The organism is Pseudarthrobacter sp. (assembly GCF_036675385.1).
Taxonomy (GTDB): Bacteria; Actinomycetota; Actinomycetes; order Actinomycetales; family Micrococcaceae; genus Arthrobacter.
On the sequence record NZ_JAKFFD010000229.1, the window covers coordinates 1 to 45968 of the forward strand.

Sequence of the window (45968 nt, forward strand, 5' to 3'; positions counted from 1 at the left end):
TCCCTGGCGGAACAGGCGGAGGACGCGGCAGCGATCCTGGCCGCCCTCGACGTACCGGGCGCCGCCGTCGTCGGCTCCTCCAGCGGCGGCTACGTCGCCCAGCAGCTGGCCATTTCCCATCCACAAAAGGTCGCGGCGCTGGTCTTCGTGGGCTGTCCGCTGAGCCTCCACGGGCGGGCCCCCTTCGCCGACGAGGTGGACCGCCTGACGGACCCCCTCGACGAGGCCTGGGTCCGGGATTCCCTGTCCTGGTTTCCCCTCCTGCACGACGTTCCGCAGTGGTTCCTCGAGGACCGCGTGCGCGACGGCCTCAGGATGCCGGCCCACGCCTGGAAAGCCATTCTGACCGGCCTGACCGAAGCAACCCCACCCACGGAAGCGGGAACCATCAACGTGCCCACGCTGATCCTGTGGGGCGGCCAGGACAACCTGCTGCCACGCGGCGACCAGGAAATCCTGGCCGCCAGGATCCCCGGTTCCATACTGAAGGTCTATCCCGACGTGGCGCACCTGGTGCTGTGGGAGTGCCCGGAACGGGTGGCGGAAGATACGACGGCGTTCCTCGCCTCCCTCGGGTCCTACACCCTGGGGACCTGGCGATAGGGTGGAGCCATTCCACGACGAAAGGTAGGGTGCTCACGGCGAGCTGTTCCCGAACCGGACGGCCAACGGACAGCTCGCCGGGGTTGCCGTCGTCCTCAGGAACCAGCCGCATCCTCGATCCGGCGTAGCAGCGATGCAAGTTGCGCCTGTTCCTTGACGCTAAGTGCTGCGACGATGACATGTTCGGTTTCGAGATGGTCAGGCAATGCCTTCTCGATGAGTCCCTTCCCGGCACCGGTGAGCGCAACGACTGTGCCGCGGCCGTCGTCAGGGTTTGCTTCGCGCTTGACGAACCCGCGGCTTTCCAGCTTGTTCAGCCTCTGCGCTACGGCGCTCGTAGAGATCATTGAGTCGCGCGCCAGTTCCGCCGGCGTGATTCGATACGGGGCGCCGCTGCGCAGCAGCGTGGCGAGCACGTCGAACGATGACGCATCCAGGCCATGCCGCGCGAAGGTGTCCGCCAAACGCGATTCCACGGCGGTTGCGGTGCGGCTCAACCGGCCAATGACGGCCATCGGCGAGACGTCGAGGCCCGGCTTCTCGGCGTGCCACTGTTCAAGGATGCGATCCACATTGTCTGCCATGGGCCAAGCCTAGGCAATTGCTAAGCACTTAGCTAGAATAGCTAAGTGCTTAGCAATCGTAGATTCCTCATCCTGACCACTGCCTTGGCGCCCGCTCTGTGGGGCACCACGTACCTTACGACCACAATGTTCCTGCCCGAAGATCGTCCGCTGCTGGCCGCTACGTTGCGCGCGCTCCCCGCGGGAGTGCTGCTCCTATTGGTTTGCCGCCAGTTGCCGCGCGGTGAGTGGTGGTGGAAGTCCTGGGTCCTCGGGATTCTCAACATCGGGGCGTTCTTTGCGCTGCTCTTCATCGCGGCGTACCGGCTTCCCGGCGGTGTGGCGGCGATCGTCGGCGGCATCCAGCCGCTCGTTGTCGCACTCCTGGCCAGCAGGGTCCTCCACGAACGGCTGACCCCGCGCATCGTCGTGGCCGGCGTGACAGCCGTGTTCGGCGTGGGCCTCATAACGCTTCAGGCTCAAGCCCGCCTGGATGCCATCGGAGTCCTCGCCGCAATCGGCGGAACCCTTTCCATGGCGTCCGGGATGGTGCTTTCCAAGAAGTGGGGGCAGCCCGCGGCCCCGCTAACCACCACGGCCTGGCAGCTCATCACGGGAGGCCTCACTCTCGCGGTCGTCATGCTCGCGGTCGAGGGGCTTCCCGTCATTCCGCTGACGCCGTCGAACCTTGTCGGCTATGCCTATCTTTCTGTCGTCGGCACCGCCTTCGCCTACGTCATGTGGTTCCGCGGCATCGCCGGGCTTCCCGCAAGCACCACAGCCTTCCTAGGGCTACTCAGTCCAGTCGCGGCCATCATCCTTGGGTGGGTGGTTGCCGGCGAAGACTTCACGTTGATGCAGACCGCAGGAATCCTCATGGTCCTCGGCTCCATCTCGGCCGCGATCGTCACCAAGAACGTGAAGCCTTCTGGTATCAACAAAGTGCCCGCCGACGAAAGAGGCTCTTTGCCAGTCGCCCCGCCTCCCTGACGAAGCCTTCGCTGCGTCGGAATCTTCTGGGGCCAATGCCGCACTCTTGGCTGGGGCGATTGCAATCGCGGCTGGGTCGGAGACGGGTTCGTCCCTAGTTGAAGGTCCAGGCGGGCGTCTCTGCCCTGCCCTGTCGTCGCCGCCGCAGCACCACGATCAGGGCACCGGCGCCGCCCAGCAACAGCGCCGCCGCCCCGGCGGCAATCGCAGGAAGCCCGGGCCCGGAGGCCCCGCCAGTGGCACCCCCAGCTGAAGAACCTCCGGCTGAAGCACCTCCGCCGGACCCCGGGGACTCGGCGCTGGCCTCCCCGCCGTCGGACGTTCCCGCACCAGGCGCGGGCGCACCGGCAGCGGGCGCACCTGCCGCGGCGATCACCGTCAGGGACCTGCCGCCCCTGTTCACCACGACCACGGAGCCGTCGGCCCGGACAGCCATGCGGCCGGGGTCCTCACCGGTGGGAATCGTCTCCGCCGCGGCCGTAGCCCCGGGCTGGATGACCGAGACCGTATTGTCCGCACTGTTCGTCACGTAGACCGTGCCGTCCGGAGCGGCCACCACCTCTTGTGGTGCACCGCCCACCGGGATCCGTCGCGCCACCGTGGTTCCGCCGGATTCGATGACCGCCACGTCATTCCTGAGGATGTTTGCCACATAGACGGTTCCGTCCGGCGCGGCGGCAATCCCGTGCGGATGGTCCTTCGCGCCCACGGTGATGGTGTGGGAGGGTCTCGGCGAACCGGCGGGCACCACGGTGACAGTGCCCTCGTACTCGTTGGTGGCGTACGCGGTCCCGTCCTTCGCCAGGGCCACCTCCACAGGGTAAGGCCCCGCCAGGATGGAGCGCTGGGTCCAGACAGCGCCGGGCGGCACCACCGACACGGTCCCTTCAGCCGGGTTCGTCGCGTAGAGCGATCCGTCCGGTCCGGCCGCCAGCCAGTGCGCGCCCGGGCTCACGCCGATCGCAAAGCCCGCTTCGGCCGCACCGGGGGCTACAACTCCGATTTGTGCCTGCCCGGACTCGGTCGACTGGAGCACATAGAGGGTCCCCTCCGCCGTCACCGCCAGCGACGAGGGAAGACCTCCCACCTTGATGGTGCGCGAGGCGCGTGTTTCGCCGGGCTGGAAGACGCTGACGCCGCCCGCCCAGTGGTAATCGCTGACGTACAGGGTGCCGTCCGGCGCGGCCGCCACGCCCAAGGGCTGGATGCCGGCGTCGATCACGGTTGAGTCGGTGACGGTGGGGCCAGTCACGGTCGGGCCAGTCACCGTCGCGTCTTCAGCGGACGCCGGAACGGCGACGACGGCGGGGCCCAGCAGGAGCCCGGCCGCGGCCAGCAACGCCACCCCTGCGCGCAGAAGAGTTTTCGCGTTCCCGCCCGGATCGCCGGCGGCGCGGTGCATCAGAAAGTTGTTCACAAGTTCCCCCAAAACCTTGAATGCCCTGCGGCAGTGTTCCGATCCTACCTGCCGGACCTGCCGGCGTTAGCCCGCGGGGTCTTCCGCCTGCCGTCGCGGCCCGGCGCCTACAGCACCTTTGAGAGGAACGCCTTGGTCCGGTCCTGCTGGGGATTGCCCAGCAGCTCGCGGGGCGGGCCCGACTCGACCACCACGCCGCCGTCCATAAAGGCGATGGAGTCCGCCACCTCACGGGCGAAGCCCATCTCGTGGGTCACCACGATCATGGTCATGCCGCTCGTGGCCAGCTCCTTCATAACATCCAGCACCTCGCCCACCAGCTCCGGGTCCAGGGCACTGGTCGGCTCGTCGAAGAGCATCAGTTTCGGATCCATGGCCAGCGCCCGGGCGATGGCCACGCGCTGCTGCTGCCCACCGGACAGGTGCGCAGGGTAGTGGTCCGCCTTGTCCCCCAGTCCCACGCGCTCCATCAGCTCCCGGGCGCGCAGGGTGGCTTTGGCCTTCGGAATGCGCTTGACCCGCATCGGCGCCTGGATGATGTTTTCCAGCGCGGTCATGTGCGGAAAGAGGTTGAACCGCTGGAACACCATGCCGATGTCGCGGCGCTGGAGCGCAGCTTCCTTGGGCTTGAGCTCATGGAGTTTGTCGCCCTTTTGCCGGTAACCCACCAGCTGCCCCTCCACGAAGAGCCGGCCGGCGTCGATCTTTTCCAGGTGGTTGATGCAGCGCAGGAACGTGGACTTGCCGGAGCCGCTGGGCCCCACGATGCACAGCACCTCGCCCGCCTGGACTTCCAGGCTGATGCTGCGCAGCACGTTGTTGGAACCGAAGCTCTTGGAGATCCGGTCCGCGGTCACCATCGGAGTAGCGCTCATCCCTTGCCTCCCAAGTCATTGCCCAGCGGCGCGGCAGTCACTGCCGCCGCCCCAGTTTCAGTTTCCGACGCCGGTCCCGCCTGCCGCCGTCCCGTACCGCGGGAGAAGCGCTTCTCGATGAAGTGCTGCCCCACCATCAGGACGGACGTGAACAGCAGGTACCAGATCGATGCCACGATGAGCAGCGGCACCGGGGTGAACGTCACGGCGGAGATGCCGCGGGACACCCCGTAGAGGTCGATGCTGAGCGGAATGGCCGCCACCAGTGAGGTGGTTTTTAGCATGGAGATCACCTCATTGCCCGTGGGCGGAATGATGATCTTCATGGCCTGCGGAACCACCACGTAACGCATGGTCTGGCCCCACGACATGGCGAGCGCCGTCGACGCCTCCTCCTGGCCCTCATCCACGGACAGCAGTCCGGCGCGGACAATCTCGGACATATAGGCGGCCTCATTCAGCGCCAGCCCGATCACCGCGGTGATGTAGAGGTTGGTGAACACGTCGTTGGGAATGGTGATCCACGGCGTCATGAACGGTATCCCGATGGTGAACACGGGGTAGATGAGCGCCACGATGCCCCAGAACACCAGCTGGACGTAGACCGGGGTCCCGCGGAAGATCCACAGGTACAGCCAGGCGATGCTCTTGACCACAGGATTCGGCGAGAGCCGCATGATGGCCAGGAGCAGCCCGAGGACGATGGCGCCGATCATGGCGTAGATGGTGAGCGTCAGGGTCACCCAGGCCGCCTGGCTGATCCGGCGGTCGAAGAGGTACTTGCCCACCTCCGCCCAGCCGTAGTCGGGCCGCTGCGCAGCATCCACGATGAACAGCGCCAGCAGGAACACCAGCACCACGGCGATCGAAATCCGCCACGGGTGGCGCAGGGGAACCGCCACAATGGCGTCCCCCTGCGCGTCAGGTCCCTCTGTTGCGGGGTTGGGCCGCACCACGGCGGCGTGTTTGGGAAGAGTCACGGCTGGTTACTTGGCCGACGACGCCACGTTGAGCGCCGCTGTCTTCACGCCGCCGCTTTCCACGCCCCACTTGGACAGGATCCTGTTGTAAGTTCCGTCGTCGATCAGGGCCTGCAGTGCCTTCTGCAGCACCGGAGTGAACGCGCTCCCTTTGTCCACCGGAATCCCGTAGGGCGCCACTTCAAAGGCAACCCCGGCCGTCTCCAGCTTCTCCTTCGTCTGGGAGATCGCGTAGAGGGTCACCGGCGAGTCCGCACTCATGGCGTCCACCTGGCCCACCACCAGCGCGTTGGTCGCCTGGTCCTGGGCGTCGTACTTGAAGATCTCAATGGCGGGTTTGCCCGCATCCGTGCACGCCTTGGACTTGGCCGGCACCTCGTGGGTGTCCTCATACGTCGTGGCCTGGACGGCAACCTTCAGGCCGCAGGCGTTGTCCGGGTCCACGGTCTTGCCCTTCGGCGCCGCCCACTGGATGCCCGCCGAGTAGTAGTTCACAAAATCCACCTGCTTTTCGCGTTCCAGCGTGTCGGTGAACGACGACATGCCCATGTCGTCCTTGCCCGCCTTGACGGACGGGAGAATGTTGTCGAACGTGCCGATATCAAAGTTGACCTTCAGCCCGAGCGAGGCACCCAACGCATTGGTAAGGTCCACCGACCAGCCGGCCGGGGCGCCGTTGCCATCCTTGAATTCGTTGGGCGGGTAATTGTTGGCCATGCCCACGTTCAGAACGCCCGCGGATTTCATTTTCTCCGGCAGCAAAGCCGCAAGTTCCTCATTCTTCTGGACTGCGGTGTCCGCGGAAGAAGACGCTTTATCCGCCGCCGCCGGGGCGCTGTTGTCCACACAACCCGAAAGCATGAGTGCTGTTGCAGCGGTCAGGGCAGGGATTAAATAGCGGTTGCGCATTGGATCCTTAAGTGGTTGAAGATGAAGGTCCGGCACCCGCATTCCGTAAGTCACGGATAGCTTCCGGGCCTCTGGCCTTCAACTCGGAGATAGTGGATGCGCCTACCAGCGTCATGCTAGGCGCAAGTCGTTGGAGAAAAGGCCAAAGACACGGCTCGCCCCCGGAATGCGCCGGCCTCAGCTACCGCCCGGCGGCCCCACCCAGCACCACGTTCACCGGTTCCTGCCCGGCCTGCAGCAACCCGATCTGCTTCCGGATGAGCCGCGCCACCCGCGGCAGCATGGCCGAGCTGGCCCCGCCCACGTGCGGTGTGATGAGGACACCGGGTACGGTCCACAGCGGATGATCGCGCGGCAGCGGTTCCGGGTCCGTCACGTCCAGGGCGGCCCGGAGCCTGCCGGACGACGTCTCGCGCAGCAGGGCCTCGGTGTCAGCCACCGGCCCGCGGGCCACATTCACCAGCAGTGCGCCGTCCGGCATCGCCGCCAGGAACCGGGCGTCAACCAGGTGCCGGGTCTGCTCGCTCAGCGGGACGCTGACCACCACAATGTCGTGCAGCGGCAGCTGCTCGTACAGGGAATCAATCCCATGGATCCTGCCGCGCTCATCGTCGCGGCCGCGGCTGGCCAGCCGCGTCACCTCGGTCTCGAACGGCAGCAGCCGGGCCTCAATCGCCTTCCCCACTCCCCCGTAGCCCACCAGCAAAACGCGCCTGTCGGCCAGGCTGGGGCGCTCGCGGTGGTCCCAGGTCCCCGTCGCCGAATTCCGCACAAAGTCCGGGATCCCCCGCTGGCTGGCGATGATCATGCCCAACGCAAGTTCCGCCGTCGACGTCTCATGCACTCCGGCCGCGTTGGCGAACAGGCACCCAGCGGGCAGAACCGCCTCGACGCCGTCGTACCCGATCAGCTGGCTCTGCACCAGGCCGACGTCCACGGAGTCCAGCGCAGCCAGCGCCCCTACCCCGCCCATGTAGGGCGGCACCACAATGTCGAACTGGTCGGCCGGCGCCGGGCCGGTCAGGTCCCACAGGAAGAGTTCGACGCCGGCGGACGGCGCGAGCGCGTCCACCAGGTTCTGGCTGGGCAGACTTACCCGTAGTTTCGGTGATGCGGGCAAACCGGGCATGGGTGCTCCTTCTCTCGACTTCCCTGCCAGTTAACCAGCCCCGGGCTACCTGTCGGTCTTGACCACCGTGAACAGCACCGCCGAGTCCTCTTCCGCTTCCAGGCTGTGCAGCCCGTCCGGCACGATCAGGAGATCCCCTGCCTTGCCCTGCCACGACTCCCCGCCAGCCCTCAACCAGACCGATCCCTTCAGCACGTAGACCGTTGCCTCGCCGGGGTTCTGGTGCTCGCTGAGCTGCGTGCCGGCACGGAAGGCCATGACGGTCTGGCGCAGTTTCTTCTCATGCCCGCCGAACGCTGTATCGGCTGCCCGCCCGCTGGGCGCCGCAACAGCGGCAGCGATCTGCTGACGGGCCAAAGCCTCAATCGATATCTTTTGCATGACGCCACCGTACCCACGATTGCCGGCGTTGCCGAGGGCCTAATATCGACCGGCGAATCATTTTACGATCATTTTCCGATTGGAGCCGGGCCGGCGAGGAGCATCCCGGGAAGGACATCGCAGAGCCAGGCCATGATCTGGTCGTGGCTCCAGCCGCGCTCAGCGGCCAGCAGGTTGTAGGTGCCGTCGCCGTAAACAGTGATGAACGCGTCGGTCAGCTCGTCGAACGACTGGCCTTCCCGGAGCTGCCCCTTGGCGGCCAGCATCCCCAGGACCTGGCCGAACCCGTCTCGGCGGAGGTTCTCATGGTACTGGTGGGTCCGGCGCACTTCATCGTCGGTGAGCGCAGCCGCGCGGAGTACTTCGGAGATGGCCGCGGCGCGGGCAAAGACCTCCCCGGCACCACGGATGAAGATCCGCAGGGCTTCCACCGCGCCGGGCTCCGCCACCATCTCCGCCCACCAGGGCAGGTCCTGCGGCGGGCGTGGATCCTCATCACCCAGGACCGCGGCGTCAATGACGGCACTGATCAGTTCGGGCTTTGTGTGGAAGACGAAGTAGACGGTCTGTGAGGCGACTCCGGCGCGGGCAGCGATACCCGCCATGGTGGCCCCGTGGAATCCCCGGGCAATGAATTCCTTGTGCGCCGCCTGGATGATTTTGCGCCTGGTGGCATCCGCTTTCTTCCTGCGGATGCTCTTGACGGGTGGTGTCTCCGGGTCCATATTTAGAGTATCTCACTAGAGTGTTACTCTAGCGAATTTCATAGACAAGGAACGTGTCATGAAAACCCAGTACCAGCACCCCATCCTCACCATCCGCGCTGCGGGCCTGGTCTGCTTTTGGACCGCGGTGCTCGGTGCAGCCTCGGGTGTCTTTCTAGCCTTCGTTCAGCCCGAGGTACCCGAAAATCAATGGAGCTACCCCCTGAACGTCACGGCCTTCACCGCCATTCAGGTGTGGTTCGCCCTGCAGCATGTGGGCTTGCTGCTGGGCCTGCTTGCCCTCGGGTGGACCGGAGCCCTGGGTCGAGGCGCTGTTGCACGCATCGGACATCCCGTTGCCGTCGCCTCGATGCTCGGGTTCGCCGTCACGGAACTGGCGGCCATCGCGGCCGCCCACCACACCTATGACTCGCCTCTCGTAGGTTTGCTTGGCGCAGCATATGGCGTCTTTACCATCGTGCTTGGTGCCGCCCTGATGGTGGAGGGTGTAGCGGTTCTGCGGGCCAGAGTCTGGCAGGGCTGGCAGCGCTGGATTCCGCTCGCCCTGGGCGTGTGGGTCTTCGTGCCCATGCTCCCGGCCCTGGCCCTGTCATTCACCGGTGCCAGATTCGCCATAGCCGGCTGGTTGCTTCTGTTCGCGGCTTTGGGCTGGGCCCTGATGAGGCACGCCGAGGGCACGGCCCGGATAAACCCGGAGCCCCGACCTGAAGGCCGGAGCCACCCGTCCTTGCCCAACCCGGCGCCTTAACCCGCCCCGTAAAGGACTGAACGTCATGAGTACGTACGGCGCTCGCAATGCCGCGTTCATAGCGATCGGCACAATCTGCGGGATTGCCTGGGCCGCGGGCTTCCGGGCCTACATGGTTGAGCTCGCGGGGCCGGCATCCACCTTCGGCTGGTGGGGGACGTTCGGCGCGATCATCCTGCCTGGAGCCATTACGGGCGGACTGCTGGGCTGGGCCGAAGCACTCAGGCGCACCGGCGGCCGACGCGGATGGCGCTGGCTCGCCCTTGCACCACTCGCATTTGCGGTCGCCCCGATGCTGATGCCCGGTGCGATTGCGGCCCTCCTGACCCAAGGTCTCGGGGGAGGGGCGATCGCCGTCGCCCTGATGGCGGTCGGCGGGGGCTACGCGATCTCCCGCCGGGGACCGCTTTGGAGCAGGCTGGTCTCCGGACTCGTCAGCGCGGCACTCCTCGCAGCACTCGCGCTGGCCGGACCTGGAATCGCAGGCCCTGGGCTTGCCCTCACCGAACCGCGCGGCGCCTGGGTTGCCGTATTGGCCACGTCGTTCGTTGTTGTACTTGCCGTCGCGTCGTCCATCCCGCATCGGCCCATCGTTACAGTCGCGGACCGGGCACTTTCAGACCGGACCGTCCGGCCCGAGTCCGGCGGGGTCCGGTAGCCCGTCTCACGGGCGATGGCACCCCGGGCTGGGGGAAGGGAACCGGGGTGGGCGAGCTCCGTCGTCGTCCGTTTCTTCCAACGGCGGCGACGTCGTCGCTCAGCCGTGCGTGACTGCCGCGCCCACAAGCCCGAACAGCGTTCCGGCCGCCAAGGCGATCAGGGCCCGCTTCCCTGTGGATACAGCCAGGGCACGGCGAAGACAGCCACGGCGAGGATGAATCCGTTCATAACGGTCATGGTGACCGCCAGCCATTCAGCCCCGGTGGACACCCCGAAACCTCCGCCGCTGCAACCGCTGATCCCGCACCAGGCAAAACCGGCCACGAACCACTGCGGAAGGCTCAGCAAAACTGCCAGAGGTATTGTCCACCGAAGATGCCGGACATACCGAGTGACCCCGTGAATGCTCACTCCCAGATCCTGAGGCACAGCGGCAGGCGTGGCGGCGGCCGGCACCGGCTTCCGGGTGTTTAGAACCATCCACCGGAAGAGCGCTGCGTTGACCACCGCAAGGGCGAGGAAACCCAGATAGAAGAGAACCGCCGTCGGGCTTAACGCACCCGGCGATGGCGGACCCGAGGAATCAAGGAGGAAACCCACGGCGAAATACGCTGCCGAAACGGGAAGCGTCAGGACCACCAGGGACCGCACCAGCCACTCCCGGACCGTCTCATCCAGATCCAGGTCGAGGGATCCGGCGAGGAGCGCAACGCCAATAATGGCAACCGTCCCGGACAGATAAACTACGACGGCGATCCTGGCCCAGCGCGGTGGCGGCCCCTTATCCGGCAAGGATCCTGTCCGCCTAGTTATGACCGGGCCCGCCCCGGACGGACCATCCGGATTTCGGGCAGCTCCTCCCACTCGAGTGGCAGCTGGCCGCGCGTGCCGTCAGGGCGAAAGCCGTGTTTGACGTAGAAGGCCTGCGCACGGGGATTGTTCTCCAGCACCCAGAGATACGCCGGGCTCTCACCGATGGCCGCGCTCAGCAACGCGGCCCCCAGCCCGCTGCCGTGCGTCCGCCGGAGTGTGTACAGCGAATACAGTTCCAGCGCCTCCGGGCCGTCCTCATCCCGTGCGGGACCCGAGTCGGCGAAACCCACCACTTCATGGTTGGCGTCCACGGCAATGATCCGCGGATCGCTGCCGGCCAGGAATGGTCGACGGCGTTCCACCCGTTCGGGAATGCTGGCCCTCCGGGCGCTGAAGAACTCCGCTGACAGCCGGTCACCATAGGTTTCCTCGTGGGACAGGGTGTGCATATACACCACGGCTTCAGCGTCCTCGGGGGCGGCCTGCCTGATGAGAAAGTCCATGGCCCCAGCCTAACTACTTCACCCAGCCCACCTTCCGCAGCCAGCCTGCCAGGATGGGCAGCGCCACCGAGCTGTGCATCGCACCCATGTGATCCAGGCCCGGCAGGACACGGACGTCCCACCCGGCCTTGGTCAGGGCCGCTTGATGCCTCGCCAGGGGCTCCCCGATGGACACGCGCACACCGCCCCAGACCGGTTTGTAGTCGATCTGGTCCTCGGCGCCGGCGAACGCGAGTTTGGGCAGGTCGGCGGGGAGTATGGCGGCGGAATCGTCAAAATCCTGCAGCGCTTCGTACAGCGTGACGAACTGCTGCGTCTGCGCCTCGGTGGTCTGGACCGACACCGAATCCCAGTCGCCCGGTTCGGGTTCCGGGACCGGGCCTGCCGGTTCGCCGGCCGATTCGCCGGCCTTCTGCACGGACATGGCATGCGCGGCGCGGGTGACCGCCAGCATGCTTCGGTACGGACCCTCGAGCGGCGGGAACCCGCCCATGGCGAGCGCCCGCAGACGGTCGGTGCGGAGTGCCAGTTGCAGGCCGCACAGCGCCAGCCAGGAGTAGCCGTAATAGGCAAAACGGTCGACGCCGGCGGCATCGGCAATTGCCAGCAGATCCTTCGCGATGTTCCCCGGGCTGAGCGTCTGCGGCGCCGGGTGGGCCATGCGGTGCGCTTCGTAGTCCGCGGCTATGACGCGGTTGGTTGGTGCCAGTCCGTTGATGAGGTTTGGTCCCAGGTCCGGGTCCCCGCCCCACTGGCGCAGCGTCTCCGCTTCGGCCGTCGTGTGCAGGGCCAGGCTGACCGGCAGGAGGACGCCGGGTCCGTCTCCCTGGACCGTGACCGGGATGGTTGAGCCGTCATGGAGAACTGCCTCAACTGTTTCTGCGTCTGTTTTTGTGCCCATGGATTCCTCTTCCTCCGCGGTATTCACAGAGGGTATCCCCGTTCGTTGACACTCTTCTACGGCGGACGTGTACTTAAATTGGCCCTTGCACCAGCAGGCCAAAACCACGAAGCGGCCCGCAGTTCCGTCAGGCCGCCCTGAACAAAATGGAGGTCGAAATGGGACAGGCACGCGAGGTCATGGACCGTCTGACCACGGCCATGACAGCAAAGGACAAGGAAACCCTGGCGAAGTGCTACTCCGCTGACGCCGTGGCCTTCACTCCTGATGAAGGCGAGCTCACCGGGCGTGACGCCATAACCAAGTACTTCTTCAAGTTCTGGGAAGCCATCCCGGACGTCAGGTATGAGTACACGGACAAGCACGAGGCCGGGGAGGTCGCGATCGATGAGGGCTTCGTGGCCGGAACCAACACCGGGCCGCTGAGCCTGCCTACCGGCGAAAGCCTCCCGGCCAGCGGCAAGGAGCTCAGGGTCAGAAGCTGCGACGTCGCCAGGGTCGAGGGAGGCGAAATCACCAGCCACCACTTCTACTTCGACCAGCTGGAGTTCCTCGGACAGCTCGGACTGCTTCCAGAGTCCTTGTCCAAACACTGACCGACGCCGGCCCTACTTGAGGATCTCGGCACGGCGCAGCCGGACGATGTCCTCCAGCACGTCGTCGGGGAGGGGATGCGCCGCCGTGAACCGGATGGTCCCTTTGGACAGGGAGTACCCTTCAAGCCGGCCGGCGACGGCGTCAATCACCGCCGGGGAAAACGGGAAGACGGAGAGGTGCTTGGCTGCCCGGACGACACCCACGAGCGGCTTTCCCCCAAATTTCAGGGCGGGCATCCCGTAGCTCATCCCCTCCTCGGCCTCCGGCACAACGGCCCTTGCAACCTCGATCACATGCTGCAGGCAGCCGCGGTCGGGCTCAGGCAGATCGGCCAAGGAATCGTCAACGGTGCCCATGGCGCCCATTCTATTCCTGAAGGCGGCGCGTCGATTCCTGAGCGTGGCGCGCCAGGGGCCGCACCTGCCTTTGCGACAAGTGCGGCCCCATGGTGCGCCAATGAGCCTGCTCATTCAGCCCGCGGCTGGCTACTTGCGCTGGGAGATGTTGAGAATGTTCCCTTCGCTGTCCAGGAACCAGGCGGCCTTCCCCCAGTCATTATCGGCAACGCCGTTCTCCGTCTTCAGGCCGGGGAAATCGTAGTCTTCAAAGACGACGCCGCGGCCCCGCAGTTCCTCCATCTCGCGTTCGAGGTTGTCCGTTTCCCAGCCCATCTGGGTGTTCTTGGCCGTCCCGGCGTTCTCTGTCTGGTAGATCAGGAAACCCGTTCCGTTGCCGCCGCTGTAGAACAGGCTGTCGTCCTCCATGGAATCGGACGGTTCCAGGCCCAGCTTGTCCCGATAGAAATCCTTCGCCCTGTTGATGTCCTTCGCGGGAAGGACAGCCATGATGGTTCGATCCTTGAGCATGATGGTTTCCTTTGTGCCTTGCTTTCGCGTTGGTGGCGATGCTCTCCCCCGGGGGCGGATCCGGAACATCGTTGTCCGGTGCCGCGTGGCCGCCCCTTGCGCCAAGTGCCGGAGCGGTCACCTGGGACTCTCCTGCGCCGCGCCAGCCATCATCGGCACGAGGGTCCCCGAAGCTTATGTGGCCATTATGGAACTGAATGGGCACCCGCGGATATAGGGGATTTCAACTGCTTCAGGCGGCCCTCCCGGATGCCCCGCTGTGCCCTCACGGATGCCCCCACGGATGCCGCGAGCAAGTGTGGATCTGGGGCTGCTTTTAGTGCCGCACACTTAGTTAGTGCGTACTTTTGGTGTAGAAGAAGAATTCCTGATCGTTGATCCCTCCAACGGCAGTCCCCTGCCCCTGGCCGCAGACCTGCTGCGTCTCCAGGACCCGGGCGAACCTGGCGACCTTTCCACGCACCCGATGCTCGCCGTCGAGCTCCACCAGGAACAGATCGAAGTGATCACCCACCCGCACAGCACCCTGACCGGGCTCTCCGCCGAGATCCTGTCCGGCCGAGCCCTCGCGGACTCGCTTGCCCGGAAGGCGGGCGCCCGGATCGCCGCCCTCGCCACGTCCCCGCTGGCAGTGACACCCCATTCCACCAGCGACCCCCGCTATGACGCGCTGCTGGAAAAGTTTGCTGTAACGGCCCGCAAACAGCTGACCTGCGGCTGCCACATCCATGTCTCCGTTGACTCTGACGAGGAGGGCGTCGCGATCCTGGACCGCATCAGGTCCTGGCTGCCGCCACTGATGGCGTTGACCTCCAACTCCCCGTTCTGGGACGGCGCTGACAGCGGCTATGCCAGCTACCGCACCCAGGCCTGGAACCGATGGTCCTCCGCCGGGCCGACGGAAATTTTCGGCTCTGCCCAGGCGTACCACCAGCGGGTAGCGGATCTGGCCGCAACGGGCGTAGTAAACAACCCTGATTTTGATGCCCGCCTCTCCGCCCGCCACCCCACCGTGGAGATCCGGGTGTCCGATGTTTGCCTCGACCCCCGCGACACCGTCCTGATCGCCGCCCTGGTGCGCGGTCTGGTGGAGACCGCGGCCCGGGAATGGAAATCCGGCCAGGGGCCGGACATGGTTTCGGCCATCATCCTGCGCCAGGGCTCCTGGCTGGCCAGCCGGTGGGGAATCCAGGGCGACCTGCTGAACCCGCTGACCCACAAGCCGGAGTCAGCACGCAAGGTAATCGCCGCGCTCCATAACCATGTTCGCGACGCCCTGGTCGAGGCGGGCGACGAAGCCTACGTCGAGGCATCCCTGCAACGGATCTTCAGCAACGGCACCGGCGCCAAGCTGCAGCGGCAGGCCTACGCCCGCCACGGCAGGCTGGCTGACGTGGTGAGCGACGCCGTCGTAGTTACCCACCAGGAGCCGGCCTTCTACGAGCCGAGCACCTCGGATGACCTATCACTTTTGGTCCCCAACCCCGTGGTTTAGCGACCAAAGCTGATAGAGCAACCCCGGCGATCAGTTGGCCAGGACCTGGCGGCCCGTGAATGCCACCAGCCGGTCCATGCTTGCCGCGGATTCTTCCACCAGGGTTTCGTCGGCGAAGCTCTTTCCGCGCATCTGCGGGCTGATGGTGTTGTGTGCCAGGCCCAGGACGTAGTCGGACAGCACCGGCGAAACGTCCAGGTCCTGGCCGGTGGCCGTGGCGAAGTCCCAGGCGTGGACCAGGAATTCCAGGTTCAGGATGTTGGCCACCATGGAGGCCGGCAGTTCCGCGAAGCCCATGTCGACGGTCCCCTCCAGGCCTCGGGCCTGGAACGCTTCCAGCGTGGGCTGGGCGGCGTCCGCGATGCGGACCTCCGGTGCAGCCTCCGGCTGATCGACGACGGCGACGCCCAAGGACTTCGCGATTCCCGTAATGGAGCCCACCAGGTGTTCCACGAGCTCCCTCACGGTGAAGTCCTCGCACGGCGTCGGCTTGTCCGCGTCACCATGTGTCAGAGTCCGCAGGACACGCTGGACGATCGCGAGAGTGGCCTCGGCGCTGACGAGCTCCGTAAGCGGATCCGGAGCCGCCGCCCAATCGTCCGCGCCGGCGTCGTCCGTTGTGGCCAGCGTGACCAGGCGCTCGAAGTAGTGGTTCCACCCCTCGGTGTGGCCGGCCTCAGCCTCCGGGCCAAGGCCCTCGTGGACAAGGCGGACGTTAGTCCCGCCGTCGACGCTGTCCAGGGTGATGGTGACGGTGGAGGCCTCGGCGGCAGGGGCCGTGGAACCTTCCCAGTCCCAGGTGAAGACGACGCGCTTGCCGGGTTCGATTTCCGTGAATGTGCCCGCCGCGGAGTGCCCCGGCGTGATGGTCCAGCGGTACTCTCCACCCACCCGGAGGTCCACACGCGCGGCGACGGCCTGCCAGCGCCGCAGCCGTTCGGGCCGGGTGATCAGGGCGAAGGCGCGTCCGGGTCGACCGGAATGAAGACGGATTTGTCAATGGTCATCAGGGTTCTCCTTGTGATGTGGATGCTGCAGGGCGGTGGCATCGGCCACCAGTGAATCCAGTTCGTCGGTCCAGAAAATGTCCAGGGATGCCCTGAGACTCCTCATTCCTCCGGAGTCGAGACTGTAGTACCGGTTGCGTCCGTCCTTCCTGGCACGCACCAGTCCGACGTCGGCCAGCAGCAGCAGGTGCTGGGAGATCGCCGACCGGCTGACGGCAAAGTTGGCCGCCAGTTCACTGACGGACTGCTCGCCCCGGGCCAGCAGTTGGAGCAGGCGGCGCCTGTTCGGTTCCGCGGCAGTTTCGAGAAGATCAGGCACCAGAGATACGTTAGTTACTGCTAACGCATTATGCAACAGCATAGATGCGTCTCCCCCGTTTGCTCTGTCACTTATGGTCGCCAAAACCGCGGTTTAGCAGCCGTACGTGACAGAGCAACAACAGGGCGGGCGGGCCGGGAACCGCGGGATAATGGAAGCATGAGCAATCAGGACCCGGACCCCTGGGCGGAATTCGACAGGCTCAAGCCCGCAGTCCCGGACCGTGTGGCCGGCTATCCCGGCGGCGAACCGGTGGGCTTTGGCTTCCGGACGGGTGTGCGCAGCGCCAAAGTGGCCCTCGGCTTCGCCGTGTACGCGCTGGCGCTGGGAACCATGCTGGTCCTCACCGGCGCCGTGGTCTTCATCGCCCAGGGGCAGTGGCTGCTGCTCGGGCTGATGGTGCTGATCGAGGCCGTGTTCGTCTACGGGTTCATCCGGCTGGCACGCCAGGCGCGCGACCGCCGCGTCTCCGGCTAGGTGCCTTAGCGGCGGGTGCTGCTGTTGCTCAGCGGTTGTTGCAGCGCCGTTTCCCGGAGCAGCTGCAGACGAAGAGTCCGCGCTGTTTCCATGTGGCTCCGGGCTATTTTTCCGGCGGCATCGCTGTCCTGCTGCTCGATGGCATGGATCAGGGCTTCATGCTCATCCAGCGATTCCGACCAGCGGTTCCCCGTGGAGAGGGTGGACCGGGGCGCGTGGATGAGGTGAGTTGACAGCCGGTCCAGCAGGTCCCTCAGAACAGGGTTGTGGGCGCAGTTCCAGACAGCGGCGTGGAACTCAAGGTTAGTGGTGATTCGGGTGTGGTCATCCGGCTCCTGGAGTTCACGGTCCCGCTGGAGCAAAGCCTCAAGCCGCATCAGGTCCGGAAACTGCCTGGCCCGGGCCGCCTGACGCGCTGCCTCTTCCTCAAGGAGGATGCGCATGTCATAGATCTGGATGACCTGCTGTGGGTCAACCTGAGGAACCTGCAGGCCCCGGGCGACACGCTCGAGGAGCCCTTCCTGCTGCAGGCGGGACAGCGCCTCCCGGACGGGTGTCCGGGAGACGCCGAAACGCGTAGCAAGTGACGTCTCTCGAATAGCAGTGCCAGGCTGGTGCACTCCGGACAGGATTTCGCTGCGCAGGGTCCGGAAGATGCTCTCTCCGTCAATGCGTGGGGTTGCTGGTTCCGTCACTTGAGTGGTCCTTGATGCCTGGGAGTGATTGGTGCTTGTTCGAAAGGAACTTTACGCCAGAACGCCTGCCCGCCGGCCGAAGACGCACCCCGCCGCAAGGCCGGTGCCACCCGGGTAGTTGACACTGAACAGTCCACCGAGCATTTCACCTGCCACAAACAGTCCTTCGATGTGCTTGCCGTCAGCGTTCAAGACGCGGCCGTGGGTGTCCGACTTAATGCCTCCGAAGGTGAAAGTGATCCCGCACGTAACGCCGTAGGCGTAGAAGGGGCCCGCCTCAATGGCGGCGGCCCAGTTGCTCTTGACCGGTTCGGTGGCTGCCCTCCGCCCGTCCTTTATGGTGGGGTCGAACGGGATGGAGCGGTCGATGGAGTTATTGAAGTCCGTCACGGTCTTGGCCAGGCTCTCCGGGTCCAGGCCGATCTTGGCGGCCAGGTCTTCGATCGTGTCCGCCACCTCCACCGAAATGCCGGGCATGTCGTATTCCTCGCTTCGCAGCATCGGACGAAGGTTGGCGTCGAAGATCTGGTATGCCACCGATCCGGGCTGCCTGAGGATTTCCTTGCCGTACTTGGCGTAGGTGTAGTTCCTGAAGTCCGCGCCCTCATCCAGGAAACGTTTGCCGTCGGTGTTCACAATGATGCCAAACGGGTAGCTCTGCCGGGTCAACCGATTGGTGAGTTCACGGTTGCTTTCGTTAGTGGCCGTGAAAGCGTCCCACTGCACGCTATGGCAGGTACTCCAGTCGCCGCTTTTGGTGGCGCCGATCTCCAGTGCAGCAGCGATCATGTCACCTGTGTTGTACGGGGTTCCCCGGACCTTGGCGTTCTCCCAGCCGTCACCGAGATGCTCCTGCCGCCATTGAGGATCGGACTCGAAACCGCCCGCGGTGAGGATCACGGATTCGGCCATGATGCGCTGCTCGCCTTCAGCGGTTTTGATGACGACGCCGGCAACGCGCCCGTTCTCCACGATGAGGCTTTGCGCTGCATGGCCGTAGCGGACATCGATTCCCAGTTCGCCTGCAACCCGGGTGTGGTCCTCGATCAGGCCTTCGCCACCACCCACATTCCCCACGTGCAGCCCGCCCCAGAAGAGGTAGGACCCATCGGCGCGCTCGTACGCCTGACGCTCGTACATCAGGCGGTACTTCAGGCCCAGGCCATTGAGCCACCGAAGGGTGGACTGGCTCTCGGCGATGAGAACCTCAGTCAGCGCGGGGTCGTTCCGGCCCTCGGTGACCTTTTCCAGGTCCGATGCATAATCCTCAGCGCTGTATGGGGGGACCACGGTCTGGCCGTGCCGCTCATCCGGTTCCAGGAGACCCTGCAGGTCATCCAGCCCGTTGTGAACAATCCGCGTGGCGCCGGCGGTATAGAAGCTGTTGCCACCGGCCATGTCCTTCTCGCCCTTTTCCAGCAGCACAACGCGCCGCCCGCGTTCCGCCGCGGCATGCGCCGCCGTGAAACCGGCGTTTCCGCCGCCCACCACAATTACGTCAACGCTGTCCGCACTCTGGGGTCCGGCTCCATTACCGATAGACATTAGCTGTCCTTTCACTGGGTTGATGAATCCAACTGTATACAAACGTATTCAATAGGCGCAAGATGGTTCTTGCGACTCGAAACTTGCCGGTGACCACCATCACAGGTATAACTGTATTTCATTGTGTACAACGGTATTCGATTCGATGCCAAGCACTTTCGCCCCGCACAACAACGTCGTTACGGAACGAGAACCATGAAAAATCCCCTACGCAATGCCGTGTTCGGCCTGGTCGTGGCCGTCATCGCCGCGCTTGCGTTCGTGAATGCCGGCACCGCCGGTGGAACGAGCACGGCCAGGAACAAACTGACCCTGATCGCACCCGCGGCCCCGGGCGGCGGGTGGGACGGATTTGCCCGCGAAGGGCAGCAGGCACTCAAGAGCGGCGGCGTCGTCAATAACGCCCAGGTGGTCAACGTGCCCGGGGCCGGCGGGACCATCGGCCTGAGCCAGTTCGTTCAGACCCCGGGGCGCGAAGACGCGCTCCTGGCGACCGGTGGCGTGATGGTGGGGGCCATCGAGCTCGGCGACAATCCGGAGTCGATGGCTGACGTTGTTCCCATCGCCCGGCTGGCCGATGACTATGCGGCGCTGGTGGTCCCTGCCGATTCCGAGTTCAAAACCCTCGATGAATTCCTGGCCGCTTGGAAGAAGGATCCTGGTGGAACCTCGATCGGTGGCGGCTCCCTGGGCTCCATTGACCACCTGCTTAGCGCGATGGTAGCCAAAACCGTAGGCGTAGATCCCAAAGATGTGAACTACATTGCGTACTCCGGAGGCGGGGAGGCCCTGACCTCCCTCCTCTCCCACACCACGTCCGCCGGCATGTCCGGCTACAACGAGGTCAGCGACCAAATCGAGGCCGGAACGCTTCGCGCCCTGGCAATCTCTTCGGAGGAGCGGCTGGCGGGCGTGGACGTTCCCACCTTCAAGGAACAGGGCGTGGACGCAGCCATGTCCAACTGGCGTGGGTTTGTGGCCGCGCCCGGAACAACGGACGACGTGAAAGCGGAATTTATCGCGATCGTCACCGAGATGCGCAGCAGCGCCCACTGGCAGGAAGCCCTGAAGCGCAACAACTGGACGGACACCTTCTCAACCGGCGAAGAGTTCGAACAGTTCATCAACAACGAAGTTGCAACGGCCCAAGAAATCGTAAAGGACCTCGGCCTATGAGCCTCACCCAGCACCAGCAAGAAACAGGATCCGCTACGGAGCCGCAAAGCCAACCAAAAGCAAGCTTCGGGACCGGCCGCAGTGAATTCGTTGTGGTCGCCGTGCTGTACGCAGTGGCCATCTTCCTCACCGTAGGCACTGCGACCATGAATGTGCAGGGCAAGTCAGCTCCCGGACCGCAATTCTTCCCCATCCTGGTGTGCATAGTCCTGTACTTGGTGGCCACCCTCCTGGCGGTCCAGATCATTCGTTCACCGAAGGTCCCTGACAATGCCATCCATCCCGGGAGCGGGCAGTTCTCCGCGGACATGCTTCACGACCTTGGCCATCTGGGGAAGGAAGAGGATGAAGCCCGCGAAGAGGCGGAATCCCTGGCGCCGGCAAAAACCTGGAAGACCTACTCGGACTGGCGGACGGTTGGCCTGCTGCTGACCGGCGTCGTTGCTTTTGTCCTGCTGCTCAACCCACTGGGCTGGATCATCAGCGCCGCAATGCTGTTCTGGGTTGTTGCCTACGCCCTCGGCAGCCGCCGCCAGGTCTTTGACATCGGCGTTGGCCTGCTCTTTTCGTCGATTACGCAACTGGCCTTTGGCGCCGGGCTGGGCCTCAGCCTGCCGTCCGGCATCGTGGGAGGGATTTTCTAATGGAACAACTCGAACTCCTGATGGGCGGCTTCGCCAGCGCCCTGACACCCATCAACCTCCTGTGGGTACTGATCGGCGCAATCCTGGGCACCGCCGTCGGCGTCCTTCCCGGGCTTGGCTCCGCCATGGCGGTGGCACTGCTGCTGCCCGTCACGTTCTCACTGGAACCGACGGCAGCGTTCATCATGTTCGCCGGCATCTATTTCGGCGGCCTTTTCGGCGACTCAACATCCGGAATCCTGCTCAACACCCCGGGCCACTCGTCCGCCATCGCGTCCACGTTCGAGGGCCACCGGATGGCCAAGAACGGTCAGGCCGCCAAAGCCTTAGCCACGTGCGCCATCGGCGCCTTCATCGGCGGCCTGATCGCCACAACCCTGGTGGTGTTCTTCGCGCCGACCCTGGTCAAAATGGCCACCGTCTTCGGCCCGGCAGAGTACTTTGCCCTGGCAGTGTTCGCGTTCCTGGCCATTTCCGCCGTCGTCTCCGAATCAGTGATCCGCGGCATCGCGGCCCTGGGGATCGGGCTGGCCCTCGCCCTCGTGGGAATCGACGGTCCCAGCGGCACGGCCCGGTTCACCCTGGGCATGCCCCAGCTCTTCGACGGGATCTCTGTCATCGTCATCACGGTGGGGCTGCTGGCCCTCGGCGAGGTGTTCCACATCGCCTCCCGCATCCACCGCGACCCCGCTGCCACCCAAATCGAAACCAAGGGCCGGGCACGGCTTACGCTCGCTGATTTCAAGAAGGCATTGCCCGCCTGGCTCCGCGGCACCGCGTTCGGCGCCCCGTTCGGGCTGATCCCCGCCGGCGGCGCTGAAGTACCCACCTTCCTGGCCTACGGCACCGAGAAACAGCTGGCCAAGCGCCGGAACGATCCCGAGTTCGGCACCACCGGTTCCATCCGCGGCCTGGCAGCTCCCGAAGCCGCGGCCAACGCCACGGCCGGCACTGCCATGGGTGCCCTGCTCGCATTGGGGCTGCCGACGTCGGCCACCGCGGCCATCATGCTCGCGGCCTTCCAGCAGTACGGCATGCAGCCCGGCCCCCTGCTCTTCGAACGAAGCGGCGACCTGGTCTGGGCGCTGCTGGCCTCGCTGTTCATCGGCCTGGTGATCCTGGTGATGATCAACATTCCGTTCGCGTCCGTCTGGGCCAAGCTGCTGAGCATCCCCAAGCATTACCTCTACGCCGGCATCACCGTCTTCTCGATGCTCGGTGTCTACGCGGTGAGCTCCGCGGTGCTGGACCTCTGGCTGCTGATCGCGATCGGACTCACCGGATTCCTGATGCGCCGCTACAACATCCCGCTGGCGCCAGTGTTGATCGCCGTGATTCTGGGGCCGATGGCGGAGACCGAACTGCGCCGCGCGCTGGCCGTCTCCGAGGGGAACCTGGGCATCCTGGTGGACAGCCCCATCACCGTGACCTTGTATCTGGTCCTCGCCGGCGCCCTCGCCCTCAGCGCCGTCCAACACCTCCGCCACCGGGCCAGCCGGAAAGCCTGATTGCGGGACCTAACCATAGGGGAGCCAACCATAAGGGAGCCCCTGCCTCCGCTGCCCACGGGCAGTGGAGGCAGGGGCTCGCTCCCGCTAGGACCGCGCGGCGCGGATAGCCCGGGCCCCGGCGGCGCCGGCAGCCAGGATCACCGGGACCAGGCACATCAGGGTGACCACTGTGTTTGGACGGAACGCCGCGCGTCCGCCGACGGTCCGGTACACACCCAGCGGCAGCACAATCCCGCCGCCACCCCCGCCGGAGGCACCGTCACCGGCTTCGCCGCCTCCGCCGAACCCGAAGGACACCAGGGCAACCGGGATGATTTCTTCCCCGCCCACCTGGACGGCCGGGCCGTAGGCCTTGGTGACGCCAATGTTTTTGAAGGTGTCCACAAAGGACGAAAAGGAATCAGACATGACTTCACCATAGGCGCGCGGCACGGCGATCACCATGGGTGAGCGGCCGACGTCGGGCCTTCCCCCCAGCGAGCCGCGCATTGCCCCGCGACCCCTGCCTGCAATACTTCGGGGATGTCTGCTCCTTCAGCCGCGTTCGCCGAGAACGCCATCCGCCAGCCCGTGCGCGCCCAGTTCGAGGCCTTCATCGATGACCACCGGAACATGCTCAACGCCTGCCTGGACGGCCTCACCGAGGAGCAGGCGCGCCGCTCGCTAGTGGCATCCCGCACCACTCTGCTGGGCCTGGTAAAGCACGCGGCCTTTGTGGAGAAGGTCTGGTTCGACGAGGCCATCACGTGCCGGCCGCGCACCGAGAGCGGCATCCCGGCAACACCTGACGAGTCGTTCATCCTCACGGACCAGGACACCATCGCCAGCGTCCGTCGGGCGCACCGGGAGGCTTGCGAGGCATCGCGCCAGGCGACATCGTTGTTAAGTCTCGACGATGTGCTCCCCGGCAACCGCCGCGGCCCGCTCCCGCTGCACTGGGTGTACCTGCACGTGCTGCGGGAGTTCGCCCAGCATTGCGGGCACGCCGATATTCTGCGCGAGCAGATCCTCAACGGCTGACGCCGGGCAAGCGCCGGCGTCAGCAGCGCCGGGTCAGGCCTTGTTGGCTGTCGCGGCGGCCGAGAGGGCGGCCAGCCCGCGCTCGAAGTCGCCGCCGACCATCTTGTCCATGTTCACGATCATGGCGAAAATCTTCGCGAGCCCCTTGTTCTCGCCGGTCATCCGCCACGTGACCTGGGTCCCGCCGTCGGCCGGTGTGAACGTAAACGTGGTGGGATTCACCGCCTTGAACGGCTTTGTGAACTCAAGGCGGACCTTGATGCTCCGGGGAGCATCCGACTCGACGATCTCCATGTTTCCGCTGCCTGCTTTGCGGTTGCCGCTCCAGGCATACTTGGCCCCCACACCGGCGTCATTGCCCGAATACGAGCGGTTGAGTTCCGGGTCCACGTTTTCCCAGGGCGACCATTTGGTCCACTCCAGGAAGCTGTTGACCAGCGGAAACACGTCTTCTGCGGGGGCAGGAATAAGGGCGCTGCGAGTGACTTCGTAAGTTGACATGCCGCAATCATAGGTGGAGGGGGCCGATATTCAGTGGGTCCCGCATGTGGCGTTCACCAAGTGTTCCGGAACCCGATACCTGTCTTGCGTACTGTCGCAGGATCGACGGCCGGGGGTACGGCCGCATCAGTGAAAGAGGCATCAATGACCACCGGAATCCACCAGCCCACCCTCAGCCGGCGGGCCGCGCTGGCCGCCGCCGGAACCCTTGGCGCGCTGGGACTGACAGTGTCCGCGGCAGCCGGAAGCTACGCGGCACCGGGGGCGAAGGCACCCAAGCCCGCACTCGCCTTCCGCCCAGACGGCGGCTTCAAAGTGATCCAGTTCAACGACACCCAGGACGACGAGCAAACGGACCGCCGCACGATCGAGCTCATGGACAAGACCCTGGACGCGGAGAAGCCGGACTTCGTGGTGATCAACGGCGATGTGATCAATGGCGGCTGCGACTCTGAGCTGGAGGTCAAGCAGGCACTCAACCACGTGGTCCAGCCCATGGAGCACCGGCAGATCCCCTGGGCCGTCACGTTCGGCAACCACGACGAGGATTCCGTGGCACGGACGGGCATGACCGAGGCCAAAATGCTGCAGTTCCTGCAGACCTACGAATTCAACATGAACGGCGACTCCACGCCGGGGCTCACCGGGACGTCGAACTCGCTGCTGCTCTTGCAGTCGGCAAAGTCCAAGGAGCCGGCGTTCGGCCTGTGGCTCATCGACACCGGCCGATATGCACCGGACGCCATCAATGGACAGGACTTCGAAGGCTACCCCGACTGGGACTGGGTACGCATGGACCAGGTCACCTGGTACCGCAACCTGTCCATCGCCACGGAGCAGAAGTACGGCAAGAAGGTCCCCTCCCTCATGTGGGGCCACATCGCGCTCCACGAGCACCGCAACATGTGGTTCGCCAGCCTCGACTCGCGGACGGACGCCGATCACACCCGGGCCCTGACGAAGCACAACATCGTCGGCGAACGGAACGAGGACGAGTGCCCCGGCCCCATCAACTCCGGCCTGTTCAGCGCCTTCCTGGAACGCGGGGATGTGCTCGGCTACTTTGTAGGCCACGATCACGTCAATACCTACGTGGGCAACTACTACGGGGTGCAGCTCGGCTACGCCCCCGGAACCGGATTCGGCGCCTATGGGCTCCCCGGCGCTGAACGGAACCGCCTGCGCGGCGCCCGGGTCTTTGAGCTGGATGAGAACCACCCCGGAATCTACAAGGACACCCGGCTGGTCTTCGCCAAGGACATGGGCATCGACCTGACGGCCAACGACCAGCCGATCGTTCCCCTGCCACTGGACCCGGCCCAGGCCTAGGGGCTGACGGGCGAGGGGGTGGGGCGGGCTATCCGGCGGTTGGCCGGTTCCTGCCGTCCCATCCCCTGTGCCGCAGGTTGCGGGTGGCCATCAGCGAGGCGCCGATGAACAGCACGCCCAGGACCACGGTGGCGACACCCACATAGAACCATCCACCCTGGCCGAAGATCATCAGCGCAACGCCCAGCAGGCACAGGCCTTTAGCGGTGATATCCAAGTACAGCTGCACCTTTGGCGAGTCCATACCTCCACGATAAGCCCGGCGGCGGCATCGCACCCCGTGCGCTTTTCCTAGTCCGCCCGCTCGGATCCACTGGTCAGGCGGACAGCGGCCAGGCCCGCGGCCGCAGCCCAGGCCTGCGGTGAACCTGCGTGATGGTACGTAACCGGTACAGGGAAATCTGCCCGCGAGAACCCGCCGAAAAGTTCCGGCAGGCTGTTGCCGAAGTGCGCGGCCGCCTCCCGGATCCCCGCTGCCACGGTCCGTGCCTGGTCGGTCAGCCCGTAGGCTGCCATTCCCTCCGCGGCCAGCATGCTGTCATGCGGCCAGACGGAGCCGTTGTGATAGGACATCGGGTGGTAATAGTGCTGGCCTTCGGCGAGGGTCCGGATCCCCCACCCCGTGAAGAAATCGTCCCGGAGCAACCGGGAAGCGACCGCACGGGCGTCGTCTGCATCGAGGATCCCCGCCCACAGCAGATGGCCGGCATTGGAGGCCAGCGCGTCAACCCGCTGGCCTTCACCGTCCACGGCCAGGGCGGGAAAGTTCTGGTTCTCCATCCAGAACGCGTCCCGGAAGCGGAGCTTCAGCTCGTCGGCGAGCCCGCGAAGGGTGCCTGCCCAGGCCTGGTCATCCCATTGCTCGGCTGCGAGGCGGGCGCATTCCCGGAGGCCGCGCCAGGTGTAACCCTGCACTTCGGCAAGGGCGATGGCGCCTATCGGTTGGCGGCCGTCGGCTCCGGCCACGGCGTCGAACGAGTCCTTCCAGCCCTGGTGGAGCAGGCCCGCGGGGTCCGGGGTGTAGCGGACAAACCCGGTGTCCTTCAGGCCGCCGTCGCCGAGGATCCACTCGACGGCGGCGCGGGCGGGCTGCTCCAGGTCGCGGAGCAGCGTGGGATCCTCCACTTGCCCCATAGCCATCAGGAACAGCGGCGTGGAGTCCACCGTGCCGTAGTAGCGGCCGTAGGGAACGGCACCCAGCTGGGCCAGCTCGCTCACGCGCACCTCGTGGACAATCTTCCCCGGCTGCTCCACCCGCACCGGATCATCCACTGTTCCCTGCGTTGCAGCCAACGCGCGGAGCACATCGCCCAGCAGCTGCGGGCATTCCTCACGCGTGAGCATCGACGCCAGCAGGGAATCCCGGCCGAAGAGCGTGAGGAACCAGGGCAGCCCGGCCGCCGGGATGGTCAGTTCGGGCTTGACGGGGCAGGGCATCAGCAGCGAATCAAGGTCCTTCAGGCTCTGGCGCGCCAAGGCGGTCAGCCCCTCGCCGGAACGCACGACGGCGGCCGGAACCGTCGGGCGTCCCTGCCCGCCACTGGCGACCGCAGAAACAGTCAGGGCCCGCATCTCCCCCGCTGCCAGCGCCAGATCCCAGGACAGGGCGGCGCCGACGAACCGCCCGTCGGCAGGCTCCCTGCGGACCGTTGGCGGGATGCTCGCGGCCAGTCGGACACCGGCCTGGAACGTCCTGCCCCGGAAAGTGTGGCTGTAATCGAAAGCCAGCGAGCCGTCGTCGTGGACGTCCATGCTGCTGGCGGCGGCGCTGAGATCGAAGATCCGGCCGTCGGTGCGGACGGTGAACTGGTCCGCGAAGTCTGTGCCGGCCCGCAGGACCAGCCGGGCGGTGATCGGCTCACGGCCAAGGTTGCGGATGCGCAGTGTGTCGGTAAGGCCTCCGGCGTCCAACTCCTGGGTCCGGAGGACGAAGAGATCGTGCGTCTGGTTCCGCCATGCCGCCGGACTGAGGGCGGTCTCGCGGCGGCCCGGTTCACGGACGCTGCCCACATCCCAGAAAGTGGAGTCGTTGATCTCCAGGATCCAACGGGACAGCAGGCGCGTATCGGCAATGTAGAGGCCTTCGGTTCCCTGCGCGGGTGTATCCACCCGGCCCATGCTTCCGTCGGCAGCGCCGCGCATCATGGCACCGTGGGCCACGAGGACCGAGACGGCGGACGGGGGTGCAACAGTTGTCATGGCGTGCTCCGATGATAAGTGGTTTCCAGGGCCAGGGCGGCGGTCCAGCTGAATCTGCGGGTCCCGTGCGCGGCTCCGGTCCAGGGGTCCACGTACTCGGGGAAGTTATGCTCCGCTGCGAGCCGGCCGATATTGCCCCGAAGGAAGGCCGCCTGGTCCGGGCGTCCGAGCGATTCCAGGGCCTCCGCGACCATCCAGGACATGTTGAACCAGGCCGGGCCGCGCCAGTAAAGGGCCGGATCGTGGTCCACGGCCGTGGCATCGTAGCTGGGCACCATCAGGGCGCGCCCGTCCATGAAGCGGGGTCCGTTCAGCGTCTCCAGCAGGGCGTCGGTGTGGAGCTGTCCAGGCAGCAGGAGCGGGATCAGGCCGTTGATGGTCGCCTTCTTGACCACTGTTCCATCGGTGATGTCGCGGGCTGAGTAGCAGCCCAGTTCCGGGACGTACAGGGCCTCCAGCGCTTCGGTGATCTGTTGCGCCCGGTCTCGGTGGGCCTCGCCGGGCAGGCCCAGCTCGGCGGCAATGTCCGCCAGGGCCAGCTCCGACACCGCCAGCAGCGTGTTGAACAGCGGATCCTCCATCAGGAACGGGTAGTCCGCATCGGCGTCGTCGCAGCCGTGATCCCGGTAGCGCTCAGCCATCCAGAAGTATTTGCCGTACTCCTTCTGGCTGGGCCGCTCGCCGGCGTCGGCGTGCTGCAGGTCGGGCCGGTTCAGTTCGGTTTTGCTGTCCGCCGGGATCCGTTTCATCACCGTGTCCCACAGCGGCGAATTGTCCGTGCCGGACTCCCAGGGGTGCACGATGCAGGCCAAGCCGGACCCGCCGCGGTCGCGGCGGCCGGACAGGTATTCGTGCCAGCGGACCAGCTTGGAGTAGTTCCGCTCCAGGAAGGAGCGGCGGCGGGATTCGGCGGGGTCGGCCTGGTGGATTTTCCAGACAGCCCACGCGTGGTTTGGCGGCTGGACCAAGCCTGCGGTCTCCACCTGCTTCGGGGAGCCGGGAATGAGGCGGGACTGCCAGAACGATGCCCCCGGGGCGTAGTCCTCGTCCCTGTGCGGATCGAAGATGATCTGCGGCAGCCGGCCGTCATCCCACTGGCCGGCGAAGAGGGCATCCATCTCCTGGCCCGCGCGGCGGGGTGAGATCCGGCTGAGGCCCATGGCAATGAAGGACGAATCCCAGCTCCACTGGTGGGGATAAAGGCCGGCGGCCGGAACCGTGTGGGTCGTGCGCCAGTTGGCCTCCAGCACCGCCGTGGAGCGCGCGGCGATCAGCGCGGCCATTACTGATAATCCGCCGTCACTTGTCCCCGAAACGGCTGTCACAGGTATCGCCCCAACAGGGAGGGCACCCGGGGAAGGACTTCCTCCGCCGGTCCGGACAGCCGGGATTCCAGGGCCACTGTGCCCTGGTAGCCGATGGATTTCAGCGTCGCACCAAAGAGGGCCCAGTCGATGTGCCCGGCACCGGGTTCGAGGCGATTGGAATCGCTTGCTTGAATGTGGCCGACGTATCCGGCGGCGTCCTGGAGGGCCGCTGCAGGGTCGCTTTCCTCAATGTTCATGTGATAGGTGTCCGGAGCCAGGCGTACGGCGTCCAGGCCCACAAGCGTCAGCAGCCGCACGCCGTCGGCGAGGGTGTTGATCATGTGGTCCTCATAGCGGTTCAGGGGTTCAAGATAGATCTCCACCCCTTCGGCGGCCGCATGCTCGCCAAGCTCCGTGAATGATGCCACCAGCACGGCGGTGTCCTCTTCCTCGGTGCGCGGCGGGATGAATGGAGGAAGGCGCTTGGAGAACATGCCGTAAGAGGCCGGCGTCATGACGCCCCTGCCACCGATCTCGGCCATGACGCTCAACTGCGATTTGAGCTGGACGACGGCGTCCTTCCGCAGTTCGTCGTCGAAGGCTCCGACAAAGTGGGACATCTCCACGCAGGCGGTAGGCATGACCACACCGGCATCCCGGGCCCGGCGCAGTTCTGGCAGGCGCTCCTGGAACTGCAGGCCGCCGGCGGACCGCAGTTCAATGCCGCCGAAGCCCCAGGCAAGGGCTTGGTCGAATTTCTCTTCCAGGCTCGTACCGGGCAGGTGCTGCTCCTGGACGGTGATGAGAGTCATGGGAACTCCAATACGACCTGGAGGGCGGACTCCGGGTCCGTGTCCAGGAGTTCGTAGGCTTTGGTGGAATCCGCCAGGGAAAAGGTGTGAGTTACCAGGGCCGGCGCGTTCACCCGGCCGTCGGCGAGGTGGTCCACCACGGTTTGCTGCAGCCGGGGTACGGTCCAGCGGGAGCGGAGCCTGTTAGGAACGGAGCCGATCTGGGAAGCGAGGAGCTGAACCCGGTTATGGTGGAACTCCTCACCGAACCGGACACCGGCGGCTTCGCCCTGATAGAAGCCGGCGGCGATGACGGTGCCGTCGGCACCTACCGCCCGGGTGGCTTCGTGCAGTGCACGGTAGTTTCCGCTGAGTTCGATGGCCACGTCCACGCCGGCGCCGCCGGTGATGCGCCGGATGTCCCCTGCCAGTTCCGGGGCGGGGACGAGGGCATGCAGGGCACCCCATTCGAGGGCACGCCGGCGGCGGGCCTGGATTCCGTCCACGGCGATCACCTTAGCCCCGTTAAGCACTGCGAAGCGGGTGGCAAGCAGTCCGATGACGCCCTGGCCAAAGATGGCCACGGTGGAGCCGGGGCCCAGGTCCGCGGCCAGCACTGCACTGAGGGCGATCGCGCCAACCCGCACAAAGGCGCCGGCGAGGGGATCCATCCCCTCCGGCAGCACGTGGCCCCGCAGTGATTCTGCCGCGAGAACGCCTTCGTCCCGGTGGCCCCAGATCCCCCAGACCAGGTCGCCCACCCGCACGGGAGGATCGGCATCAACGGTGTCCACCGCCTGTCCTGCCTGCGGTGCCAGCTCCACCACTTCGCCCACTTCGGAATATCCCCAGCCATCCAGCGGATAGCCAAGCGCCTCCTGCCCAGGCTGGAACAGCCGCGAGTCGGGATCCCAGATGGATGTCAGGTAGGGGTTGGTGCCGCGGTAGGCAGTGAGCTCGGTGCCCGCCGAAATGCCGGAATAGATGGTCCGCACCCGCGCCTGACCGGCTTCGAGCGGAACGGAAGGCTGGTCGATCACGGCGACGCTGCGGGGCGCGGCCATGCGGAGGAAGCGGGACACTTCGGATCGATCCTTAGGAAGGTGAGGTGGCTAGGACTGTGATGGAAACGACATTAGCATAACAACTAGCCTACTTGTGTATATACGTTAGGCATAACTAGCAATATCTTCATCACATGGTTTCCGACGCCTCCACGAGGCAATCCCATGCCCGCAATCCCGGCTGTGAAAGTCGGGCTGGTGGGCGCCCCGCACCGGCTGGACCTCATGGAACTCGCTGCCGGACCGGTCCAGGCAGTTCGCGCCGAAGGCAACAAGGACTACGTCACCCTGAGCACATTCCACAGTGACGGAGCATGTGCGGCCCCATACCGTTGTCCAGTTGCCCGGCCAGGACGGCGTGCAGTAGTCGGAGTGCCCGGTCTTTTGGCCGAATCGCCCGGCATCAGCCTTTCTCCGCGCCGGCAGTGAGGCCCTCGGTGAGGAGCCGCTCAGCAGCGAAGAAGATGATGATGATGGGCAGCGTGAGGATCACCGAACCGGCCATCAGCACGGTGGTGGGCACTTCAATGCTGCCGGCCAGCTGGGAGAGGCCCAGCGAGACGGTCCAGTTGGAACGGGTGTTTACCAGGAACAGCAGGGCGAAGAGGAACTCGTTCCACGCGATCATGAACACGAACAGCCCGTTGGAAATGATGGCCGGCATGGCCAGCGGCAGGCTGATACGGCGCAGCACGCCGAGCCTGCTGCAGCCGTCCAGGGCCGCGGCTTCCTCCAAGCTGGTGGGAATGGTGTCGAAGTAATTGCGCAGCATGTAGATGGTGACCGGGATGACCTGGGCCACGTACACGATGAGCAGCGCCACCAACTGGCCACGCAGGCCAAGCCGCGTGAAGAAGGTGAACAGCGGGATGGCCAGCAGGATGCTGGGGAACAGGTACACGGCCAGGAACAGCGCACTGATCTGGCGGCGGCCGAAGAAGTTCAGCCGGCTGATGGCGTAGGAGCCTGGAATAGCCACCAGCAGCGAAATCAGCACCGTTCCCAGCGCCACCATGGCACTGTTGCCCATGAACCTCAGGAAACCTTGGCCGCCGTCCTCCTGCGGAGTCATGATGTTGCGGTAGGAACTCCAATCCAGTTCGCCGAACGGAATGGCCAGCGAGCCGGGATCGCGCAGCAGCGAGTCAAGGGGCCTGATGGAGAGGATAAACATGTAATAGAACGGGAACAGCGTCACCAGCACCAGGCCCACGATCACTACCCAGCGGAGCACACCGAAGACCTTGGTCTCGATCACGTCCCGCGTCCAGCGCGAACCTTCCGGAGGCCGGGACGGGGAGGCCGGGCGTCTCGTTTCGACGGGGACAGCCATCAGGAGACCTCCTCTTTCTTGCCGAAGAATTTGATGTAGATTCCCACCATCAGGCCGAGGATTACGGCCAGCACCAGCGCCTGGGCAGACGCGGCACCAATATCGCCACGCGCGGTCAGGAAGTTGAACACGGTCACGGCCACCACTTCGGTGCCGCCGCCACCGCCGGTGAGCAGGTAGATGTCATCGAAGCTGTTGAACGTCCAGATGAACCGCAGGACAGACAGCATGGCAATGGTGGGCAACAGTTGCGGAAGGATGATGTGGACAAAGCGCTGGATGGGGGTAGCCCCGTCCACCCTGGCGGCCTCCTCCAGGCTGTCCGGGATAGCGTTGATCCGGGCAGTGAGGAACAGGAAGGCGAACGGGAAGGACCGCCACATTTCAAAAACGATAACGGCAATAAGTGCCGTGGGGATTTCGAAGTTCAGGCCAAGGAAGGAGACTTCCCTGGCCCGCTCGCTGAGGAACGGGATGGATTCCTCCCAGCCGAGCAGCCGCTTTCCCCAATAGTTGATGAGGCCAAACTGCGGATCCAGCATGGTGGTCCAGGTAAATGTCACAGCCACGATGGGCGATACGTAAGGGATCAGCATGGACGCGCGGATCAGGGTCCTGCCCTTGAACGGCTTCCGAAGGGCAAGTGCCGCGATCAGCCCTAGGATGATCGCCCCAGCGGTCCCGAAGATGGAGTAGGCCAGCGTAGTGCCGAGCGACGTGAAGAAGCTGCTCGTGAACACGCTGTCGAAGTTGGCCACCGTATACGGGCCGAAGATGCCGGCGGCACGGATATTCAGGATCCGCACACGCTGGAACGCCAGCAGCAGGGTCCAGAGGATCGGCAGAACCACCATGACCAGAACCAGAACCAGCGTGGGCGAAAGCAGCGTAAGTCCGGCCCGCTGCTCCTCCCTGGCCATCGGTGAAAGCTTGCGGCGCCCCCGCGGGCCGGCGGCTGATGCCGGCGGCCCGGCAGGAACGTCTTTTTTGACCGAACTCACTTCAGCGAGCCCTGGATGGAGCGAAGGGATTCCGCGGCCTGCTTGGCTGCGGTTTCAGGATCGACTCCGCCGGAAGTGACGTCACTGACCGCCTTGGCGATGGGCAGTTCGCCCAAGGCTGCGCCCACCAGGTCGCCCTGGCCCTGGGTGATGCCCCAGCGCTTCAGGTCATCCGGACCCTGCTCAAGGATGGAGAGGACGTCCTCGGAGTAGAAGTTGCCCAGAGGTTCTTTCCGGTCCACACCGGCGGGCATGGTCTTCCACTTGTCCGAGTATTCAGTCGGCTTGTCCGCCGTTCCCGCACGGACCGGAAGCCTGCCTTCGGGGGCGATGGACAGCCAGTCAACATAGCCGTCGGTCATGAAGTACTCCACGAACTTCTTCGCGGAATCCGAGGCAGAGTCCTTCATGACTGTCCAGGACACAATCTCGCCGAACTGGGCTGGCTGCTCGCCGTCGGGTCCCTGGATACCTGTCACGACGCCCGTGTTCTTGGCGAGGAAGGCAGGGTCGGCAACGCACTCCGGGCACGTGGGCTTGGCGTTGTCACGCAGGCCCGCCATCTCGTCCAGGATGAAGGTGGACCATATAGCCATGGCTGCCTGGCCGGCGAAGTAGGAAGCGCGGACCGTGTCCACATCCTGGGCGCCCGGAACGGAGTACTGGGTCAGCATGTCGCGGTAGAACTCAAGGGCACCCACACACTCGGGGCTGTCAAAAGTGATGTCCCCCTTGTCATTGACCATTTCGCACCCGTTGCCCTGCGCAATATGTTCGAAGGTCTGCTGGGTAAACGCCTCGCCGGGCTTATTGGCTGCCGCAAGGCCTGCGAGCTGCGGGGTATCCAGCTTTTGCGCCGCTGCCTTGATGTCGTCATAGGTCTTCGGTGCCGCAATGCCGGCCTTATCGAAGAGGTCTTTCCGATAGTAGAGGAGCTGCTGCCAGGAGGAGTCGGGGACCGACAGCTGCTGGTCGCCGTCTCGCGTCAGCTCGAGGGCCCGCTCGGAGAATGTGCTTGCACCCAGGCTCTCGATGACGGCCTTGTTGCCTGCGGGGTCAACCAGGTCGTTAGCGGCGAGCGTGCGGACCTGCGCAAGTGAAATGGAGCCGATGACATCCGGGAGGTCCCCTGCCGCAGCGGATGAGGTCAGGACCTGGTTGAACTGGTCCTCCGGCACGCCCACCAAGTCAACCTGAACGCCCGTGGCGGCGGTGAACTTGGCGATGATCTCCTCCGTTTTGGCGACGCGATCCGGCAGGGTGTCCGCGGTCCAGACGGTGATCGCCTGCGTGCCGCCAGTGGTTTGGCCGCCATTCGAACCTTCGTTGGGTGTGCAGCCTGCCAGCATTGCCATGGTCAGCGATGCTGCCGCAATCACGGCCACTTGTGAGCGGCCTCTGGTTCTCATCACTTCGATGCTCCTGTCTTCGGCGGCCCCGGAACCGGTGCCGCGGATTCGCGCGCTGGGCCCCCGTTCCCGTCTGGCCCGGACCGCTTCGGCCGGGCCAGCAAACAGGTGCCGAAAGACTTCCCGACCGTGAGCGCAGTCACAAGCCGGAACTTGTGCCTAAAGGCTATCCAAATGTTGTCTAGCTGTCTAGCATTAGCTGCAGGGTCAATCGACACGGGCGCAGGCAGGTTGTGCTTCCTCCACCTCAGGAGCACCTAGGATTGCCAAAGTGCCTTTCAACCGTAGGAGCCGCAGATGTACGTGGGACCAGGGGACGTCCTTCAGCTGATCCGGTCAGGTAAGGCCCGGACGCGCGGGGACCTCCAGGAAGAAACAGGCATGTCCCGCATGACGGTGGCCCAGCGCGTGGATGCGCTCCTGAAGGCTGAACTGATCCGCGAGGCCGGCACTGCCAGGCCATCCGGCGGACGCCGCCCCACTGACCTGGCCTTCAACCTCCAGCACTCCTGCACGATTTCAGCGTCGGTTGAAACAACCTCCACCCGCGTCGCCCTCACCGACCTCAGCGGGGCCATCGTGGCCGATGAGCATCTGGATATAGCGGTCGACGACGGTCCGGAGAAAGTCCTGCACGGCATCATCGAAGCGGGATACAGACTCCTCAAGAGGTCCAAGACGCCGGCGTCGAAGATCTCGGGGGTGGGTGTCTCCATCCCCGGCCCGGTGGATCCGCACACACTCCGGCCCAGCCAACCGCCCATCATGCCCGGCTGGGACGCCTACCCGATAGTGGAGTTCATCCAGGACGCGTTCCCGGTTCCTGTCCTAGTGGAGAACGACGCGGACGCGATGGCTGTGGGCGAATACAGTGCCGGGTTCGCCGGCACCACTTCGCTGTGCCTGGTGAAGGTTTCCACCGGCATCGGCACCGGACTGGTCATCGACGGGCGGATCTACCAGGGCGTCGACGGCGGCGCGGGCGACATCGGCCACGTCCGCCACCCTGCTTTCGCTGAGCTGCAGTGCCAATGCGGCTCCTTCGGCTGCCTCGCCGCAGGAGCCAGCGGAGGCGCGATCGCCCGCGCGCTCGCAGGCCTGGGCATCGATGCGTCCTCGGGGCGGGATGTGCGCCAGCAGCTGCTGGCGGGAAACGTCGACAGCATGCGGCTGACACATGAGGCGGGCCGGCGGCTCGGCGAAGTGATGGCCACCGTGGTGTGCCTGCTTAACCCGGCAGTCCTGCTCATTGCCGGAGACCTCGCCTCGTCCTCACTGATCGGCGGCATCCGCGAAACGCTGTACCCCATGTCGCTCCCCCGGGCCACGCGTCACCTTGACGTCCGGCTTGCAGCCCTGGGGGAGGACGCCGGAATCCGCGGGATGTCCTCCCTGTTGGTGAACCAAGTTTTCTCTGCTTCCGCGGTCAACGCCCGGCTCGGCTGAGCGCGGCCGGCAACTGACCGCTACGCCCGGGCCCGCGGGGCCAAGGCGGTGTTCAGGAACTCCAGGTGCGCCGGCGTGATGGCCACCGTGGCCGCCGCATAATCCGGGTGCTTGCGGACGTACTTCTTGATGAAGGGGCAGACCGGGACGATGGCGCGGCCCTCGTCAACCGTTTCATTGAGCGCCACCTTGGCGAGCTTGCCTGCAAGTCCCTGGCCGCCGTATTCCTCATTGATCACCGTGTGGTAGAAAATCCGCTGCGGCGAGCCGCCGCCGTCGTACTCCTTGTACACGGCTTTACCAATGACGTTCCCGCCGGTCAGCACTTCGAAGCGCTGGCGCTCCGGGTTGTGGCGGATGGTGACATCGTGCACGGGATCTCCTCGGTTCGGCTTCTCGTACAGCCTAACCTCGGTACCCCCGCCGTTATTTCGTCTCCCGCTAACAGGCAACGTTGAGCGCGTTCACGGCTGCTTCGGCCATCTCGAGCGACCGCCAGTCTTCGAAACCAACCGGGTCCGGGACGGGTTCACGGGCCACCGCCATAGCCACCTGCCGGGACCCGTCTGCGCTGATCAGCGCGAGTGCCGCGTATCCCCGCGCCACACCGACATGGCCGAAATAGTCATTGTTGGAACACGAGTCGTACTGCCTCACAAGGCCAAGCCCGAACGTTTCGTACTTCGGATGATGCATCTCCTGCACGCTTTGGAGCGTCAGCAGGGTCCCTTTCTGCAGGGCGGCGAAATAGGTGTTGAGTTCCGGGACGGTGGAAATCATCCCGGTGTCGGGGGAACCGTGGTGGAACGGAACTAGGGCCTTGTCCTCCAGCTCGCCGGTTTCCGTCCGCGTGTAGCCGTGGAGCATCCGCTGCGGGCCCGGCTCCTCCCCCGTCATCAGGGTGTCCTGCAGCGCCAAGGGCACCACGTTGTCGTCGTGAATGACCGCTCCGATGTCCTTGCCCCGCAGCTTCTCGACGAGGAGGGCTAACGCCGAATAATTCGTGGCGGAGTAGCTGTACAGGCTGCCCGATCCGCCGGTCCAGGGCATGCCCGCAACGAACGACACACGTTGTTCATGGGTGAAGGGCCCGTCACCCATGTGGATGGGCGATACCCAATAGTCGGGCATCCCGGACCGGTGGCTGAGGAGGCTGCGTATGGTGATGGGTCCAGGCGGCTTGATGACGTTCTCGAAGTCCGGCAGGTACTTCTGGATAGGGTCATCCAGCTGGACTTTTCCCTCCTCCACCAGCTTCATGACGGACACCGCCACCATGGTGGTGGTGATGTCGCCGATATGGGTTTGGTCCGTCAACTGCACGGGTTCCTGGGTTTCAAGGCTGCGGACGCCTTCGGCCGAGGACCATTCGCCCAGCCTTGACTTCAGCTGGATGATGACGGCCGTCGCTCCCCCTGCGCGCATTTCCGCGCTGTACTTTTCCAGCACTCCCACAAAAGCCCGCGGCGCCCGGGCAGTGGCGGACGCCGCCGTCGTGGATTGAACAGTCGGGGACTGCTGATCTGGCGGATCCGGGGCGCCGGTGCAGCCTGCGAGCGAGGCCACCAGCGCGGCCGCTGCCACGGCGATCGCAAGGCCGGAGGAGCTGAAACCATGAACGGCTGCCTGCATCCCACGTCCCTTCACGGGGCCGGTCAGCAACTGAACTCCCAAGAGACCGCCAGCTGCCCCGGCACCTTCGATATTCCTCAGGGCAAACCGGGGTGTCAAGGACGCTGCCGCAGCCGGTGACGCAGCCGCCCAGGCCTTGTAGTGTCGTGGGCAATGGGCAAGGACTCCCCTGCCGCCCACCAGCAGCGAACCGGCAACCTAGGAGCGAACATGACTGTTGACGAGAACGAAGCCCAGGTCCTGGACCAGTGGACCCAGCGACTGGCCCAGGCACTGCAGATCCTTGACCTGGAGGTGGATCAGGAACTCCTCCTTGACCTGGCCAGGAAGTCTGCCGGCTCGGTGATCCATGCGGCTGCACCGGTCACCACGTTCCTGGTGGGTTACGCCGCAGGGCTCGCCGCTGGCAACGGCAGCGCCGGATCCAAGGAAAAGTCGACGGCGGCAGTCACCCAGGCGGCCGACGTCGCCTTCCGGCTGTGCGAGGACGGGCACGACGGCGGCCCGGCGGCTGGGGGCTGGGCGGACACCGGTCAGTAACGGGTCTAGGCAGGCTCAACCACCGGCTACGGGCTCCAGCCGGACGATCACTTCCTTCGACGCCGGCGTCTGGCTGCCCTCGGCCACGCTGTCCAGCGGCACCAGCACGTTGGCCTCAGGGTAGTAGGCTGCCGCGCAGCCGGCCGCCGTGGGGTAGGAGACCACCCGGAAGTTCCGCAGCACCCGCTCCACGTTGTCCTGGTACACGCCGTGGATATCCACGTGCTGCCCGTCGCTGAGTCCCAGTTCGGCGAGGTCCCCGGGGCTGACAAACACCACTTCGCGGCCCTTCTTGATGCCCCGGTAGCGGTCGTTGTTGCCGTAGATGGTGGTGTTGAACTGGTCGTGCGAGCGCATGCTCTGCAGGATCAGTGTTCCGGCCGGCCGCTCCATATGTTCGAGCTCGTTGACGGTGAGCATGGCCTTGCCCGTCGGGGTGGTGAACGTCCGCGAATCCCGTGGCCCGTTCGGGAGCACAAAACCACCGTCCTGCCGGATCTTCCGGTTGTAGTCCTCGCAGCCGCTGACCACGTGCGAGATGTGGTCCCGGATGAGGTCGTAGTTCTTCTCGAACCCGGCCCAGTCCGCCTGCACGGAGTCACCCACCACTTTTTGGGCCAGCCTGCTGACGATTGCCACTTCGGACAGCAGGCCCGGCGCCACCGGCTCCACCGTCCCGTGTGAGGCATGCACGGCGCAGACCGTGTCCTCCACGGACACAAACTGCGGACCCGATTCCTGCATGTCAATCTCCGTGCGGCCCATCGTGGGCAGGATCAGCGCCTCGGCGCCGGTGACCGTGTGCGAGCGGTTGAGTTTGGTGGAAATCTGGACCGAGAGCTCGGTGTTCTCCATGGCCGCAAACGCCGCGTGGGTGTCCGAAATGGCTCCCACGAAGTTACCGCCCATGGCCACGAAAACCTTGATGCCGCCGTCGCGCATTTGCCTGATGGTTTCGACGGCGTCGACGCCGTGTTCGCGCGGCGGTTCGAAGCTGAATTCCTTGCCGAGGGCGTCCAGGAATGCCGGCGGCATCTGCTCCCAGATGCCCATGGTGCGGTCGCCCTGGACGTTGCTGTGACCGCGGATGGGAGAGGCTCCCGCGCCGGGCTTGCCGATGTTGCCCCGGAGCAGCAGGAGGTTGATGATCTCCTTGATGGTGGCCACGCCCTTCTTGTGCTGGGTGATGCCCATGGCCCAGGTGATGATCACCTTCTCCGCCCTGAGATAGCGGTCCGCGAGCTCGTCGATATCCTCGGTCCGCAGGCCGGTGGCCGCCAGCACGGCAGCTTCGTCCAGCTGGGAAAGGTGCTCGCGAAGCTCCTCCAGACCTTCGCAGTGTTCGGCGAGGAACGGGTGGTCCAGCACCGTGCCCGGATTCGCAGCTTCGGCGTCCAGGACCCGCTTGGAGACGGCCTGGAGCAGGGCCATATCCCCGCCGATGCGGACCTGCAGGAACTGGTCGGCGATCTCCGTGCCGCGGCCAATGATCCCCTTGACCTTCTGCGGGTTCTTGTAGCGCATCAGGCCCGCTTCCGGCAGCGGATTCACGGCCACAATGTTGGCTCCCGCCTCCTTGGCTTCCTCCAGCGCGGTCAGCATCCGAGGGTGGTTGGTGCCCGGGTTCTGGCCCATCACGATGATCAGGTCCGCCTTGGCGAAGTCATCGTAGGAGATGGTGGCCTTGCCGATGCCGATGGTCTGGCCCATGGCCCAGCCAGAGGACTCGTGGCACATGTTGGAGCAGTCCGGCAGGTTGTTGGTCCCGTAGGCCCGGACAAACAGCTGGTAGAGGAACGCGGCCTCGTTGGAGGTTCGGCCGCTGGTGTAGAAGGCGGCCTGGTCCGGGCTCGGCAGCCCCTTGAGCTTGTCGGAGACGATGGTGAACGCCTGCTCCCAGCTGACCGGCCGGTAGTGGTCCTCCCCCGCCGGCTTGTGGACAGGCTCGGTGAGGCGCCCCTGCATCCCCAGCCAGTACTCGGACCGCTGCCGCAGGTCACTGACCGGGTTCTCGGCCCAGAATTCGGAACCGATCACCACCGGAGTGGCCTCCCAGGTGACAGCCTTGGCGCCGTTTTCGCAGAACTCGAACGTCTTGCGGTGCCCCGGGTCCGGCCACGCGCAGCTCATGCAGTCGAAACCGTCCTTCTGGTTCAGGGCGAGCAGGGTTTTCCCGGTCCTGACCAGGCCCATGTGCTGCACGGCCGGCTCCAACGAGTGGTAGACGCCCGGGACTCCGGCGGCCCACGTCTTGGGGTGGCCGCTGACCTCGATGTCAGCCTCGTTGGCCTCTTCCACGTGCGGGTTCTTGCGTGCCACGTTGCACTCTCCTTGGTTCAAGCCCTCACCGTCAACGCACCGGTTTTCAGCGGTTTGACGGTCCCAGTCCACCCTTGTTCAGGGGGTTATCCAAGTCAAGCAGGACTAACGGCAAACGCCTAGGTAGGGTGGACAGATGGACGTCCCTCCCTTTGTCTGGACCCTGACCATCGCAGGAATCGTGGGCCTGCTGGCCTTCGATTTCTTCTTCCATGTCCGGAAAGCCCACACGCCCTCATTGAAGGAATCGGCCATCTGGTCCTCCATCTACGTGGGGATCGCCCTCCTCTTTGGCCTGGGCGTACTGTGGTTCGGCGGCACCACCATGGGCACCGAGTACTTCGCCGGGTACATCACGGAGAAGGCCCTGTCCGTGGACAACCTCTTTGTGTTCCTGATCATCATGGCCAGCTTCAAGGTCCCCCGCGCGGACCAGCAGAAGGTGCTGCTCTTCGGCATCGTGTTTTCGCTGATCGCCCGGACGGCGTTCATTTTCCTTGGCGCCGCTTTGATCAACACCTTCGCCTGGGTGTTCTACCTCTTTGGACTCATCCTGCTGATCACCGCGGGGAACCTGCTCAAGCCCGACGGCCACGACGAAGACGCCGAAGGCCTGGTGGTCAGGCTCGCCAAGAAGTACCTCCCGGCGTCGGCCCATTACGATGGCGACAAACTCTTCACCCAGGAGAACGGCAAACGCGTCCTCACCCCGATGCTCCTGGTGATGTTGGCCATTGGCGGCACCGACATCCTGTTTGCACTGGACTCCATCCCCGCCATCTTCGGCCTCACGCAGAACGTCTTCATCGTCTTCACGGCCACCGCGTTCTCGCTCATGGGCCTGCGCCAGCTCTTCTTCCTGATCGACGGACTGCTGGACCGGCTAATCTTCCTTGCCTACGGTCTCGCCGCCATCCTCGGCTTCATCGGCGTCAAGCTCATCCTGCATGCCCTGCACGAGAACACGCTGCCGTTCATCAACGACGGCGGGCACGTCAACGTCATCGAAGTCAGCACCGGCGTTTCCCTGACCGTGATCCTGGGCGTCCTGGCGGTCACCGTCCTGGCCTCGATCTTCAGCCCCAAAGGCAAGGCCAAGAACGCTGTGTCCGGAGCAAGGCGGCACGCCACCGAATACCTGGACCTCAACTACGAGACGGACATCGCCGAGCGCGACCTGATCTTCGCCAGGATGGTCCGCGAGGAAGACCAAATCCGCAAGCTTCCGGAGAAGTACAAACGGCTCATCCGCAACGAAACCGAATTTATGGACCTCCTCCGCAAAGCCCGCGCCGAGCACGACCAGGCCCAGGTCCGGGCAGCCCAGGAGTAGCCGGGGCCTGATTGTCAGCCCCTCTTGCTAGATTCAAACCAGCGTCAGGGGAACTGTCCTCCGGCCAGGCACGTCAATGGGGAGGCCCCGTGTTTCTGCTCGATCCAGCCAGCGCTGATCCCGGTACTGTTGATCCGCGCCTCGCTGATCCCCGCCGGGCGGATTCCGGTTCCGGCGCGCCGCAGGACCTGGTGTTTTCCGCCAGCGACCTGGTGGCCGCCAGCGAATGTGAGTACCGCACGCTCCGCGTCCTGGACGAGAAACTGGGCCGGACCCCCAAGGCGCAGTTTCCCGACGACGAAATGCAGCGCCGTGCCGGGGCGCTCGGTGACAAGCACGAGGCCAAGGTCCTGGCCGGCCTGATCGCGCAGTACGGCGCTTGGGACGCCAGCCGCGGGGCCGGGGTGTACTCGATCGAGCGCGGGGAAAACACGCGCGGCGAGCTGCTGGCCAAGCACGCCGAAACGGAACTGGCGCTCCGAGCCGGAGCCGACGTCGTTTTCCAGGCAACCTTCTTCGACGGCGAGTTCCTGGGCTACGCCGACTTCATCGTCAACGAGGCCGCCGGCACCGGAAACCCGGGGCGCTATGAGGTCTGGGACACCAAGCTGGCACGGCACGCCAAGGTTGGCGCTCTCCTGCAGCTCGCCGCCTACGGCGACCAGCTCATCGGCATGGGCCTGGACCCGTCGCCCCGGGTCACGCTGGTGCTGGGCGCCGTGGTGGACGGCGATTACGTCCGCAGCCACCACTCCCTGCCGGACCTCCTGCCGGTCTTCCGCGAGCGCCGCGACCGCTTCCGCACCCTGACCACCGCCCACCGGGAGGCCGGTTCTGCGGTGCAGTGGCAACAGCCCGGCGTCGCGTTCTGCGGGCGGTGCAACTACTGCGCCGAGCAGGTCCAGTCCCACCGGGACCTCCTGATGGTGGGCGGCATGACCACCCTCCGGCGGAAGAAACTCATCGCCGATCACATCACCACCATCGACGCTCTGGCGGATCTCCCGCTCAGCAAGGCCACCGGCTCGGTGGCCCGGCTCCGCGACCAGGCCAGGATGCAGCTGGGCCGGGACGTTCCGGACGGTTCCCGCACCTTCGCCAAGGACGGCGAGGAGCACACCGTCACGTTCAAGGTGCTGCCGGAGAACGCCCTGGCAGAGATTCCGAAACCCAGTCCCGGCGACATCTTCTTCGACTTCGAGGGCGATCCCCTCTGGCAGGACCCCGCCACCGGCAAGTGGGGGCTGGAGTACCTGTTCGGCGTCATCGAGGCGCCTGTGTTTGACGGTGACGCTGCTGACGCCCACGCCGCCGACAAGCCCGTGTTCCGGCCCTTCTGGGCGCATTCGCGCAACGAGGAGCGGCAGGCCTTCCTGGACTTCCTCGCCTACGTCGAAGAGCGCCGCGCCAAGTATCCGGACATGCACGTCTACCACTACGCCGCCTACGAGAAATCGGCGCTGCGGAACCTGTCCGTCACGCACCTCGCCGGCGAGGACATCGTGGACAACTGGCTCCGCGACGGCCTTCTTGTGGACCTCTACGCCACCGCCCGGCATTCGCTCCGGATCTCCGAGCCCTCCTACTCCATCAAGAAGCTCGAGCCCCTGTACATGGGCAGCAACCTCCGCTCCGGGGACGTCAAGGACGCCGGAGCCTCGGTAGTGGCATATGCCGGTTACTGCGCCGCCCGGGACGACGGCGACGCCGCCACGGCCGCTCACATCCTGGCCTCCATCTCCGACTACAACGAGTACGACTGCCTCTCCACCCTCCGCCTCCGCGACTGGCTGCTTGGCCTGCGCGGGACGTCTGCCTCACGCGCGCCGTCAACCGGAACAGCCGACGACGGCGGGCGGCCGGTGCCGTCGTCGTCCGCAGCTGCTGCCCCGCCACCAATTCCGGAACCCGAACCAACACCGGAGGAGCGCCGCCTGCAGGACTACCTGGCCGGCCTCCCGGACAACCGGCCGTGGACCAACGACGAACGGGCCATCGCCATGGTGGCCGCCGCCACCGGATACCACCGCCGCGAGCGCAAGCAGTTCTGGTGGGAACACTTCGACCGCACCGAGTCCGAGATCGACCACTGGTCCGAGCACCGCAACGTGTTTGTGGTGGATACCGCGGAAATACTGACCGACTGGGAGCTCGCAAAGCCCACGGCCCGGATGCGCACCCGCACGCTGAGGCTGACCGGAGTCATGAGCGAAGGGTCGGAGTTCAAACCCGGGAGCACCTGGTGCCGGCTCTACGACTCCCCGGTCCCTGATGGCCTGGACGATCCGCTGGGAACCACCACGGGCCGCGGCTTCACCTTTGGCACGCTGGTGACCGCTGTGGAGGACCACCCGCGGGTGGCCGGCCAGACCATGATCACCATCGAAGAGCGGGAAACCGGAAAAGTCCCCGCCTACCCGCACATTCCGGTGGCGCTCACCGAGGACCAGCCCATCCGCACCGCCAGCATCGAAGCCGCGCTGGCCGAGCTGGCCCAGAGGGTCGGCGCCTCGGTCCCCGTCCTTCCGGAACACCCCGGGGTCGACATCCTGCGCAAGCTGCCGCCGCGCTTCCAGTCGATGCCGGGTCCCGCCGCCGTCGGCAAGGACGTCGCTGGTGCAGCCGACTACGTCACGGCGATCACCGCCACGCTGCTGGACCTCGATCATTCGTACCTTGCCGTGCAGGGCCCTCCCGGGACCGGCAAAACCTACGTCGGCTCGCATGTCATCGCCCGGCTGGTGGAGCAGGGCTGGAAAATCGGGGTGGTGGGGCAGTCCCACGCAGTGGTGGAGAACATGCTGTGCACCGCGATCGAAACCGCCGGTGTGGATCCGGCGCGGGTGGCGAAGAAGCTGGCCGCCCCGCACTCCGTGCTGTGGCACCGCACGTCCGACGACGACGTCGCCGCGTTGCTCGCCTCCCCCGGCGGCTGCCTGGTGGGCGGCACCGCCTGGACCATGACGGGCAGGTCCGTCCCCGCCGGATCCTTGGACCTGTTGGTCATTGACGAGGCGGGCCAGTTCTCGCTTGCCAACACCGTGGCCGTGGCCCGCGCGGCCAAGCGGCTCCTGCTCCTCGGTGACCCGCAGCAGCTGCCGCAGGTCACGCAGGGCTCGCACCCGGAGCCCGTGGACGAGTCTGCCCTGGGCTGGCTCGCTGCCGGGCACGCCACCCTCCCCGGCGAACTGGGCTACTTCCTGGCGGACAGTTGGCGCATGTACCCGGACCTGTGCCGGGCCGTGTCCGTCCTCAGCTACGACGGAAAACTCGAGGCTGCGCCTGCGGCATCCCTCCGCAGCCTCGCGGAACTGCCGGCCGGGGTGGAAACAGTCTTTGTGGACCACAGCGGGAACACGAAGTCCTCCGCCGAGGAAGCTGCCGAGGTGGTCCGTCAGGCCCAGCGGCACATCGGGCTGAAATGGCTTCCCGGCGACGACAAGCCGGCCAGGCCGCTGACCCCGGAAGACATCCTGGTGGTGGCCGCCTACAACGCCCAGGTCCAGCTGATCCGGCAGGCCCTGCACGACGCCGGGCTGCCGGGTGTCCGGGTGGGCACGGTGGACAAGTTCCAGGGCCAGGAGGCGCCGGTGGTCCTGGTGTCCATGGCCTGCTCCGCGGTTGCCGAGGCTCCGCGCGGGGCCGAATTCCTGCTGAACCGGAACCGGATCAACGTGGCCGTGTCGCGGGGCCAGTGGCGGGCCGTGATCATCCGCTCCCCCGAGCTCACGAATTACATGCCGGCCAAACCGGCCGGCCTCGAGGAACTTGGCGCTTTTATCGGCCTAAGCGCGGGTATCCACAGTGTGCTTACTCACAGCCGCGCAACACCCCAGGCGGCGCCGAAGAAAACGTCACCAACCTCCGCATAGCCCCCGGGCAGGGGCTGGCGGGGAGCCTGTCAGCGGGGCCCTCTCAGCGGGCCCTGAAATCGCGGAACGATCCATCGGCCGCGGAGATGGACTCCTCCACGCGTTCCACCCGGCCGGGGGCTTTCTCCGACCTCAGCCAGTCCAGGAGCTTTTGGATCTGCTGCTCAGGCCCCTCAGCCACGATGGACACCGAGCCGTCGTCGAGATTCCTCACCACACCCTTGAGGGCCAGTTCGTCGGCCTTGCCCATCGTCCAGAAACGGAATCCGACCCCCTGCACCACGCCAAAGACGCGGGCAGAGAGCCGGATATCGCCGTTATCCCGGCGCAGATTATCCCGGCC

48 protein-coding genes are annotated in these 45968 nt (G+C 65.5%); 17 read left to right on the top strand and 31 right to left on the bottom strand.

The features are described 5' to 3' along the window. Positions 1-603: alpha/beta fold hydrolase (locus V6M49_RS18555; RefSeq protein WP_332762611.1), on the top strand; the 603-nt coding region annotated here is incomplete at its 5' end. 95 nt (positions 604-698) lie between these two features. On the opposite strand, the gene V6M49_RS18560 is transcribed toward V6M49_RS18555, so the two are convergent. Next, the gene (locus V6M49_RS18560; protein WP_141139662.1) at positions 699-1187 is read right to left on the bottom strand and encodes a MarR family winged helix-turn-helix transcriptional regulator; all 489 of its coding nucleotides are present in this window, start codon (positions 1185-1187) and stop codon (positions 699-701) included. 45 nt (positions 1188-1232) lie between these two features. On the opposite strand from V6M49_RS18560, the gene V6M49_RS18565 reads away from it, so the two are divergent. Continuing rightward, complete coding sequence (locus V6M49_RS18565) at positions 1233-2156, top strand: EamA family transporter (protein WP_332762614.1); 924 nt, start codon at positions 1233-1235, stop codon at positions 2154-2156. A 94-nt stretch (positions 2157-2250) separates the two neighbouring features. Here the strand turns inward: V6M49_RS18565 and V6M49_RS18570 are convergent, their stop codons facing one another. The 7 genes from V6M49_RS18570 to V6M49_RS18600 form a co-directional block, all read right to left on the bottom strand. Then, complete coding sequence (locus V6M49_RS18570) at positions 2251-3573, bottom strand: Vgb family protein (RefSeq protein ID WP_332762616.1); 1323 nt, start codon at positions 3571-3573, stop codon at positions 2251-2253. A 107-nt stretch (positions 3574-3680) separates the two neighbouring features. Beyond that, the gene (locus tag V6M49_RS18575; RefSeq protein ID WP_058929857.1) at positions 3681-4448 is read right to left on the bottom strand and encodes an amino acid ABC transporter ATP-binding protein; all 768 of its coding nucleotides are present in this window, start codon (positions 4446-4448) and stop codon (positions 3681-3683) included. Next, positions 4445-5428 carry an amino acid ABC transporter permease gene (locus tag V6M49_RS18580; RefSeq protein WP_442959761.1) on the bottom strand — a complete coding sequence of 328 codons (984 nt, stop codon included), beginning with the start codon at positions 5426-5428 and terminating at the stop codon, positions 4445-4447. The genes V6M49_RS18575 and V6M49_RS18580 overlap by 4 nt, the downstream gene beginning before the upstream one ends. Positions 5429-5434: 6 nt before the next feature. Further along, the gene (locus V6M49_RS18585) at positions 5435-6337 is read right to left on the bottom strand and encodes an ABC transporter substrate-binding protein (RefSeq protein WP_332762618.1); all 903 of its coding nucleotides are present in this window, start codon (positions 6335-6337) and stop codon (positions 5435-5437) included. A 181-nt stretch (positions 6338-6518) separates the two neighbouring features. Beyond that, positions 6519-7466, bottom strand: coding sequence for a 2-hydroxyacid dehydrogenase (locus V6M49_RS18590; protein WP_332762620.1), 948 nt, complete (start codon positions 7464-7466; stop codon positions 6519-6521). Between the two features lie 45 nt (positions 7467-7511). Continuing rightward, positions 7512-7847 carry a cupin domain-containing protein gene (locus tag V6M49_RS18595; RefSeq protein WP_056346835.1) on the bottom strand — a complete coding sequence of 112 codons (336 nt, stop codon included), beginning with the start codon at positions 7845-7847 and terminating at the stop codon, positions 7512-7514. 68 nt (positions 7848-7915) lie between these two features. Then, positions 7916-8572: a TetR/AcrR family transcriptional regulator gene (locus V6M49_RS18600; protein ID WP_332762622.1), complete on the bottom strand. Its 657-nt coding sequence runs from the start codon at positions 8570-8572 to the stop codon at positions 7916-7918. Positions 8573-8630: 58 nt separating this feature from the next. On the opposite strand from V6M49_RS18600, the gene V6M49_RS18605 reads away from it, so the two are divergent. After that, positions 8631-9320: a hypothetical protein gene (locus tag V6M49_RS18605; protein ID WP_332762623.1), complete on the top strand. Its 690-nt coding sequence runs from the start codon at positions 8631-8633 to the stop codon at positions 9318-9320. Positions 9321-9345: 25 nt separating this feature from the next. Beyond that, on the top strand, positions 9346-9978 hold the full coding sequence (locus tag V6M49_RS18610; RefSeq protein WP_332762624.1) for a hypothetical protein: 633 nt from the start codon (positions 9346-9348) through the stop codon (positions 9976-9978). A gap of 158 nt (positions 9979-10136) precedes the next feature. On the opposite strand, the gene V6M49_RS18615 is transcribed toward V6M49_RS18610, so the two are convergent. Genes V6M49_RS18615 through V6M49_RS18625 form a run of 3 tightly spaced genes read right to left on the bottom strand, consistent with a single transcriptional unit; the run spans position 10137 to position 12197 of the window. Continuing rightward, the gene (locus V6M49_RS18615) at positions 10137-10772 is read right to left on the bottom strand and encodes a hypothetical protein (RefSeq protein ID WP_332762625.1); all 636 of its coding nucleotides are present in this window, start codon (positions 10770-10772) and stop codon (positions 10137-10139) included. Positions 10773-10789: 17 nt separating this feature from the next. Beyond that, the gene (locus tag V6M49_RS18620) at positions 10790-11296 is read right to left on the bottom strand and encodes a GNAT family N-acetyltransferase (protein WP_332762626.1); all 507 of its coding nucleotides are present in this window, start codon (positions 11294-11296) and stop codon (positions 10790-10792) included. Positions 11297-11309: 13 nt separating this feature from the next. After that, a complete protein-coding gene (locus V6M49_RS18625) occupies positions 11310-12197 on the bottom strand; it encodes an alpha/beta fold hydrolase (protein WP_332762627.1) in 888 nt (295 codons plus the stop codon). A gap of 158 nt (positions 12198-12355) precedes the next feature. On the opposite strand from V6M49_RS18625, the gene V6M49_RS18630 reads away from it, so the two are divergent. Further along, positions 12356-12793, top strand: coding sequence for a nuclear transport factor 2 family protein (locus V6M49_RS18630; RefSeq protein ID WP_332762628.1), 438 nt, complete (start codon positions 12356-12358; stop codon positions 12791-12793). Positions 12794-12805: 12 nt separating this feature from the next. Here V6M49_RS18630 and V6M49_RS18635 read toward each other — a convergent pair whose 3' ends face one another. Together V6M49_RS18635 and V6M49_RS18640 are read right to left on the bottom strand one after the other, a co-directional pair. Beyond that, positions 12806-13150 carry an iron chaperone gene (locus V6M49_RS18635; RefSeq protein ID WP_332762630.1) on the bottom strand — a complete coding sequence of 115 codons (345 nt, stop codon included), beginning with the start codon at positions 13148-13150 and terminating at the stop codon, positions 12806-12808. A gap of 129 nt (positions 13151-13279) precedes the next feature. Then, positions 13280-13660 carry a VOC family protein gene (locus V6M49_RS18640; RefSeq protein WP_141139653.1) on the bottom strand — a complete coding sequence of 127 codons (381 nt, stop codon included), beginning with the start codon at positions 13658-13660 and terminating at the stop codon, positions 13280-13282. 337 nt (positions 13661-13997) lie between these two features. Between V6M49_RS18640 and V6M49_RS18645 the strand changes: the two genes are divergently transcribed. After that, a complete protein-coding gene (locus V6M49_RS18645; RefSeq protein ID WP_332762631.1) occupies positions 13998-15155 on the top strand; it encodes a glutamate--cysteine ligase in 1158 nt (385 codons plus the stop codon). 30 nt (positions 15156-15185) lie between these two features. On the opposite strand, the gene V6M49_RS18650 is transcribed toward V6M49_RS18645, so the two are convergent. Together V6M49_RS18650 and V6M49_RS18655 are read right to left on the bottom strand one after the other, a co-directional pair. After that, complete coding sequence (locus tag V6M49_RS18650) at positions 15186-16148, bottom strand: TIGR03086 family metal-binding protein (protein WP_332762667.1); 963 nt, start codon at positions 16146-16148, stop codon at positions 15186-15188. Between the two features lie 3 nt (positions 16149-16151). Further along, on the bottom strand, positions 16152-16481 hold the full coding sequence (locus V6M49_RS18655) for an ArsR/SmtB family transcription factor (RefSeq protein WP_332762632.1): 330 nt from the start codon (positions 16479-16481) through the stop codon (positions 16152-16154). Between the two features lie 159 nt (positions 16482-16640). Here V6M49_RS18655 and V6M49_RS18660 point away from each other — a divergent pair, with 159 nt between their 5' ends. Next, on the top strand, positions 16641-16958 hold the full coding sequence (locus V6M49_RS18660; RefSeq protein ID WP_141139649.1) for a hypothetical protein: 318 nt from the start codon (positions 16641-16643) through the stop codon (positions 16956-16958). Positions 16959-16963: 5 nt separating this feature from the next. Here V6M49_RS18660 and V6M49_RS18665 read toward each other — a convergent pair whose 3' ends face one another. Beyond that, positions 16964-17653 (bottom strand): GntR family transcriptional regulator, encoded by a 690-nt coding sequence (locus V6M49_RS18665; protein ID WP_141139648.1) that lies wholly within the window; start codon positions 17651-17653, stop codon positions 16964-16966. A gap of 51 nt (positions 17654-17704) precedes the next feature. Next, positions 17705-19198: an FAD-dependent tricarballylate dehydrogenase TcuA gene (gene tcuA, locus V6M49_RS18670; protein WP_332762635.1), complete on the bottom strand. Its 1494-nt coding sequence runs from the start codon at positions 19196-19198 to the stop codon at positions 17705-17707. Between the two features lie 195 nt (positions 19199-19393). On the opposite strand from tcuA, the gene V6M49_RS18675 reads away from it, so the two are divergent. Genes V6M49_RS18675 through V6M49_RS18685 form a run of 3 tightly spaced genes read left to right on the top strand, consistent with a single transcriptional unit; the run spans position 19394 to position 22526 of the window. After that, the gene (locus tag V6M49_RS18675) at positions 19394-20374 is read left to right on the top strand and encodes a Bug family tripartite tricarboxylate transporter substrate binding protein (protein ID WP_332762637.1); all 981 of its coding nucleotides are present in this window, start codon (positions 19394-19396) and stop codon (positions 20372-20374) included. After that, a complete protein-coding gene (locus tag V6M49_RS18680; protein WP_332762639.1) occupies positions 20371-21018 on the top strand; it encodes a tripartite tricarboxylate transporter TctB family protein in 648 nt (215 codons plus the stop codon). The genes V6M49_RS18675 and V6M49_RS18680 overlap by 4 nt, the downstream gene beginning before the upstream one ends. Beyond that, positions 21018-22526: a tripartite tricarboxylate transporter permease gene (locus tag V6M49_RS18685; RefSeq protein WP_141139644.1), complete on the top strand. Its 1509-nt coding sequence runs from the start codon at positions 21018-21020 to the stop codon at positions 22524-22526. The genes V6M49_RS18680 and V6M49_RS18685 overlap by 1 nt, the downstream gene beginning before the upstream one ends. Before the next feature lie 87 nt (positions 22527-22613). Here V6M49_RS18685 and V6M49_RS18690 read toward each other — a convergent pair whose 3' ends face one another. Continuing rightward, on the bottom strand, positions 22614-22937 hold the full coding sequence (locus V6M49_RS18690) for a hypothetical protein (protein WP_332762642.1): 324 nt from the start codon (positions 22935-22937) through the stop codon (positions 22614-22616). Positions 22938-23051: 114 nt separating this feature from the next. On the opposite strand from V6M49_RS18690, the gene V6M49_RS18695 reads away from it, so the two are divergent. After that, entirely contained in the window at positions 23052-23549 is a 498-nt protein-coding gene (locus V6M49_RS18695; RefSeq protein ID WP_141139643.1) for a DinB family protein, read from the top strand. A gap of 33 nt (positions 23550-23582) precedes the next feature. Here V6M49_RS18695 and V6M49_RS18700 read toward each other — a convergent pair whose 3' ends face one another. After that, entirely contained in the window at positions 23583-24050 is a 468-nt protein-coding gene (locus V6M49_RS18700; RefSeq protein WP_141139642.1) for an SRPBCC family protein, read from the bottom strand. A 144-nt stretch (positions 24051-24194) separates the two neighbouring features. Between V6M49_RS18700 and V6M49_RS18705 the strand changes: the two genes are divergently transcribed. After that, positions 24195-25379 carry a metallophosphoesterase family protein gene (locus tag V6M49_RS18705; protein WP_332762644.1) on the top strand — a complete coding sequence of 395 codons (1185 nt, stop codon included), beginning with the start codon at positions 24195-24197 and terminating at the stop codon, positions 25377-25379. Between the two features lie 28 nt (positions 25380-25407). Here the strand turns inward: V6M49_RS18705 and V6M49_RS18710 are convergent, their stop codons facing one another. Genes V6M49_RS18710 through V6M49_RS18730 form a run of 5 tightly spaced genes read right to left on the bottom strand, consistent with a single transcriptional unit; the run spans position 25408 to position 30758 of the window. Then, positions 25408-25623, bottom strand: a complete 216-nt coding sequence (locus V6M49_RS18710) for a hypothetical protein (protein ID WP_104062412.1) — start codon at positions 25621-25623, stop codon at positions 25408-25410. A gap of 47 nt (positions 25624-25670) precedes the next feature. Continuing rightward, a complete protein-coding gene (locus V6M49_RS18715; protein WP_332762645.1) occupies positions 25671-27578 on the bottom strand; it encodes a glycogen debranching N-terminal domain-containing protein in 1908 nt (635 codons plus the stop codon). Further along, on the bottom strand, positions 27575-28861 hold the full coding sequence (locus tag V6M49_RS18720) for an MGH1-like glycoside hydrolase domain-containing protein (RefSeq protein WP_332762647.1): 1287 nt from the start codon (positions 28859-28861) through the stop codon (positions 27575-27577). The genes V6M49_RS18715 and V6M49_RS18720 overlap by 4 nt, the downstream gene beginning before the upstream one ends. Positions 28862-28899: 38 nt before the next feature. Next, entirely contained in the window at positions 28900-29697 is a 798-nt protein-coding gene (locus V6M49_RS18725; protein ID WP_332762649.1) for a sugar phosphate isomerase/epimerase family protein, read from the bottom strand. Beyond that, on the bottom strand, positions 29694-30758 hold the full coding sequence (locus tag V6M49_RS18730) for a zinc-dependent alcohol dehydrogenase (RefSeq protein WP_332762651.1): 1065 nt from the start codon (positions 30756-30758) through the stop codon (positions 29694-29696). The genes V6M49_RS18725 and V6M49_RS18730 overlap by 4 nt, the downstream gene beginning before the upstream one ends. A gap of 147 nt (positions 30759-30905) precedes the next feature. Here V6M49_RS18730 and V6M49_RS18735 point away from each other — a divergent pair, with 147 nt between their 5' ends. After that, the gene (locus tag V6M49_RS18735; protein ID WP_332762652.1) at positions 30906-31169 is read left to right on the top strand and encodes a hypothetical protein; all 264 of its coding nucleotides are present in this window, start codon (positions 30906-30908) and stop codon (positions 31167-31169) included. On the opposite strand, the gene V6M49_RS18740 is transcribed toward V6M49_RS18735, so the two are convergent. The 3 genes from V6M49_RS18740 to V6M49_RS18750 all read right to left on the bottom strand — a co-directional run bounded on the left by V6M49_RS18740 (position 31144) and on the right by V6M49_RS18750 (position 34483). Next, positions 31144-32073 (bottom strand): carbohydrate ABC transporter permease, encoded by a 930-nt coding sequence (locus V6M49_RS18740; RefSeq protein WP_252613398.1) that lies wholly within the window; start codon positions 32071-32073, stop codon positions 31144-31146. The two genes, V6M49_RS18735 and V6M49_RS18740, sit on opposite strands and share 26 nt — an antisense overlap. Further along, positions 32073-32993, bottom strand: coding sequence for a carbohydrate ABC transporter permease (locus tag V6M49_RS18745; protein WP_332762655.1), 921 nt, complete (start codon positions 32991-32993; stop codon positions 32073-32075). Before V6M49_RS18745 ends, V6M49_RS18740 begins: the two co-directional genes overlap by 1 nt. 77 nt (positions 32994-33070) lie before the next feature. After that, positions 33071-34483, bottom strand: a complete 1413-nt coding sequence (locus V6M49_RS18750; RefSeq protein WP_332762668.1) for an ABC transporter substrate-binding protein — start codon at positions 34481-34483, stop codon at positions 33071-33073. A gap of 297 nt (positions 34484-34780) precedes the next feature. Here V6M49_RS18750 and V6M49_RS18755 point away from each other — a divergent pair, with 297 nt between their 5' ends. Beyond that, complete coding sequence (locus V6M49_RS18755; protein ID WP_332762657.1) at positions 34781-35929, top strand: ROK family transcriptional regulator; 1149 nt, start codon at positions 34781-34783, stop codon at positions 35927-35929. A gap of 20 nt (positions 35930-35949) precedes the next feature. On the opposite strand, the gene V6M49_RS18760 is transcribed toward V6M49_RS18755, so the two are convergent. Both V6M49_RS18760 and V6M49_RS18765 read right to left on the bottom strand, forming a co-directional pair. Then, positions 35950-36303, bottom strand: coding sequence for a GNAT family N-acetyltransferase (locus tag V6M49_RS18760; RefSeq protein ID WP_332762659.1), 354 nt, complete (start codon positions 36301-36303; stop codon positions 35950-35952). A 67-nt stretch (positions 36304-36370) separates the two neighbouring features. Beyond that, entirely contained in the window at positions 36371-37561 is a 1191-nt protein-coding gene (locus tag V6M49_RS18765) for a serine hydrolase domain-containing protein (protein WP_332762661.1), read from the bottom strand. Between the two features lie 210 nt (positions 37562-37771). Between V6M49_RS18765 and V6M49_RS18770 the strand changes: the two genes are divergently transcribed. Then, the gene (locus tag V6M49_RS18770) at positions 37772-38101 is read left to right on the top strand and encodes a DUF6457 domain-containing protein (protein WP_248762200.1); all 330 of its coding nucleotides are present in this window, start codon (positions 37772-37774) and stop codon (positions 38099-38101) included. A gap of 15 nt (positions 38102-38116) precedes the next feature. On the opposite strand, the gene V6M49_RS18775 is transcribed toward V6M49_RS18770, so the two are convergent. Continuing rightward, on the bottom strand, positions 38117-40420 hold the full coding sequence (locus V6M49_RS18775; RefSeq protein WP_332762663.1) for an FdhF/YdeP family oxidoreductase: 2304 nt from the start codon (positions 40418-40420) through the stop codon (positions 38117-38119). A 136-nt stretch (positions 40421-40556) separates the two neighbouring features. Between V6M49_RS18775 and V6M49_RS18780 the strand changes: the two genes are divergently transcribed. Next, positions 40557-41753 (top strand): TerC family protein, encoded by a 1197-nt coding sequence (locus tag V6M49_RS18780; protein ID WP_141139638.1) that lies wholly within the window; start codon positions 40557-40559, stop codon positions 41751-41753. A 191-nt stretch (positions 41754-41944) separates the two neighbouring features. Further along, positions 41945-45625: a TM0106 family RecB-like putative nuclease gene (locus tag V6M49_RS18785; RefSeq protein WP_332762669.1), complete on the top strand. Its 3681-nt coding sequence runs from the start codon at positions 41945-41947 to the stop codon at positions 45623-45625. Between the two features lie 43 nt (positions 45626-45668). Here the strand turns inward: V6M49_RS18785 and V6M49_RS18790 are convergent, their stop codons facing one another. Further along, the gene (locus V6M49_RS18790; RefSeq protein WP_332762670.1) at positions 45669-45956 is read right to left on the bottom strand and encodes an acylphosphatase; all 288 of its coding nucleotides are present in this window, start codon (positions 45954-45956) and stop codon (positions 45669-45671) included. Between the last annotated feature and the right edge of the window lie 12 nt (positions 45957-45968).

Coding starts and splice junctions, on each gene's coding strand:
- V6M49_RS18560 (WP_141139662.1), bottom strand. CDS start 1,187: ATGGCAGACAATGTGGATCGCATCCTTGAACAGTGGCACGCCGAGAAG.
- V6M49_RS18575 (WP_058929857.1), bottom strand. CDS start 4,448: ATGAGCGCTACTCCGATGGTGACCGCGGACCGGATCTCCAAGAGCTTC.
- V6M49_RS18585 (WP_332762618.1), bottom strand. CDS start 6,337: ATGCGCAACCGCTATTTAATCCCTGCCCTGACCGCTGCAACAGCACTC.
- V6M49_RS18590 (WP_332762620.1), bottom strand. CDS start 7,466: ATGCCCGGTTTGCCCGCATCACCGAAACTACGGGTAAGTCTGCCCAGC.
- V6M49_RS18595 (WP_056346835.1), bottom strand. CDS start 7,847: ATGCAAAAGATATCGATTGAGGCTTTGGCCCGTCAGCAGATCGCTGCC.
- V6M49_RS18600 (WP_332762622.1), bottom strand. CDS start 8,572: ATGGACCCGGAGACACCACCCGTCAAGAGCATCCGCAGGAAGAAAGCG.
- V6M49_RS18605 (WP_332762623.1), top strand. CDS start 8,631: ATGAAAACCCAGTACCAGCACCCCATCCTCACCATCCGCGCTGCGGGC.
- V6M49_RS18610 (WP_332762624.1), top strand. CDS start 9,346: ATGAGTACGTACGGCGCTCGCAATGCCGCGTTCATAGCGATCGGCACA.
- V6M49_RS18620 (WP_332762626.1), bottom strand. CDS start 11,296: ATGGACTTTCTCATCAGGCAGGCCGCCCCCGAGGACGCTGAAGCCGTG.
- V6M49_RS18625 (WP_332762627.1), bottom strand. CDS start 12,197: ATGGGCACAAAAACAGACGCAGAAACAGTTGAGGCAGTTCTCCATGAC.
- V6M49_RS18630 (WP_332762628.1), top strand. CDS start 12,356: ATGGGACAGGCACGCGAGGTCATGGACCGTCTGACCACGGCCATGACA.
- V6M49_RS18635 (WP_332762630.1), bottom strand. CDS start 13,150: ATGGGCACCGTTGACGATTCCTTGGCCGATCTGCCTGAGCCCGACCGC.
- V6M49_RS18640 (WP_141139653.1), bottom strand. CDS start 13,660: ATGCTCAAGGATCGAACCATCATGGCTGTCCTTCCCGCGAAGGACATC.
- V6M49_RS18660 (WP_141139649.1), top strand. CDS start 16,641: ATGAGCAATCAGGACCCGGACCCCTGGGCGGAATTCGACAGGCTCAAG.
- tcuA (WP_332762635.1), bottom strand. CDS start 19,198: ATGTCTATCGGTAATGGAGCCGGACCCCAGAGTGCGGACAGCGTTGAC.
- V6M49_RS18675 (WP_332762637.1), top strand. CDS start 19,394: ATGAAAAATCCCCTACGCAATGCCGTGTTCGGCCTGGTCGTGGCCGTC.
- V6M49_RS18680 (WP_332762639.1), top strand. CDS start 20,371: ATGAGCCTCACCCAGCACCAGCAAGAAACAGGATCCGCTACGGAGCCG.
- V6M49_RS18685 (WP_141139644.1), top strand. CDS start 21,018: ATGGAACAACTCGAACTCCTGATGGGCGGCTTCGCCAGCGCCCTGACA.
- V6M49_RS18690 (WP_332762642.1), bottom strand. CDS start 22,937: ATGTCTGATTCCTTTTCGTCCTTTGTGGACACCTTCAAAAACATTGGC.
- V6M49_RS18695 (WP_141139643.1), top strand. CDS start 23,052: ATGTCTGCTCCTTCAGCCGCGTTCGCCGAGAACGCCATCCGCCAGCCC.
- V6M49_RS18700 (WP_141139642.1), bottom strand. CDS start 24,050: ATGTCAACTTACGAAGTCACTCGCAGCGCCCTTATTCCTGCCCCCGCA.
- V6M49_RS18705 (WP_332762644.1), top strand. CDS start 24,195: ATGACCACCGGAATCCACCAGCCCACCCTCAGCCGGCGGGCCGCGCTG.
- V6M49_RS18710 (WP_104062412.1), bottom strand. CDS start 25,623: ATGGACTCGCCAAAGGTGCAGCTGTACTTGGATATCACCGCTAAAGGC.
- V6M49_RS18715 (WP_332762645.1), bottom strand. CDS start 27,578: ATGACAACTGTTGCACCCCCGTCCGCCGTCTCGGTCCTCGTGGCCCAC.
- V6M49_RS18720 (WP_332762647.1), bottom strand. CDS start 28,861: ATGGCCGCGCTGATCGCCGCGCGCTCCACGGCGGTGCTGGAGGCCAAC.
- V6M49_RS18725 (WP_332762649.1), bottom strand. CDS start 29,697: ATGACTCTCATCACCGTCCAGGAGCAGCACCTGCCCGGTACGAGCCTG.
- V6M49_RS18735 (WP_332762652.1), top strand. CDS start 30,906: ATGCCCGCAATCCCGGCTGTGAAAGTCGGGCTGGTGGGCGCCCCGCAC.
- V6M49_RS18740 (WP_252613398.1), bottom strand. CDS start 32,073: ATGGCTGTCCCCGTCGAAACGAGACGCCCGGCCTCCCCGTCCCGGCCT.
- V6M49_RS18745 (WP_332762655.1), bottom strand. CDS start 32,993: ATGGCCAGGGAGGAGCAGCGGGCCGGACTTACGCTGCTTTCGCCCACG.
- V6M49_RS18750 (WP_332762668.1), bottom strand. CDS start 34,483: ATGAGAACCAGAGGCCGCTCACAAGTGGCCGTGATTGCGGCAGCATCG.
- V6M49_RS18755 (WP_332762657.1), top strand. CDS start 34,781: ATGTACGTGGGACCAGGGGACGTCCTTCAGCTGATCCGGTCAGGTAAG.
- V6M49_RS18765 (WP_332762661.1), bottom strand. CDS start 37,561: ATGCAGGCAGCCGTTCATGGTTTCAGCTCCTCCGGCCTTGCGATCGCC.
- V6M49_RS18770 (WP_248762200.1), top strand. CDS start 37,772: ATGACTGTTGACGAGAACGAAGCCCAGGTCCTGGACCAGTGGACCCAG.
- V6M49_RS18780 (WP_141139638.1), top strand. CDS start 40,557: ATGGACGTCCCTCCCTTTGTCTGGACCCTGACCATCGCAGGAATCGTG.